General features: G+C 40.3%; 45 protein-coding genes and 1 other RNA gene (2 of these 46 only partly in view). 30 read left to right on the forward strand and 16 right to left on the reverse strand.

Features of this window, described 5'->3' with window-relative positions:
* A protein-coding gene (locus tag ACS125_RS08485; protein WP_443271503.1) for a TIGR01777 family oxidoreductase crosses the window boundary here: on the forward strand, positions 1 to 99 show its 3' end. Its footprint begins 807 nt before the window's first position; 99 of the gene's 906 nt are visible here — the last part of the coding sequence; its start codon lies off the left edge, out of view; the stop codon is at positions 97 to 99.
* Here ACS125_RS08485 and ACS125_RS08490 read toward each other — a convergent pair.
* Positions 91 to 1,206, reverse strand: a complete 1,116-nt coding sequence (locus ACS125_RS08490) for an NAD(P)/FAD-dependent oxidoreductase (protein ID WP_443271505.1) — start codon at positions 1,204 to 1,206, stop codon at positions 91 to 93. The two genes, ACS125_RS08485 and ACS125_RS08490, sit on opposite strands and share 9 nt — an antisense overlap.
* 25 nt (positions 1,207 to 1,231) lie before the next feature.
* Positions 1,232 to 2,245 (reverse strand): porphobilinogen synthase, encoded by a 1,014-nt coding sequence (hemB, locus tag ACS125_RS08495; RefSeq protein ID WP_004794101.1) that lies wholly within the window; start codon positions 2,243 to 2,245, stop codon positions 1,232 to 1,234.
* A gap of 142 nt (positions 2,246 to 2,387) precedes the next feature.
* Here hemB and ACS125_RS08500 point away from each other — a divergent pair, with 142 nt between their 5' ends.
* From ACS125_RS08500 to ACS125_RS08545, 10 genes are all read left to right on the forward strand, one after another.
* Positions 2,388 to 2,885 (forward strand): thioesterase family protein, encoded by a 498-nt coding sequence (locus ACS125_RS08500; protein ID WP_004703260.1) that lies wholly within the window; start codon positions 2,388 to 2,390, stop codon positions 2,883 to 2,885.
* Positions 2,886 to 3,152: 267 nt separating this feature from the next.
* On the forward strand, positions 3,153 to 4,304 hold the full coding sequence (locus ACS125_RS08505; protein WP_005303184.1) for an EmrA/EmrK family multidrug efflux transporter periplasmic adaptor subunit: 1,152 nt from the start codon (positions 3,153 to 3,155) through the stop codon (positions 4,302 to 4,304).
* A 6-nt stretch (positions 4,305 to 4,310) separates the two neighbouring features.
* On the forward strand, positions 4,311 to 5,837 hold the full coding sequence (locus tag ACS125_RS08510) for a DHA2 family efflux MFS transporter permease subunit (protein ID WP_443271508.1): 1,527 nt from the start codon (positions 4,311 to 4,313) through the stop codon (positions 5,835 to 5,837).
* Between the two features lie 305 nt (positions 5,838 to 6,142).
* Positions 6,143 to 8,125, forward strand: a complete 1,983-nt coding sequence (gene ggt, locus ACS125_RS08515; RefSeq protein ID WP_443271510.1) for a gamma-glutamyltransferase — start codon at positions 6,143 to 6,145, stop codon at positions 8,123 to 8,125.
* 159 nt (positions 8,126 to 8,284) lie between these two features.
* Positions 8,285 to 8,643: a transfer-messenger RNA gene (gene ssrA / locus ACS125_RS08520) on the forward strand.
* 425 nt (positions 8,644 to 9,068) lie between these two features.
* Entirely contained in the window at positions 9,069 to 11,825 is a 2,757-nt protein-coding gene (locus ACS125_RS08525) for a type I restriction-modification system subunit M (RefSeq protein ID WP_443271512.1), read from the forward strand.
* A 1-nt stretch (position 11,826) separates the two neighbouring features.
* Complete coding sequence (locus tag ACS125_RS08530) at positions 11,827 to 13,044, forward strand: restriction endonuclease subunit S (RefSeq protein WP_443271514.1); 1,218 nt, start codon at positions 11,827 to 11,829, stop codon at positions 13,042 to 13,044.
* Between the two features lie 85 nt (positions 13,045 to 13,129).
* A complete protein-coding gene (locus ACS125_RS08535) occupies positions 13,130 to 16,258 on the forward strand; it encodes a type I restriction endonuclease subunit R (protein WP_443271516.1) in 3,129 nt (1,042 codons plus the stop codon).
* 54 nt (positions 16,259 to 16,312) lie between these two features.
* The gene (locus tag ACS125_RS08540) at positions 16,313 to 17,224 is read left to right on the forward strand and encodes a GIY-YIG nuclease family protein (RefSeq protein ID WP_443271518.1); all 912 of its coding nucleotides are present in this window, start codon (positions 16,313 to 16,315) and stop codon (positions 17,222 to 17,224) included.
* Positions 17,225 to 17,493: 269 nt separating this feature from the next.
* Complete coding sequence (locus tag ACS125_RS08545) at positions 17,494 to 18,444, forward strand: hypothetical protein (RefSeq protein WP_443271520.1); 951 nt, start codon at positions 17,494 to 17,496, stop codon at positions 18,442 to 18,444.
* Between the two features lie 133 nt (positions 18,445 to 18,577).
* Here ACS125_RS08545 and ACS125_RS08550 read toward each other — a convergent pair whose 3' ends face one another.
* From ACS125_RS08550 to ACS125_RS08565, 4 genes are all read right to left on the reverse strand, one after another.
* Complete coding sequence (locus ACS125_RS08550; RefSeq protein WP_004794079.1) at positions 18,578 to 18,862, reverse strand: hypothetical protein; 285 nt, start codon at positions 18,860 to 18,862, stop codon at positions 18,578 to 18,580.
* Between the two features lie 638 nt (positions 18,863 to 19,500).
* The gene (locus tag ACS125_RS08555; RefSeq protein ID WP_443271522.1) at positions 19,501 to 20,847 is read right to left on the reverse strand and encodes an OprD family outer membrane porin; all 1,347 of its coding nucleotides are present in this window, start codon (positions 20,845 to 20,847) and stop codon (positions 19,501 to 19,503) included.
* Positions 20,848 to 20,924: 77 nt separating this feature from the next.
* Positions 20,925 to 22,310, reverse strand: a complete 1,386-nt coding sequence (locus ACS125_RS08560) for an MFS transporter (protein ID WP_443271524.1) — start codon at positions 22,308 to 22,310, stop codon at positions 20,925 to 20,927.
* 172 nt (positions 22,311 to 22,482) lie between these two features.
* Positions 22,483 to 23,427, reverse strand: coding sequence for a dihydrodipicolinate synthase family protein (locus ACS125_RS08565; protein ID WP_000050874.1), 945 nt, complete (start codon positions 23,425 to 23,427; stop codon positions 22,483 to 22,485).
* 186 nt (positions 23,428 to 23,613) lie between these two features.
* Here ACS125_RS08565 and ACS125_RS08570 point away from each other — a divergent pair, with 186 nt between their 5' ends.
* From ACS125_RS08570 to ACS125_RS08610, 9 genes are all read left to right on the forward strand, one after another.
* On the forward strand, positions 23,614 to 24,504 hold the full coding sequence (locus tag ACS125_RS08570) for a LysR family transcriptional regulator (RefSeq protein WP_032028089.1): 891 nt from the start codon (positions 23,614 to 23,616) through the stop codon (positions 24,502 to 24,504).
* Positions 24,505 to 24,640: 136 nt separating this feature from the next.
* Positions 24,641 to 25,162: a sigma-70 family RNA polymerase sigma factor gene (locus ACS125_RS08575; RefSeq protein WP_262451825.1), complete on the forward strand. Its 522-nt coding sequence runs from the start codon at positions 24,641 to 24,643 to the stop codon at positions 25,160 to 25,162.
* Entirely contained in the window at positions 25,163 to 26,179 is a 1,017-nt protein-coding gene (locus ACS125_RS08580; protein ID WP_443271528.1) for a FecR family protein, read from the forward strand.
* Between the two features lie 139 nt (positions 26,180 to 26,318).
* Positions 26,319 to 29,492, forward strand: a complete 3,174-nt coding sequence (locus ACS125_RS08585) for a TonB-dependent receptor domain-containing protein (protein ID WP_443271530.1) — start codon at positions 26,319 to 26,321, stop codon at positions 29,490 to 29,492.
* A 192-nt stretch (positions 29,493 to 29,684) separates the two neighbouring features.
* The gene (locus ACS125_RS08590; RefSeq protein ID WP_419297346.1) at positions 29,685 to 30,476 is read left to right on the forward strand and encodes a Slam-dependent surface lipoprotein; all 792 of its coding nucleotides are present in this window, start codon (positions 29,685 to 29,687) and stop codon (positions 30,474 to 30,476) included.
* A 78-nt stretch (positions 30,477 to 30,554) separates the two neighbouring features.
* Positions 30,555 to 32,045 (forward strand): surface lipoprotein assembly modifier, encoded by a 1,491-nt coding sequence (locus ACS125_RS08595; protein ID WP_443271532.1) that lies wholly within the window; start codon positions 30,555 to 30,557, stop codon positions 32,043 to 32,045.
* Between the two features lie 10 nt (positions 32,046 to 32,055).
* Entirely contained in the window at positions 32,056 to 32,976 is a 921-nt protein-coding gene (locus ACS125_RS08600; protein ID WP_443271534.1) for an energy transducer TonB family protein, read from the forward strand.
* A 32-nt stretch (positions 32,977 to 33,008) separates the two neighbouring features.
* A complete protein-coding gene (locus ACS125_RS08605; RefSeq protein WP_443271536.1) occupies positions 33,009 to 33,608 on the forward strand; it encodes a biliverdin-producing heme oxygenase in 600 nt (199 codons plus the stop codon).
* Positions 33,609 to 33,636: 28 nt separating this feature from the next.
* The gene (locus tag ACS125_RS08610) at positions 33,637 to 34,077 is read left to right on the forward strand and encodes a YbaN family protein (RefSeq protein ID WP_443271538.1); all 441 of its coding nucleotides are present in this window, start codon (positions 33,637 to 33,639) and stop codon (positions 34,075 to 34,077) included.
* A gap of 5 nt (positions 34,078 to 34,082) precedes the next feature.
* On the opposite strand, the gene ACS125_RS08615 is transcribed toward ACS125_RS08610, so the two are convergent.
* Entirely contained in the window at positions 34,083 to 34,358 is a 276-nt protein-coding gene (locus ACS125_RS08615; protein ID WP_016138988.1) for a hypothetical protein, read from the reverse strand.
* 321 nt (positions 34,359 to 34,679) lie between these two features.
* On the opposite strand from ACS125_RS08615, the gene ACS125_RS08620 reads away from it, so the two are divergent.
* Both ACS125_RS08620 and ACS125_RS08625 read left to right on the forward strand, forming a co-directional pair.
* A complete protein-coding gene (locus ACS125_RS08620; protein ID WP_151987128.1) occupies positions 34,680 to 35,387 on the forward strand; it encodes a YoaK family protein in 708 nt (235 codons plus the stop codon).
* Between the two features lie 149 nt (positions 35,388 to 35,536).
* A complete protein-coding gene (locus tag ACS125_RS08625; RefSeq protein WP_443271541.1) occupies positions 35,537 to 37,450 on the forward strand; it encodes an esterase/lipase family protein in 1,914 nt (637 codons plus the stop codon).
* 51 nt (positions 37,451 to 37,501) lie between these two features.
* On the opposite strand, the gene ACS125_RS08630 is transcribed toward ACS125_RS08625, so the two are convergent.
* The 7 genes from ACS125_RS08630 to betI all read right to left on the reverse strand — a co-directional run bounded on the left by ACS125_RS08630 (position 37,502) and on the right by betI (position 46,490).
* The gene (locus ACS125_RS08630) at positions 37,502 to 38,836 is read right to left on the reverse strand and encodes a basic amino acid/polyamine antiporter (RefSeq protein ID WP_312821535.1); all 1,335 of its coding nucleotides are present in this window, start codon (positions 38,834 to 38,836) and stop codon (positions 37,502 to 37,504) included.
* A 5-nt stretch (positions 38,837 to 38,841) separates the two neighbouring features.
* Positions 38,842 to 39,720 carry a homocysteine S-methyltransferase family protein gene (locus ACS125_RS08635; protein ID WP_443271543.1) on the reverse strand — a complete coding sequence of 293 codons (879 nt, stop codon included), beginning with the start codon at positions 39,718 to 39,720 and terminating at the stop codon, positions 38,842 to 38,844.
* 216 nt (positions 39,721 to 39,936) lie between these two features.
* Entirely contained in the window at positions 39,937 to 40,407 is a 471-nt protein-coding gene (locus ACS125_RS08640) for a hypothetical protein (protein ID WP_443271545.1), read from the reverse strand.
* A gap of 89 nt (positions 40,408 to 40,496) precedes the next feature.
* Positions 40,497 to 42,137 (reverse strand): malate dehydrogenase (quinone), encoded by a 1,641-nt coding sequence (mqo, locus tag ACS125_RS08645; RefSeq protein ID WP_443271547.1) that lies wholly within the window; start codon positions 42,135 to 42,137, stop codon positions 40,497 to 40,499.
* Positions 42,138 to 42,647: 510 nt separating this feature from the next.
* Positions 42,648 to 44,306 carry a choline dehydrogenase gene (betA, locus tag ACS125_RS08650; RefSeq protein WP_443271549.1) on the reverse strand — a complete coding sequence of 553 codons (1,659 nt, stop codon included), beginning with the start codon at positions 44,304 to 44,306 and terminating at the stop codon, positions 42,648 to 42,650.
* A 95-nt stretch (positions 44,307 to 44,401) separates the two neighbouring features.
* Positions 44,402 to 45,874: a betaine-aldehyde dehydrogenase gene (betB, locus tag ACS125_RS08655; RefSeq protein WP_443271551.1), complete on the reverse strand. Its 1,473-nt coding sequence runs from the start codon at positions 45,872 to 45,874 to the stop codon at positions 44,402 to 44,404.
* Positions 45,867 to 46,490 carry a transcriptional regulator BetI gene (gene betI / locus ACS125_RS08660; RefSeq protein ID WP_004794057.1) on the reverse strand — a complete coding sequence of 208 codons (624 nt, stop codon included), beginning with the start codon at positions 46,488 to 46,490 and terminating at the stop codon, positions 45,867 to 45,869. The genes betB and betI overlap by 8 nt, the downstream gene beginning before the upstream one ends.
* Before the next feature lie 265 nt (positions 46,491 to 46,755).
* Here betI and ACS125_RS08665 point away from each other — a divergent pair, with 265 nt between their 5' ends.
* From ACS125_RS08665 to ACS125_RS08680, 4 genes are all read left to right on the forward strand, one after another.
* Positions 46,756 to 48,378, forward strand: coding sequence for a BCCT family transporter (locus tag ACS125_RS08665; RefSeq protein WP_004794056.1), 1,623 nt, complete (start codon positions 46,756 to 46,758; stop codon positions 48,376 to 48,378).
* Positions 48,379 to 48,498: 120 nt separating this feature from the next.
* Positions 48,499 to 50,565: a choline transporter gene (locus tag ACS125_RS08670; RefSeq protein WP_443271554.1), complete on the forward strand. Its 2,067-nt coding sequence runs from the start codon at positions 48,499 to 48,501 to the stop codon at positions 50,563 to 50,565.
* An 11-nt stretch (positions 50,566 to 50,576) separates the two neighbouring features.
* Positions 50,577 to 51,191, forward strand: coding sequence for a MarC family protein (locus ACS125_RS08675; protein WP_016141950.1), 615 nt, complete (start codon positions 50,577 to 50,579; stop codon positions 51,189 to 51,191).
* A gap of 252 nt (positions 51,192 to 51,443) precedes the next feature.
* Positions 51,444 to 51,959, forward strand: coding sequence for an acyl-CoA thioesterase (locus ACS125_RS08680; protein ID WP_004794053.1), 516 nt, complete (start codon positions 51,444 to 51,446; stop codon positions 51,957 to 51,959).
* 131 nt (positions 51,960 to 52,090) lie between these two features.
* Here ACS125_RS08680 and ACS125_RS08685 read toward each other — a convergent pair whose 3' ends face one another.
* Positions 52,091 to 52,291 (reverse strand): hypothetical protein, encoded by a 201-nt coding sequence (locus ACS125_RS08685; RefSeq protein WP_443271557.1) that lies wholly within the window; start codon positions 52,289 to 52,291, stop codon positions 52,091 to 52,093.
* A gap of 499 nt (positions 52,292 to 52,790) precedes the next feature.
* Between ACS125_RS08685 and ACS125_RS08690 the strand changes: the two genes are divergently transcribed.
* The gene (locus tag ACS125_RS08690; protein ID WP_443271559.1) at positions 52,791 to 53,789 is read left to right on the forward strand and encodes a CobW family GTP-binding protein; all 999 of its coding nucleotides are present in this window, start codon (positions 52,791 to 52,793) and stop codon (positions 53,787 to 53,789) included.
* A 42-nt stretch (positions 53,790 to 53,831) separates the two neighbouring features.
* Here the strand turns inward: ACS125_RS08690 and dctA are convergent, their stop codons facing one another.
* On the reverse strand, positions 53,832 to 55,094 hold the full coding sequence (dctA, locus tag ACS125_RS08695; protein ID WP_443271561.1) for a C4-dicarboxylate transporter DctA: 1,263 nt from the start codon (positions 55,092 to 55,094) through the stop codon (positions 53,832 to 53,834).
* Between the two features lie 188 nt (positions 55,095 to 55,282).
* On the opposite strand from dctA, the gene ACS125_RS08700 reads away from it, so the two are divergent.
* The 3 genes from ACS125_RS08700 to pgaB form a co-directional block, all read left to right on the forward strand.
* Positions 55,283 to 55,813, forward strand: a complete 531-nt coding sequence (locus ACS125_RS08700) for a YaeQ family protein (protein WP_004794050.1) — start codon at positions 55,283 to 55,285, stop codon at positions 55,811 to 55,813.
* Between the two features lie 87 nt (positions 55,814 to 55,900).
* Complete coding sequence (locus tag ACS125_RS08705) at positions 55,901 to 56,239, forward strand: FKBP-type peptidyl-prolyl cis-trans isomerase (protein ID WP_002117532.1); 339 nt, start codon at positions 55,901 to 55,903, stop codon at positions 56,237 to 56,239.
* Positions 56,240 to 56,483: 244 nt separating this feature from the next.
* A protein-coding gene (gene pgaB, locus ACS125_RS08710) for a poly-beta-1,6-N-acetyl-D-glucosamine N-deacetylase PgaB (protein WP_443271564.1) crosses the window boundary here: on the forward strand, positions 56,484 to 57,671 show its 5' portion. The gene runs 807 nt beyond the window's last position; the window shows 1,188 of its 1,995 coding nt (coding positions 1-1,188); the start codon lies at positions 56,484 to 56,486; its stop codon lies beyond the right edge, outside the window.

Consider the following 57,671-nt stretch of genomic DNA (forward strand, 5'->3'; position numbering starts at 1 on the left):
GGTCAATACGTTAAACCCGCCGCCTTACAAGCTGAAGGATTTGAGTTTGCTTATCCTCAATTAAAAATGGCTTTAGAGAATGTACTTGCGTCAGGCTAAGATTTTATTTTGCAAACGCTCTGGTGAATATGCTTTAGCATCCACTAATGTCGGTTGACCCAGCATAAGCTGACGGAGCAATTGCGCAGAGCCTGCGCCCATACATAATCCATTTCTAAAATGACCAAAGTTTGCCCAGAGGTTGTCCATTTCAGGCATTTTGCCAATGTAGGGAACGCCATTTGGTGAACTTGGTCTGAGCCCTGCCCAGCGCTGTACGATCGGGAAATCGGCCAGTTCAGGCACCATTTCTAAACATGCTTCTAAAATATTGTGCTGAGTGGTTTCGTCGGTAGAGGTGTCAAAACCACGATGCGCCATGCTTGACCCACACACAATATGACCGTCCATACGTGGAATCAGATACATGACTCGATTCATGCACATGGTCGGTAGCCAGTGAGCAGGCGTTTTAAATAACAGCATTTGGCCTTGAACAGGTTCGACTGGAATTTCGAGTTGTAATTGTGAGTTCCAGTAATGGCTCCAAGCACCCGAAGTTATTACAAAATGGTCTGCTGTATGTTTGCGACCATCTTCGGTTTGTAGCGCCTGTATCACATCACCTTGTTGAATCAGTTTTTTAACAGCCGAGTGCTCAAAAAACTCAACATTTGGATGTTGTTTTAAATAGCTAATGAGTGACTGTAAAACGCGCGGGTTGCGAATATTAGACAGTTCAGGGAAATAAATCGCTTCTTGAAACTGATCGGAAATATGCGGGTTGACTTGTTCTAGCGCATCTCGCTGTAAATATTCACAGCGTTGCATGGGTTCTTGATGTTGCTCGGCGTAAGAAAGCCCAACGTCAAAATCTTCTTCATCAAAAATGAGCATGCCTGTGTCATGAATTTCAAAATCAATCCCTGTAATAGGGGAGAGTTTTTGGTTCCATGTTTGATAAGAGGCTTTGCCAAATTGAGCAAGTTGGTTCACTGCATGCACATAGCGCCACGGATACATCGGAGAGAGAATACCTCCGCCAGCCCAAGAGGCTGCTTGACCCGCTTGTTGTTGATCAAAAATGCTGACTGTGCAGCCTTGTTCAACCAACTCCAGCGCAGACATTAATCCACTTATGCCCGCGCCAATGATTGCAATATGCATGCAGTGTTATCCTTTCTCTGCGAACTTAGTTCATTTCCTTGAGTTTTTCGGCAGCGGTTTCTGCAAAGTAAGTCCAGATCCCGTCTGCACCTGCGCGGCGGCAGCACATGAGTGATTCTAAAATGACTGAGTCTGATAACCAGCCATTTTGAATTGCGCCAGCTAACATCGCGTATTCGCCACTCACTTGGTAAATGAATGTCGGAACACCAAAGGTATCTTTCACTTCACGTACCACATCCAGATATGGCATGCCTGGTTTTACAATTACCATGTCGGCGCCTTCTTGAATATCAAGCGCGATTTCATGTAACGCTTCGGCACGGTTGGCAAAGTCCATCTGGTAGTTATATTTATTACCACCTTTTAGGTTGGATGCAGAGCCAACAGCATCACGGAACGGACCATAGAAGCTAGACGCATATTTCGCAGAGTAGGCCATGATGTTGGTGTAGATGTGACCATTGGCTTCTAAAGCCTGACGAATTGCGCCAATACGGCCATCCATCATGTCACTTGGTGCAATCACTTCGGCACCTGCTTCTGCGTGACTTAATGCTTGTTTAATCAAGCATTCTACAGTCTCGTCATTCAGCACATAGCCAGTTTCATCAATAATACCGTCTTGACCATGAGTCGTGTATGGGTCGAGGGCGCCATCAGTAATTAACACCATTTCTGGTAATTCTTTTTTAAGCAAACGGCAAGTGGTTTGTACTAAACCATCTTCATGCCATGCAGCTTCTGCGGTGAGGCTTTTATCTTCTTGCGGGGTAACTGGAAAAAGAGCCAGTTTTGATACGCCCAATTCCAGAAGTCTTTCAGCTTTTTTCAGTAACAAATCTGCCGACAAACGCTGAATGTTTGGCATACTTGGAATATCTTGGGTTTGATTTTGTCCCGGTAATACAAATACTGGATAAATCAAGTGATTGGTAGTGAGCTGTGTTTCGCTGACCATCGCACGCAACTGGTCATTTTTACGGATACGGCGCATGCGAGTGGCTGGAAATGCAGGACGATTGAACGTATAAGTCATAACAATCTCGATGTTCGGTATTACACTAGGATAGGTTGGCGGATATTCCATTACTGTCAACCGACTGCTGTATTGTAGCCCCATAATGCTGGATTTGTACAAAATTATGGGTGTTTATCATGCTTTTAAATTTAGGCAATGTATGAGTGATGAAAAGAAAAATTGGACTGGGAACATCCATTTAGGTGCAAAAACTGACCTAACTGTGGTTCTTAACCAATTATGTAAGGCGTTTAATAGCTCTCCTTTTTTTAAGCATAGTGGAATGATTATGCGTGTGGTGGACGGGCACATTGAAGGCTATATCGAGATGCAACCCAACCTGATTGGCAATCTGGCATTTCAGATTTTGCATGGCGGTGTTGCTGCGACCTTGCTCGATAGCATTGGTGGAATTGTGGCAATGGAACATCTCTATCGCCGTTCGACCCCAGAAACTTTAACTGAAACCATTAAACAAGTGTCGCGTTTGGCAACAGTCGATATGCGTGTAGATTATTTAGCACCGGGGCGTGGTAAATATTTTATTGCCCGTGCTGAAGTGTTACGTTTAGGTCGTAAGGGTTGCACCATGCGCATGACCATGGTCAATGATGAAGATAAAGCCATTGCTGCGGGAATTGCTTCATATGCCTATTAAGCAATGAATTGAACCATTTAAAAGCGCCAAGTGCGCTTTTTTTAGTGTTTGAAAAGCTAAAATTTTTATAAAAACTTTGAGATAAACATTAATTTAATTAGAACGAACGCATGAGTTATAAATTTTTATTCTCATATTGTGAGGTTTTAGCGTTAAAATTAGCTCCTTTGACAATGCGATATGTCTTGTTTATAGAAAAATAAAAACTCTATAACAAGGTGTAGTGCGAGATTGATGGCAAAGCCAACTCATCTTTAGGAACATACCATGACTGATGCACAAAGCAATGTAGAAGAAACAGTGCCAACAACATCTGCCTCGGATGACAACAACCAAAACAAGCGCAAAAAATTTCTTGGTTTTTTTGCGCTGATTTTATTGATCGCCGCTATTTTATATGCAATTTGGGCATTATTTTTAAACAACTCCGTGAGTACGGATAATGCGTATGTCGGTGCTGAAACCGCGCAAATTACTTCAATGGTGAGCGGTCAGGTCGCTCAGGTTGTCGTAAAAGATACCCAAACGGTACATCGTGGTGACGTGCTGGTTCGTATTGATGACCGTGATGCCAAAATTGCATTAGCACAAGCCGAAGCGGAACTCGCAAAAGCAAAACGCCAATACAAACAAACTGCGGCAAACAGTAGCTCTTTAAACTCTCAAGTTGTGGTTCGTGCTGACGAAATTAACAGTGCTAAAGCACAGGTTGCTCAAGCGCAAGCTGACTACGACAAAGCTGGGTTAGAACTCAACCGCCGTGCACAACTTGCTGCGTCTGGTGCAGTGTCTAAAGAAGAACTCACTAAGGCACAAAGTGCAGTTGAAACAGCTAAAGCAGGGCTAGAGCTTGCTAAAGCTGGTTTAGCGCAAGCGTCTTCAAGTCGTAAAGCTGCCGAAAGTACCTTAGCTGCAAACGAAGCCTTAATTCAGGGTGTAAGCGAAGTTTCAACACCTGATGTACAAGTTGCGCAGGCGCATGTTGAACAAGCTCAGCTTGATTTAGAACGTACCGTGATTCGTGCGCCAGTTGATGGTGTAGTCACACGTCGTAATATTCAAGTTGGCCAACGTGTTGCACCGGGTACCAGCATGATGATGATTGTGCCGCTGAACGATTTATATGTAGATGCGAACTTTAAAGAAAGTCAGTTGAAAAAAGTCCGTCCGGGTCAAATCGTTACGCTTACTTCAGATTTATATGGCGATGACGTTGAATATCACGGCAAAGTGATGGGCTTCTCTGGTGGTACAGGCTCTGCCTTTGCCTTAATTCCGGCTCAAAACGCAACAGGTAACTGGATTAAAGTAGTTCAACGCTTACCAGTTCGTATTGCACTTGACCCGAAAGAACTTGCTGAACACCCACTGCGTGTTGGCTTGTCGATGGAAGCAAAAGTCGACTTATCTGCGAAGTAAACGCTTATGAAAACGCAAACACCTTTTGCCGAACTAAGCGGTGGCCGTTTATTACTGGCAGCGTTTGTTATTGCCTTGTCGAACTTTATGGTCGTGCTTGATACGACCATTGCCAACGTATCTGTACCGCACATTACCGGTAACCTTGCTGTTTCAAGTACACAAGGCACATGGGTTGTTACGTCCTATGCAGTTGCAGAAGCGATTTGTGTACCTTTAACAGGTTGGCTTGCGGGCCGCTTTGGTACCGTTCGGGTTTTTATTTTCGGCCTGATTGGTTTTACCATTTTTTCGTTTTTGTGCGGCCTAGCAAACTCGTTAGGCATGCTGGTGTTTTTCCGTATTGGACAAGGTCTATGCGGTGGCCCCCTCATGCCACTCAGCCAAACATTGCTGATGCGTATTTTCCCTAAAGAAAAACATGCACAGGCGATGGGCCTATGGGCAATGACGACCGTCGTTGGACCAATTTTAGGACCAATTTTGGGTGGTCTGATTAGTGACAACCTGTCTTGGCACTGGATTTTCTTTATTAACATACCAGTCGGCATTATTTGTGTTTTAGCGGCAATCCGTTTGCTTAAACCTGCCGAAACAGAAACGATTTCTTTAAGAATCGATACCGTCGGTTTAGGTCTGTTAATTTTGTGGATTGGTGCGCTACAGCTCATGCTCGATTTAGGGCATGAACGTGACTGGTTTAATAGCACTAGCATTGTGGTGTTAGGCTTAACTGCCGCCATAGGCTTTGTGGTGTTCCTCATATGGGAGCTGACAGATAAGCATCCCGTCGTGGATGTGAAAGTCTTTAGGCATAGGGGCTTTGCAATTTCGGTACTGGCCTTATCGCTTGGCTTTGGCGCATTCTTTGGCAGTATTGTACTGATTCCACAGTGGCTGCAAATGAACCTTTCCTATACCGCCACGTGGGCTGGCTATTTAACCGCAACCATGGGCTTTGGTAGTTTGACCATGTCACCAATTGTGGCAAAGCTTTCGACCAAACATGACCCACGCGCACTAGCGAGTTTCGGTTTGATTTTGCTGGGTGGCGTGACCTTAATGCGGGCATTCTGGACCACAGACGCCGACTTTATGGCACTGGCTTGGCCGCAAATCCTGCAAGGTTTTGCTGTACCATTTTTCTTTATTCCACTGTCGAATATTGCACTCGGTTCAGTACTCCAGCAAGAGATTGCATCTGCTGCGGGCCTTATGAACTTTTTAAGAACTATGGCAGGGGCGATTGGTGCGTCAATTGCAGTGACTGTGTGGGACGACCACGCCAAAGTTGCACGCAGTGAAATGGTATCAAACCTAAATACTGCTGAAGTTCAAAATAACCTTGCGCAAAATGGTTTTTCGGCTGATTCGACCTTAGGGATTATTTCCAACCTCGTTGATAAAGAAGCGATTACCATGTCAGCAAACCATGTATTTTTGCTGTTTGCGATTGTGTTTGTCTTTGCAGGGCTGGTCATTTGGCTGTGTCCGAAACCCAAAGGAGATGTCAGCGGAATGCCATCTCACTAAACACAAAAAAGCATCTCTTCGGAGGTGCTTTTTTTAGATCTATTAAAAAATCAAGTGAGTCTATAAATGGTAGATTTTGCCTGTATTTCACTAAATAAAGCATGCCAGAATCGGGCAGATCAAATATAAAAGCGTGTGATATCAAGCAAGGAGGCTTAAGACAGGGCACAGGAAAAAACGCCCTTAAACATTCAATATTATAAAACCTTATTTTTATCAAAGATTAAAAAAACTTAATACCTGAAAACAAAGAAGCTTGCATGGCAATTGCATGGATAGGCAGGCGTATATATTGGAGTTATCACGTGAATAAAAGATATTCATTTTTGTTCAGTAGTTTATTAGCCGTCGGTTTATTACAAGGATGTGGAGATGATTCTTCAGATCAACCCAAGGATGATTCAAATACAACCCCACCCAATTTAATTGTTGATAATGACCCCACCAGTTGTAGCAAATTGGCACAAGACGGTTCAAGCGTGGTGGTCGGTTCAAACCAAAATGGTGACCCAGCAGCCCCTGAAGGTGCATCGGGTTATAGACTCGGTAACACGGTTAAATACGCAGATAAATATATGGTGGTGGCAAACACACCACTTGCGGTAAAAGCGGGATGTGATGTTTTAAGAGCAGGCGGTAGTGCAGTCGATGCGGCGGTTGCGGTACAAGCGGTGTTAGGTTTGGTAGAACCTCAATCGAGCACGATTGCTGGTAGTGGTTTTATGATGTATTACGATGCCAAAACCAAAAAAGTCACTGCTTATGATGGTCGTGAAACTGCACCAGCCGCAGCCAATGAATATTATTTAATTCGCCAAGATATATATGACCCCAATTCACCAGCACCCGTACCAAGTGCCCGCCGTAGTGGTCGCTCGATTGGTGTGCCGGGTGTGATGCGTTTGCTTGAACAAGCACAACAAGAACATGGCAAACTCAAATGGAACCAGCTTTTTGGTGAGGCGATTGGTTTAGCTGACAATGGTTTCCGCATTCCGGGCCGCTTGGCAGATGCAATTGCAAGCAATGCAAACAGCTTAGCGCTCGATGCAAATGCAATGGCAACCTATTTCTACACAGATGGTTCACCTCGTAAAGTGGGTGAGACCATGACCAATAAAGCTTATGCAAAAACCCTTGAAGCCCTTGCCACGCAAGGTGCGAATGCGTTGCACACCGGTCCAATTGCCCAAGCGATTGTGGCAAAAGCAGGCCAAACACTAGGGGATGACCCAGCAAGAACTCCAATTACGCCAAGCTTAATGACCTTGCAGGATTTGTCGAACTATCAGGTTAAAAAACGCGACCCGATTTGTACGACGTATCGTGACCGTTACTATGTTTGCACCATGCCGCCTCCATCTTCGGGAGGGATAGCAGTTGCGCAAACATTGGGTATTTTAGAAAACTTTGATATGTCGCTTTACCCACCTAAAAACCCTGAAAATGAAGGTGGTGTGCCGGATGTGATGGGCGTGCATTTAGTGGCTGAGGCAGAACGTTTGGCCTATGCCGACCGCGATAAATATGTGGCAGACACTGACTTTGTTGCTTTACCAGCACAGGGCATTTCAAGCTTTATTGATAAAAATTACTTGAAACAACGTGCAGCACTAATTAACCCGAACCAAAGTATGGGCGTTGCGCCAGCGGGTAATTTCAACCCAGCTTCGGGAGTCGACACCACTGTTGAACACGGTACAACCCAGTTCACGATTGTAGATGCCTATGGCAATGTGGTTTCAATGACATCGACTGTTGAATCGAGCATGGGTTCATTCCACATGGTGGATGGTTTCTTGCTGTCGAACCAGTTAACTGACTTTAGCGCGAACCCGCTGGATAGCACTGGGGCACTGGTTGCTAACCGTGTGGAAGGTGGCAAACGCCCACGGAGTACTATGGCGCCAACTTTAGTGTTTAAAGGCACTACGCCAGATGAGTTTTATATGGCAACAGGTTCACCAGGCGGCGGTACGATCATTCAATATGTAGTTAAAACGTTGGTGGGTGCGCTGGACTGGAACTTAAATGCACAGCAGGCGACCTCGCTTGTTAACTTTGGTGCGACCAATAGTCCAAATACCAATGTGGATAGCTCGAATGTGCAGCTTTCTTTGCTTGATTTGATTGAAGGCTTAAAGGCGAAAGGGCATGGCGTTGCCAACACTGCGCAAACCAGCGGTATTTCAACGATTATGAAAGTAAATATTAATAATCAGAGTAAATACGCAGGTGGGGTAGACCCACGCCGTGAGGGTATTGTGTTAGGCAATGGTGCTTTATAGAGCAAACTTAAAAAAAGCTGTCATTTTTGGCAGCTTTTTTATGTGGCCCTTGAAAAAAACAAAAGACACTCAATTATGTAAATATGTTCATCAGTAGCAGACTGTTGATAAAATGCACAGTATTTTATTTTAGTTATGCTATGATGTTCAGACATTCATGGGGATGTTATTGGCTTCGACGCTGGTGATGAAACTCATAGATGCATGCCGAGAGCGCATTTTCTCTCGTAAATCAAATTTGCATATTTTAGTCGCAAACGACGAAACTTACGCTCTAGCTGCCTAAGGGCAGTTTGTCCGCTTCCTAGAATACTTGTGGTTTAGGAACCCGACCGTAGCGCACGCACACAAGTCCGTATAGAGTCAAGCCTCGGGGCTTTATACCAAACTTAGAGGATCGCAACTTGTACCCTGTTCGTCGGGTCACTTGGTGTTAAAACAATAGACGATATCTAAGCATGTAGTATTCTCGAGCGTAATGCTGGCGGACGCGGGTTCAACTCCCGCCATCTCCACCAAAATTCGTGAAAAGCCCTGAAACGTAAGTTTCGGGGTTTTTTCTTTTTAATAGATTGGTAGGATATTTACAGCTTAAATTAATCTTTATAAATTTAAATATAAATCTTTTTTAGAGTTATCTTAATTGCAAAGAAGCAGAAAGCTAGTATTTTGAAATATATGTAAAAATTTTACTAATTAAACTTATTATTCTGAATGCAAAAACATTTCTATTATTATAAGTGTTAAAAATAATAGAAATGGTATATCTGTCTTGATTCCTTCAAATTTCTACAAATTTTCGGTTGAGAAGCTCAATCAAATTAGTAAAAATACTAAGGAGCAAGCACTTATTTAAAATCGAAATCCAATCCTAATAAAAGTACTCATGTCTATTCTAGAGCTATAGAGTCTTTTATCAGCTGTAACTAACTGTAGAGAATCTATGAACAAGCAACAACTCGCCTCAAAAATTTGGGAATCCGCAAATAAAATGCGCTCAAAAATTGAGGCAAATGAATATAAAGACTACATTTTAGGGTTTATGTTTTATAAATTCTTGTCAGATAAAGAACAAAGTTTTTTAGAGGCTAATGACTTTAGTCAAACAGATATTGAAGCTCTATCAGAAGAAGACATAGACACTGTTAACTTTATTAAAGATCGTATTGGTTATTTTATTGCCTATGACAATCTGTTTTCGACATGGCTGAAAAAAGGCAATGATTTTAACGTTGCCAATGTCCGTGATGCACTTTCTGCTTTTTCACGTTTAATCAGCCCATCACATAAAAAAGTATTCGATGGCATTTTTAAAACACTGGAAACAGGTTTAAGTAAACTTGGTGACAACTCAAACAGTCAAACCAAAGCCATCAGTGATTTATTGCAATTGATCAAAGTTATTCCTATGAGTAATAAACAAGACTATGATGTTCTTGGTTTTATTTATGAATATTTAATTGGTTCTTTTGCTGCCAATGCCGGTAAGAAAGCAGGTGAGTTTTATACACCGCATGAAGTGTCGGTGTTGATGTCTGAAATCATTGCACATCATTTAAAAGATCAACAAGAAATCAAAATTTACGATCCAACAAGTGGGTCGGGATCATTGTTGATTAATATTGGTAGTTCTGTTGCCAAACATGTAAATGACGAAAATAAAATTAAATATTATGCACAAGAATTAAAAGAAAACACTTTTAACTTAACGCGTATGAACTTGGTCATGCGTGGCATTTTGCCTTCAAATATTGTCGCTCGAAATGCTGATACTTTAGAGGATGACTGGCCATATTTTGATGACAATGATCCAATTAATACATACGAGCCTTTATATGTCGATGCAGTAGTATCTAATCCACCATATTCACAAGCTTGGGATTCCGCAAATAAAGAATCTGATCCACGTTATTCCCGTTTTGGTTTAGCACCTAAAACCAAAGCAGACTATGCGTTTCTATTACATGATCTATATCACTTAAAACCTGATGGCATCATGGCGATTGTTCTGCCACACGGTGTGTTGTTCCGTGGTGGTGAAGAAGAGCGTATTCGTAAAAATTTGCTTGAAAATAAGCATATTGATGCAATCATCGGACTGCCAGCCAATATTTTCTTTGGTACGGGTATTCCAACGGTGATCATTATTTTAAAACAACGTCGCCAAAGTAGTGATGTGCTTATTGTTGATGCATCCAAAGGCTTTATTAAAGTTGGTAAAAATAACCATCTACAAGCGTCGAATATTAAGAAAATTGTAGATGCAGTTGTACAGCGTAAAGATATTGAGAAATTCTCTAAATTAGTCAGTTTGGAAGAAATTCGTGAGCAAGGCTATAACTTAAATATTCCACGTTATGTAGACTCGTCTGCAACGGCTGAAACATGGGATATTTATGCCACGATGTTTGGCGGTATTCCGAAAAAAGAAATTGATGCACATGCCGAGTATTGGAAGGCATTCCCTCAGTTACGCCAAGACTTATTTACTGACAGCGACACACCTTATGTCGATTTAGCCACGACAGAAATCAGTAATGCTATTCATCAGCATGCCAATGTTCAAACATTTAAAACGCAATTTAATACGGCTTTTGCTAATTTCCATGATTATTTAAAAGCTGAGTTGATTGGCAAGATGCAGTCTTTGTATATTGCACAGCAGGAAAATGTTTTAAGTCAGGATATTTTCAAGCGTTTGGAAAATATTGCTTTAGTTGACAAATATCAAGCCTATCAAGCCTTGGATGATCAATGGCAAAGCATTGCAGGTGATTTGGAAATTATTCAGTCTGAAGGTCTAGCGGCTGCAAAAACTGTCAATCCAAATTACATCATTAAAAAGAAAGATGGTAAAGAGCAGGAAGTTCAAGACGGTTGGGTGGGTTATGTATTGCCATTTGATTTGGTACAACAGCATTTACTCATTGATGAACTCACCGCTTTACAAAGCAAAGAACGTACTTTAACTGAAGCTAGTGCTGAAATTGAAGCAATCATGGATTCGTTGTCTGAGGAAGAAAAAGACACTTTATTGAACGATGCCAATGATGCTTTTGTAACAGCAGCGATTACAAAAGCATTAAAACAGGCATTCGAAGAGATTGAAACGCCTGAAATTCGTGCGATCAATGAATTGTTAGAATTACTTGGGAATAAAGCGAAAAAGCCTGAGCAGGAACAGTTTGTACAGGCACATCCTGAAGTGCAATGGGCGAAGATTGAAGCCAATAAAAACGGTACATTTGCTGTAGGTAAAGTGAAAGCGTATTTAAAGACCTTACAGGCTAATTTTACTTTTGCTGAAGATTCTTTGGAAGCGAAGTTGTTCCAAGTGGAAGATTTGCTTGCAAAGGAAAAAGAGTTAAAAGCTGAGATTAAAGCCGATGCCAATGTTTTACACTTTTTGACCAAGACTACGATTGAAGCACTAGAAGATTCACAAGTTTTAGAGTTGCTTGAAGCAAAGTGGGTACAACCAATTGTGTCTGCAATTTTGGCATTGCCTAATGAAGTAATTGAGCATTTGATCGATGTAGTACAAAACTTAGCAGATAAGTATGCGGTGACTTATACCGAAACCACGCAAAAGCTGACGGAAGCGGAGCATAGTCTTGCGAGCCTGATTGATGACTTAACAGGTGATGATTTTGATATGCAAGGTTTGGCACAGTTTCAAGCATTGTTAAAAGGGGCATAATGTGGAAAAGCAAAAAAGCCCTAAGATTAGGTTTAAAGGGTTTGATCAGAATTGGATAGAGAAAAATTTCGGAGATTTTTCCTCAGTGCAAATGTGTAGAAGGATTTTTAAGTCAGAAACAAAAACTAAAGATGAAGTTCCATTTTTTAAAATAGGAACATTTGGCAGTATACCTGATGCTTTTATAAGTAGAGAACTATATCAGGAATATATCGATAAATATCCATATCCTGAGATTGGTGATGTTTTGCTATCAGCATCAGGTACGATTGGTAGAACTGTAATCTATAAAGGCGAGTCTGCTTACTATCAAGATAGTAATATTATTTGGCTTAAATTGGATAAGTCAAAAATATCAAATAATTTTTTATTACCTTTTTATGCATTGAAGAGATGGAATAATATAGAAGGTAGTACTATAAAAAGGTTATATAACAGTGACTTATTGTCTACAAGGATAAGTTATCCTATATTAAGTGAGCAAGAGTCGATAGGTGTTTTTTTCCAAAACTTAGAACAATCTATTGCTTTACACGAAAAGAAGCTTTCTCAAACGCAAAACCTTAAAAAAGCGATGTTGGAAAAAATGTTTCCAAAAGCAGGAAGTAAACAGCCTGAGATCCGTTTAAAAGGATTTAGTGGGGATTGGGAGTTAAAAAGTTTGAGCGATGTTTCTGAAAAATTTGAATACGGTTTGAATGCTCAAGCTACTACTTTTGATGGAATAAATAAATATATTCGCATTACTGATATTGATGATGAAAGTCGTAAATTTATTTTAGATGATATTACCTCGCCTAATGTATGTTTTGAAAATTGTGAGAAATATAAATTAAGTACAGGTGATATCTTATTCGCAAGAACAGGTGCTAGTGTCGGTAAAACATATATTTACTTAGAAGAAGATGGTTTGGTTTATTTTGCTGGTTTCTTAATTCGTGCAAAGGTTAAAGACACTTTTGATGCAAACTTTATTTTTATTAATACATTAACTGAAAGGTTTAATAAATTTGTACTGTTGGCATCTCAACGCAGTGGACAGCCTGGAATAAATGCAAAAGAATATGGAGAATATGAATTTTATTGTCCAAATAAAGATGAGCAGGAGTCCATTGGTCGCTTCTTTAGACATTTCGATGCGACTCTCGTTTTACAACAGCAACAGCTTAAAACCCTTAAAAATCTAAAGCAGGCATTTTTAGAAAAGATGTTTGTTTGAATCCCTCCCTTGCGCCGCTTTAATCGCGGCTCACCTTTTCAAAGGGAGACTTTTTATAAATTGACTTGATAATATAAAATAGACCATGACATTTAAGAACGAAGCAGCATTTGAACAGGCATTTATCGAAACTCTATTTAACAAGGGCTGGGAAAACACGGTTATTAAAAATCCAACGGAACAGGATTTAATTAACAACTGGGCAAACATTCTATTTGAAAATAACAGTGGTATAGATCGGCTGAATGGTCAGCCACTGACCGACTCCGAAATGGCGAAAATATTAGAACAAATCAAAACCTTGCGTACACCGTTGGCACTCAATGGCTTTATTAATGGTAAAACAGTTTCCATTAAAAGGGACAACCCCAATGATGTTGCACACTTAGGTAAAGAAATCAGCCTCAGTATTTATGACCGACAGCAAATTGCGGCTGGCGAAAGCCGTTATCAAATTGTACAACAACCCAAATTCCCAACGTCTTCACCGATTTTAAATGACCGACGTGGCGACATTATGCTGTTGATTAACGGTATGCCACTATTTCATATCGAACTAAAACGATCTGGCGTACCTGTCAGTCAGGCAGCACATCAAATCGAAAACTACGCCCGTTCAGGCATTTTCTCTGGACTATTTTCATTGGTACAAATCTTTGTTGCCATGAATCCTAGAGAAACTAAATACTTTGCCAATCCTGGTCCAGATGGAATTTTTAATTCAAATTATTACTTCAATTGGGCAGATTTTAATAACGAACCAGTCAATTATTGGAAAGACATTGCAGGAACATTGTTGTCTATTCCAATGGCACATCAGCTTATTGGTTTTTATACCGTTGCCGATAAAACAGATGGTATTTTAAAGGTGATGCGCAGTTACCAATACTTTGCTGTACGAGCGATTTCAGATCGTGTAGCACGTATTGAGTGGGATGGGCGAGATCGTTTAGGTGGGTATATATGGCATACCACGGGTTCGGGTAAAACCATGACTAGTTTTAAATCAGCCTACCTCATTGCCACCTCTAGAGATGCTGATAAAGTCATTTTCCTTATGGATCGTATCGAACTGGGTACGCAGTCATTAGAACAATACAACAACTTTGCCGACACGGATGACTTCGTACAATCCACTGAAAATACCCATGCGCTGATTAGCAAACTCAAAAGTAATAATCCGAATGAAGTCCTGATTGTTAGCTCAATTCAAAAAATGAGTAATATCAAACAGGAAGAAGGTGGACTCAAAGCACATGATATTGAGCAGATGCAGAAAAAACGCATCGTGATTATTGTGGACGAAGCACACCGTTCAACCTTTGGTGATATGCTAATAACCATTAAAGAAACCTTTCCTCAGGCCGTCTTCTTTGGTTTTACAGGAACACCGATTCAAGACGAAAATGAAAAAAAAATGAATACCACAGCAACAGTATTCGGTCATGAGTTGCACCGTTATAGTATCGCTGATGGCATTCGAGATAAAAATGTACTCGGTTTTGATCCTTACCTGATTTCAACTTATAAGGATTCAAAATTACGTGAAGCCGTGGCTTTGGATGAAGCAAAAGCCAATACAATTAAAGAAGCTTTGGATGATTCTAAAAAGAAAGAAATCTACTTACGTTTTATGGATAAAAGTCAGGTTGCTATGGCAGGTCATTGGGACAAAGCCAATAACTATATCAAAGGAGTTGAGGATTACTTACCGACAGAGCAGTATCGTCGCCCAGCACATCAAAATAAAGTCGTTGAGGATATTTTAGAAAACTGGATTCAATATAGCCAAAATAATAAATTTCATGGCATGTTTGCGACCAGTAGTATTAGCGAGGCAATTGAATATTATCGCTTATTTAAGAAGCATAAACCTGAGCTAAAAATTACGGCACTGTTTGATCCAAATATTGATAATAATGAAAATGCTAAATTCAAAGAAGATGGTTTAGTTGAAATTATCAGTGACTATAACATACGCTATGGCATGGAGTTCAGCCTAGCTACCCATGCCAAAATGAAGCGTGATATTGCAGACCGTTTAGCCCATAAAGAGTTATACAAACGTGTAGAACATACCCCCGAAAAACAGCTTGATCTATTGATTGTCGTTGATCAAATGCTAACAGGTTTTGACTCTAAGTGGGTCAATACTTTGTACTTGGATAAAATGCTTGAGTATGCAAACTTGATTCAAGCATTCTCACGTACTAACCGCTTATTTGGTAAAGATAAGCCATTCGGTATCATTCGATATTACCGACGTCCGCATACGATGAAACGTAATATTGATGCAGCAGTTAAGTTGTATTCAGGCGATAAACCTTTGGCTTTATTTGTAAATAAACTGCAAGATAACTTAAAAAAATTAAATTCAATTTTTGTTGATATAGAACAATTGTTTAAAAGTGCGGGTATCGAAAATTTTGAAAAGTTACCCGAAGACAAAGAGGCTTGTGGTCAGTTTGCAAAGCTATTTAAACAATTTAATGAGCATTTGGAAGCTGCAAAAATTCAGGGCTTTAATTGGAACAAGCTTACTTATAGCTTTGATGACAAAGACTCTAGTAAACCACCATTTCAAGTTGAAGTAGATGAGCAAACATACTTAATTCTTGCTTTACGTTATAAGGAATTATTTTCTGAAGGGGGAAGTGGTGGCGGTGGTGGAGGTATTCCATTTGAAATTGAAGGTTATTTGACAGAGATTGATACTGATAAGATTGATTCAGATTATATGAATAGCCGATTCACTAAATATTTAAAAGCACTTTACGAAGGTGAAAAGGCAGTATCTATTGAACAAGCTTTAAATGAATTACATAAAAGTTTTGCAGCTTTGACGCATGATGAACAGAAAATTGCAAATATCTTTTTACATGATGTTCAACGTGGCGATGTGAAATTAATAGAGGGAAAAACTTTTAGAGATTACATCACTGAGTATCAGTTTAAAGCTAAAGAAGATGAAATATATGAGGTAGTTAGTTCATTCGGCTTGGATGAGTCAATGCTAAGAAAAATATTAAGTACACATGTTACTGAAAACAATATTGATGAGTTTGGGCGTTTTGGAGAATTGTTGAATTCTGTGGATAATGCGAAAGCAAAGCAGTACTTTGAAAAGAAAGAAGGGCAAACAATCCCAGCCTTTAAGGTTAAAGTAAAAACCGATAAACTTTTAAGAGAGTTTATTTTAACTAATAAAAAATAGTTTTTGATCGTGATGTGATGGGCTCAATTTGATTGCAGGATTATAGGGGGAGCCATGGGGCAAGGTAAAAGTGTTAAGTTATTTTTGGCGGATGGAACACCCAATGGGATTTTAACAGCCGAAATTATTAACTGGACAGGACATGTACTTTCTGCCCCCCGTAGTAAATTGGCCGAGTTGATTCAGCGTGAAGAATGTACAAAAACAGGCATATATTTTCTCATTAGCCATGATCCAGAAAATCCATTATATCCAAGAGTGTATATTGGGGAGTCGGATGATGTTGCTAATCGTTTAAAACAACATAACCGGACAGAAGAAAGTGGTGGAAAAGATTTCTGGGAAAAGGTTTGTCTAATTACAAGTAAAGACCAGAATCTAACAAAAGCTCATATTAAATATCTCGAAAGTCGTCTGATGGATATTGCTAAACGGAATGGACAATGTCAGCTCGAAAATGGTACAGCACATAGTTATAGTCGCTTACCTGAGTCAGATATTGCTGATATGGAATTTTTTTTAGAGCAAATACAAATTGTTTTGCCTGTCTTAGGTTTTGATTTTCTAAAGGATTTAAAAAGACCTAGCTATCAACAATACTTATCAAAAACGCATGGTTTTATAGCACCTGAGATTGATAAAACAGCAAACTTTTATTTATCTAGTCGTGAAGTAAATGCTAAAGCACAAGAAATAGATGGGGAGTTTTTTGTTTTAAAAGGCTCACAAGTAAAAAGAGTATCATCCTCTACCTTTAATTATACAAAATTGCGTAACTATTTAATTGAAAATGAAATTATTGACTCTAAAGATTTTACTTTTAATGAAGATTATTTGTTCAGTAGTCCATCTGCAGCATCCGGTGTAATTCAAGGCCGTTCATCGAATGGACGAAAAGAGTGGAAAGAAATAAATACTCATTTAACTTATGCAGAGTGGCAGCAAAAACAAGTAGATGGTGCATAAGTTTAGATAGTAGAAAATTAATTAAATTTTTCTAATTATCAGCCCTTTTTAACAAACAGAACTTTACCTTTTATTGATCTGAAGGGACACAAGCATATTGCAACCTACAAGGGACACAGGTATTCAAAAGGAGGCAATTAGCTAACAATATGTGAAAACATACTCTGAGATTTGGGGAAATTTCAAAAGATGATTACTCCGCTGGGGAGCGGTTTAATACAAGGGTAATCATCTATTTCTAAATAATTTATAAGATTTGGTTAGATCAAATGAACGACTTGATAACGAGATATTTAAATAATCTGGGGCAGTGGCATGAAGTTGCACTGACAATGACTAAAGCGATAGTTGCAATAGGGGTGTTGTGCTTAGTTGTGTATCTTTTAACAATTAGCTATATCCCTTCGGAAATTAGTTTTGGTGATACACTTATTTTTTTACTGATTTTTGCAGCATTTTCTATTGCTTATGCTGTATTGGGGATGATGCTATTTTTCTTTGGCACATCCTTAGCTCCAGTGACATATCTTGCCTTAAGCTGGGTTGATAAGTATTTACCACCACATATTAGAATTGGGAAAAAACTTCCTTTTCCAAAGATTAATATTATTACGTTATTTGGCTCTCTTTATCTTTTATATGCTATTCACGGTATATTTTTATTGCACTGGAAAATTAATTTATACATAGGTATTACCGTATTTTTTATTGCCTTTGCGTATTATCCTTTTTATATGAATCGGCAGAAGATTAAAGAATTTAATATAAAATTTGAAAATCTAGCAGATATTGTTGATGATCCTGATGCAAGTGACCATCTTAAAACATTCGCAAGAAAAAAATTAAAGAGATTAGAAACGCATGTTAAAGATAGCTTAGAAATAGCTTTTTTTATTAGCTTGACTCCGCTTGTACCCCTAATCCTTATTGGCGATGTCGGGAAAGTATTCCTAAATTATACTATGCAAAATACTGGGGTAAGAATAGAAAAGGCAACCCTGTATGTTAAAGAACCTTATGCAAATTTAATTGAATTGCCAAAAACAACAACTAAGGAACTGAATCAGTATAAAACCTATATTTTTAAAGATGTTAAAGTGTTATTTCAAGGCATTGGTAAAAGCACTTTAGTTTCTTACAAAGTGAAAGATATTGAAAAGCAGTTAGTTATTCCCAATGACTATATTACTGTAGAGCGAACTCAGAAGGCTGATAAGTAAAGTTATATCTTAGTCATTATTAATCAGTTAGCTTTCCCCCAAGGCCCCCGTGCCACAACAGAACTTTAATTTTTTGCGCTGATTTAAAGTATCCACCGTTGCGGCACAGAGATAAGGGAGCTAAGCCAAACGCTTAGCCCATGTCTTCTTTATCGCACCGCCGCATCACACTAAAAAAAGTAGGGGCAAAGTCCTGTGGGAGAGCAGGACTTTGCAAACTGACGTGTTCTAGACGTTGCATGAGCTTATGCGAATACACTTGTTCAAGCCGTTGGTAAATACAGTCGCAACTGGCTTGGGTGTGCCCACCAGACAGGCAAATTTCTTCAAAATCCTGCTGAGTGTGAATGTCGCAACCAGAAACACCGTAATCGCCTATTAAAAGGCTTAAAGCCAAAATAGGTTTATAAAGTTTCATATTGTTCTCGTGATAATTTTCACTAAGTTATTAATAAAAAATAAGCCGCTTATATTAAAAGTCTTAAAATCATTTTTTAGGTAATAGTTAACCAATCCATAAAAATAGGAAAATAAAATGATTAAGTTTTTAAATTAAAAATATTTATAAATTTAAAATGTTTTAGGTGAGAGAAAGCCTAAATTTTAAATAAATAAAATCACGAGAGAGGATAGGGGATGAATATAAAAAATGTCATGGCCAACTCCTTAAAATTTATGGAGTCCTACCACCAACAATCACTGCGAATTAATTTATGGTGGTAGAACGAAAGGGGGTTAGCAGACTGGGATCCAAGGAACCAGCACGCGCGAGCGCGTCCCCCTCCCGTCCTACCGCAAAGAAAAGGGACGCAAGGGTCTAACGACTTATAGTTGAACTATAACCCGCCATGGATCTACGGTCTGCTAAAACCGACTGGCAATGTAGGCCAGCGGGACCATAATAATCATAAGTTTTTAACAGGTCAATTCAATTTAAATAAAATATTATAAAAATTTTAAATATAAATTTATATTTTAATTAAACTCAAAAGTTAATCTATTTAAAGCCATTAATTAATAAAAATAATAAAGCTAAACTAAACGTTTAGCTTGCTCTTAAAATGTATAACGGTAATTAATAAATACACGGTGCTGGTCCCAATCTTTACGGGTCATTCCATTTATTTTTTCACCTAGGTTTGCATTTTCAAACTTAGACTCATAATGTAAAAATGAATAACGCACATCTAAGTTTTTCACCCACGGCAAGGCATAACTCACCGTAAAGTCAAAGTAACGCTCTTTACCTTCAATATCACTGCTGATGTTACTTTGGTGAGCGCCAAAGCCATAAATATACTTCACCTCGGTTTTTAAACCTTTCACATAGTCTTTCCAGTTATATTTCAGCCGAAGGGCAACGGCAGTTTCATCGTTATTGGTAAAGTCAGGGCCAATGGTCGCAGAGGTCGGAAACGGGTTGGTGCCGTGGTCTTGCGTTAAAACCGAGTTACGGTCGGAGTGTACGGCAAAGTTATCTTCAATCCAAAAACCATTAAACTTTGAAACGGCAATGCCACCTTCGAGGTTATTTTTAGCCACATTTACATCGAAAAAATAGCCATTGCCACGGTTGTTAATATCTTGGCCTTTTACACAGTCCAGCTCGGTTTCGGCACCGCATTTAAACAGCTTGCCATCATCACGTGAGAAAAAAGCACCTGTGTTGAATGTCCACACAAAGCCATGAAAGGGCAATTTATATTGAGCAATCGCCCCGTACTTTTTTAAATAATCTTTGCTATTTAAATATTCGGCATTCACGCTCCAGTTTTTGTACTGATATTTGGCGCCGAGCAAACCCACATAATCAATGCGTTCATCATTTTCAGTCACCAGTTTTTCAAAACTATCCATGCTGCGCGGTTTCCAGCGGTCATAGTAAGCAATGTAAGTCTGTAGCTGATCATTCAATTGAAACTGACCACTCGCGCCCGAAAAAGTGTCGGGTACAGCGCGGTTGTTGGTGCTTTTAAGCAAGAGCGAATCTTGTAACTGGCGGCCTAATTTAATTTCGCTTTGATCACCCAGTTTTGCTTTGATGTAGAGCTGCCCTAAAGTCGCAAAGTTTTGATCGAGCTTGCCGTTATTTTCAACCTCTAAAAGCTGAGCGCTCGGTTTGCCAGAGTCAAATAACTTGGTGACCGCATAGAGTGAGCCATCTACCCCAAGCCAGTCCCACATGTAAGGTGACTGATAATTTAACTCAAGCCCTAACGCGCTTTGTTCATATTCACTCGACGAAGGCGAAGGATTGGCAAGCATGGGGTGGGCAGTGCCTTCATCGTTCCAGTAACGGGTGTTGAGTTTTAATTCTAACTTGCCAAATTCTTGAGGAAGCTCTGCATAAGCGTTGCTCACGCTGCCTAAACCAATACAGCCCCATAGCAAATATTTATTCATTTTAAATTCCTTTTTTAAGCATGAATAAGCCCTTTGCCTAACGCTAGGTTAGGCAAGCTTTTTATGAAATAGATGAATTAAGGAGAGAGTTTTTCGAGCACTTGGCCTTTGGTTTCAATGGCAAAGAAGAATGTCACTAAGCCACCAATGAGCGCCACAACCGCCAGCACACTAAACACATATTGAATGCCGTAGCCACCAACGACCAGACCGACCATAACAGGTCCAATTGCAGAGCCGGCACGTAACCAAGCGGTACTAAACCCGATGCCCATCGCACGTAGGCGAGTAGGGTAAAGTTCAGCAGCGTAAAGGTATAAAGAGAATGAAATGGTTTGCAAAATGGCATAGCTAATCGTTGCGAAAATTACAACTTCCATCGCCGATTTTGCGCCTAAAACCGAGAGGCTCATGAGTGGAATAATGGCCAAGAAAAACGCTGCACTGTACCAAGGACGGCGGCCGACTTTATCAATCATTAACGCACAGATAATAGAAGCAATCACACCCACGCCCGAGGTAATCCAGCCATAACCTAAACTGGTTTGAAGCGACAGGCCAAAGTGCTGTTTGTAGAGCGATGGCAGCCAAGTCACCATGGCGTTGTTCACCATATACACGCAAAACCACATGCCCCACAGGGTAAAGGTACGTTTGCGGTAAATGCCACGGAACAGCTCACGCCAGTCGGTTTTTGCCATGCCTTGTGGATTAATTTCTTTAACCACAGGTTCAGGCAAAGTTTTACCACTTTTGATGGCACCGTCTTCAAAGCTTTTGACGACTTTATCTGCTTCTTTAAAACGACCTTTTGAAGCAAGCCAACGTGGTGACTCAGGTAAGAAAAACCGTAAAGGAATGACCAGTAATGATGGAACTAGGCCCACAATAAACATGACTTTCCAGCCGTAAATTGGCATCAGGAAAAACGCTGCCATGCCTGCAAACATCAGGCCGAGTGGGAATAAAACTTCATAGAGCAAGAAAAACTTACCGCGCTTTTCTGCACCAATAAACTCGTTAATATAGGCACTCGCAACAGGCACTTCACCGCCAGTTCCAACACCTTGCAAGAAACGGAAAATTAACAGCGACATTCCGCTCCATGCAAACAGACAAGAAATGTCCATTGCCACAAACAGTAAAATGGTAAAAGACAGTACTTTTAAACGACCGACTTTTTCGGCAAGTGAACCAAAAAAGATCGCACCAACCAGTTGCCCGACATAGCCCGCGGCAATGATCGCACCGACATAGGCAGGCGTCAGGTGCCATTCGGTAATGAGTTGGGGTAGAGCAAAGGCAATCGCAAGAACAGTATAGGCGTCAAAAAAGGTCGCTATACCAATGGTAATTCGCATAAATTGCATTCGACCAGTGACGGGTAGTCGTTCAAGTCTTGCAATAATTTCCGCATTTTTTTGATGATGACTAATTTGTTCTACATCCGCTAGATTTGTCATCTTCTATCTCCTTATTACTACATTCCTCGTAGTTTTGTTGTTCTATTTCGCACTACCTGTTCACCACAGTTTGCATGCTTTTTATTATTATTTTTAAGAGACATGCCCGATGTTTGGCCTCAGGCAGCGTACAGGAAAAAAAGGCTAGCGTACATGCTAGCCCGAATAGAATTTAAGCAACGGCTTGGGTTAAATCGACCTTGCCAATTCCAGCTTGACGCATTGCATCATGAATCTCTTGCTCAGCACCATCTGCCAGAGGAAGCAATGGCGAACGCACAGTGGCATGGTCCAAAATTCCACGAGCAACCAATGCATGTTTAAGCGCGACAGTACCTTCCATGTGTGAACCACGGTGATAAACATTGCGAGTCACTGGTAATAATTGGTCGTGAATGGCACGCGCTTTAGCATAATCTTTGGCTTTACCTGCTTTAATCATTTCAATTAACAGTTCAGGGGCAATGTTACCGTAGCCAACCAAAGCGCCATCTACATCAAACATGGTGTGAAGCAAATATTCATCGTGGCAAGTCAACACCTGTAAGTCTGGACGTTCACGGCGAATAATTGGAATTTCAACATCCCAGCGGCGCATATTACGCACACCATTTTTCATGGCAAATACGCCTGGCTGTGCAGAAATATCGAGTAGAGTTTCTAGGTCGTAAGTGGCTTTAGTCGCATCTGGATATTGGAATAAAATAGATGGCAAACCACTTTCTTCATAAATTGCTTTATAGCGGTCTTGCGGTGCGCCTTTTTGATAGCCAAAACGCAACCAGCCATGTGAAGGGTAAATCAAACCTGCTGAAGCACCTGCACTCACTGCACGTTTTGCTTCTTCTGCTGCAACCGAAGTACCTTCGAGCGTAATCCCTGCGATTACCGGAATTTTGTCATCTACCGATTTAACAAAGCTTTCGATGACCTGCATTTGTTCTTTTTGCGACAAGAATGTTCCTTCACCTGCATGCCCAAGAACAACCAAGCCTTTCACACCATCAATGCTGCCTAACCATGAACCTAAACGTTGAATCGCATCATGGTCTACTTGTCCGTCACGGGTAAAAGGAGTCACAGGTGCTGGGGTTAATCCACGTAAATCTAAACTCATAATCGTACTTCCTATACAGTGTAATTAAATATTCTCTGGTTCTTAATCTGATTTAAATCGTGTTGTAGAGAACATGATTGGAGTATAGAAATAGGTGAGCTATGTAGGAATTACCAATTCTTGAATTTCAGTTATACTGAAAATGTATGGCTCAAAATGCTGCCTATAACGGTTTAGGAAGAATCGATGAATTATGAATTATGGAAAATATTTTTAGACGCGGTGGAACTCGGTAGCTTAAGCAAAGTCGCGATGCTGCATAACACCAACCAACCGCAAATCAGTCGGCAAATGAACGAGCTTGAGGCTCAATGCGGTGGACGTTTGTTTAACCGAACTGGACGTGGCGTCGAGCTGACCGATTTAGGTCAGCATTTACTTCCTAAAATTCGTTCATGGCTAAACGTGACCGACCAACTCAATAATGAAATTTTGCACTCGACCGATACCCCGATTGGTACGGTTCGTATTGCCAGTTTGCCGTCTACTGCACATCCGTTGTTATCGACGCTTTATAAAGTGCTTCAAGAGAAATATCCCTTAATTAAACTATCGGTGCGTGAAGGGCAAGGGGTGCATTTAGAAAAATGGCTCGAAGATGGCAGCGTCGATTTAGCCATTCTCTATCGATTTAACCCGACGCCTAAACAGGGTGATGTTTACCTTACCGAAGCCGATACTTATTTGGTCGGCTGTGAAGGAGACGCGCTCACTCAGGCAAATGAAGTCGAGTTTAAAGAGGTAAGTCAGTTACCACTGGTCACGTTTTGCAGGCCAAGTAACTGGCGAAACTTTTTAGACCACATGGCCTATGAAAATGGGGTAGAGCTGAATATTGTGTTTGAAGCCGATTCGATTAGTTTACAAACCCATTTGGTTTCCGAATCTCGCATGTACACCATGCTGGGGCCGCAAGCGTTAAAGAAGGCCAGCCAATACACCTCCATTCAAGCCGCAAAAATTATTAACCCCGCACTCAAACGTTATATTTCTTTGTCTATTTCTAAGCATGGCTATTTAACGCCTGCGTGTAAGGCAGTGATGGAAGAAATTAGGAATTTGGCTGATTTGCTCTAAGAGAAGTGCAGCAAAGCAAGCGGACAATTAATTCAATTTATTAAACAGTGATTTAAGTTTTACTTGAATTATTGCTTGACTTGTTTAAATGATAATTATTATCATTTATGGGTTCCTTGTTTTGAGTCCAATTGCTGTGAACAAAACTTCTTTGCTTGTAGATCAGTTGTATAGAAGTCACCAAAGCTGGCTTCACCAATGGTTGAGACAAAAATTAGGTAATACTGATCAGGCCGCAGATCTGGTTCAGGACACATTTATTAAACTGCTACAAACGCGTGACGAGCTATTCGGCATTAAGGAACCGCGTGCTTATTTAACGTCGATTGCTAAAAACCTGCTGATTGACCAAGTGCGCCGTAAACGCATTGAACAGGCCTATTTAGATGGCTTGAGTCAAATGGAGTATATGCTTGATGCCGTGGCTTCACCCGAAGAGCAAATGCAAATTATTCAAGCGATTAACCAGCTTTGCAAATCGCTCGAAGGGGTTTCCGAAAAAGCACAGCAAGCTTTTATTTTGCATTATCTCGAAGGCTATACCCATAAAGAAATTGCCGAGCGTTTAAATGTGTCGACCAAAATGATTCAAAAATATTTGGCGAGCTGTTTAATTCAGTGCTACCAAAACCGACAAGACATGGACGCTTGCATTTAAATGGCCATGGATAAAAGCAAACATCACCAGTTGGTTGAAGAAGCCGCGCATTGGATTGTTCAACTGAGTTCGGATGATGAAAGCTCACGAAAAACCGCTAAACAAAAATTTGAAGAGTGGAAAAAAACCAGTGAGCAACACCGCCAAGTGGCTGCCGATATTGAGCAGTGTATCGGATCAATTCAAAAACTTTCCCAAACCAGCGGACATAAAAAAGTCACTAAAGTTGCTCTTAAGGCTGGCCTAAACTCAGGTAAAGCCTATAAAAATTTACGTGCAGGAACAGCTTTTGCCGTCGTGTTTGTTGCCATGAGTGGGGCGTTATTTTATTTAACTGACACCACCGTGGCCTATGTGACGGCCGACATTCACGGGCAATCGGGGCAGTGGACCACGCAAACCTTACCAGATGGTTCACGTCTAATTTTACGTGGCAAAAGTGCAGTCAATCTTGATTTTAAAACCAACCAGCGAGTGGTTGAGTTGGTGCAAGGTCAAATTTATGTCGATGTGGCTAAAGATAAGACCAGACCGTTTTTAGTCAAAACCAGTCATGGACAAATTCAGGCACTCGGCACAGCTTTTAGCGTCAGTTATGACCCTTCGGCAACCGAACTCAAAATGTTGCACTCAAAGGTAAAAGTAGAAGCCACGCAAGTTAAAACCACTCAATTGCATGCGACTCGTCAGGCCATTGTTGAAGCAGGGCAAGCCATTAAAATGGACAAAAATGGCGTACAAAAACTGCCTGCACTAGATGTTTATAACGAACAACAAAAATGGCAAAAGCATCAGCTTATGGTAGAAAACCTGCCACTGAATCAAGTGTTACAAGAGCTAGACCTCAACTACAAAGGCAAAATTATTTTTAATGATGCGGCGCTGCAACATGTACGGGTCAATGCTGTGTTGCCTTTAGACCAAACCACAGAATCACTTAAGCTTTTGGCTACGGTTTTTCCAGACCTGAAAATTAAGCAAATCACGCCGTTTGTGGTCATGGTTTCTTTAAAATAATAAAAAATTAAATTTATTTTCAATTTTAGGTTCCACTTTTTTGAAAGTCGTTCGTCATAGTAAGTAGAAGCAATAAATATGGATCATTTTAATCAGTTGTATTGAATGATTCTTATTACGATTTACTGGGGCGGGGCAAATGAAAAAAGCGGGAACGGGGCAAAAGCGGAATCGATCGATTTTTCGATTCTCAACACTGGCATTTGCTATACATGCTGTGTCGATGGGTGGACTTGTTGCGCTGCCTATGCAGCAGGCCTATGCACAAACAGCCGGAGTTAAAAGCTATAACATTCCTGCGGGCCGTCTTGCTAACGTACTGAACCAGTTTGCCGAACAATCGGGTACTTCAATTGCAATGGATGCCCAGCAACTCCAAGGGTTGCATAGCCTAGGCTTAAAAGGCAATTTTGCTGTCGAGCAAGGTTTTGAGCAGCTTTTAAAATCAACCGAATTTAATGCTGTAAAGGTTGGGCAGGGCTACACGCTCAGCAAAAAATCTACACCACGAGTAAGTTCATCTAAGGTTCAGGCCGCTAGCCTGCCGCCAAGTAGTGCCGTAATTGAAGAAGATGCATCGGTACGACTCACGCCAATTGTGGTGTATGGCAAAGAAGACCGTGACACCGAAGGCTATAACAAAGTTTATGACGCAAACCGTTCTTCGGTCTATGCGGGCAAAGACTATGTCGAACGCTTTAAAGGAACCAACCCAGCCGATGTTTTACAAGGCATGGTGGGAGTCTATAGCGGCGATGCCCGCAACAGTGGTGCACTCGACCCAAGTGTACGTGGTGTGCAGGGTGTTGGTCGTGTGCCTTTAACCATTGATGGCACCGAACAGTCAATTGCCGTATGGCGTGGCTACAACGGGGTAAACAACCGAAACTATATCGACCCCAATCTGATTGCGGGCATTGAAGTCATTAAAGGCCCATCTTTAGAGCGTAATACCACGACTTCTGTGGGCGGCGGTGTGGTGGTTAAAACGCTAGAGGTAGATGATATTGTTCGTCCGGGTAAGTCTTTTGGTGCCGAATTAAAAGTAGAAGGCTCAACCAACTCAATCGATCCATCTTTGCCAGACATGAGTAAAGTAGGCCAAAACTACGATGACACCACGCCTTGGATTGATATGAATGGGGCTAAATATGACCCCGATATTTATAAAAAGAACCGTACCCGAAGTGATAACTCTCATTTTTCGGGCGATGACTTAGCGGGCCGACTGGCAATTGCCACCAAGCAAGATAAATTCGATTTACTGGCTGTTTATGCAGTACGTGAGCGCGGCAATTATTTTTCGGGCACACATGGCGCGGGCTACTATAAACGAGCGACGCCAGACAGTAGCCTCGATTTTATTCCTTACTTTGCCTATGCCTATCAACCGGGCGATGAAGTTCCTAACACTTCAAGTCATATGGAGTCGTGGTTATTAAAAGGGACCTATCGTCCAACCGATAATCAGACCCTTAAACTGACTTACCGAGATACCAAAAATATTTTTGGTGAAATTATGCCGTCTCGAATTGTTTGGGGCATTACACCTGACTTAGGGGTTCCGCAGTGGCCTTTAAGCAATATTCATTCTAAATCCTATAGCCTCGAATATAAGTTTAAGCCTGAGAATAATCGCTGGATTGATTTCTATGCCAACATTTGGCAAACCGACACCGAAAGCCAGACCTACACACGTGGTGGCTGGCCAACCACAATCGATTTTCGAGATAACACCATTATTAACACGGCGATAAGCCATTCTGACAATACGCGTAAAGGCATAACGGTCAGTAATAAAGCCCGTTTGTTAGACCAGCTTGATTTGACGCTCGGTGGAAGTTTCTTAAAAGAAAAACTGACGTCTGATGATGTGTATGGCGAATATGGCCCAAGTTATTCGCTCTATCAGGCGCTGCCACGAGCAGGCCGCCGTGAGGAAAAAACGTTCGACTTTAACTTTAATTATAGACCGCTGTCTTGGTTAAGTTTTGATGCGGGCATGCGTTATCGCTCGTATTGGGCTGTTGATGACTTTTTAAATAAGTCTTTGCAGACCGAGATTGACCCGAGTTTAAATCCGCTTTTTACCAAAAAAAGTAGGCTTAAAGAATATACCTTTGAATATCAAACCATGCCTGAGAGTTACACCTCGACTCAGCAGCGTTTAATCAATGTTTTAAAGCAGCGTTACGCCACAAAAAATCCTGATTGGGATGGACAGCTCGACACTGTGCCTGCATCAGAGAGCACGTTGTATAACATGATCTGGTCACAGAAAAATACGCTGAGCTGGAAAGCAGATGCGAATGGGCAATTGTCGCTTGCCGATAATCCTTTAAACCAGCTCAATGCCTCTGGACAAAAGTACGTCGTAACTGGTGGGAACTTTATGTCGGTAGTAGACCAAGTTCCGGTTGAATCTGCCGACAAAGTTAAAGATAGCGGCTGGGCACCGCAGTTAGGCGCCTCAATTCATCTCACGCCAAACAGCAGAATCTATGCACGCTATGCAGAGGAATATCGCTTACCAAGTTTGTTTGAAAGCACTGTCGGTTTTTCTGCCATGTTGCCATATCAAGCAATTAAACCTGAACACGCTTTTAACTACGAAGTGGGTTATGTCTATGACATGCGTGATTGGTTCAGCACGGCACGCAATGCTGACATTAAGCTCGCCTATTACTACAACAAAACCAAAAATGTGATTGAGCGTGACCAAAATCTTATTTTTACCAATATGGATGAGCAAAAGCTGTCAGGTCTAGAGTTACAAAGCCGTTTTGATAATGGCGGTTTTTTCACAGACTTGAGCGTGGCCTATAACTTAAAAAATGAAGTGTGTGACACCAATAGTGCCATTAACAAAATGATTTTAGGCGGCACGGTTCAAACCGAGCAGGGTCTTGAGTTCCGTGAACCGTATCAGCGTTGTGTCGATGACGGGTTCCCAAATGGCTACTTGGTGACCATGGCCACACCTGAACTGAGTTTTCACGGGTTGCTTGGCGCACGCTTTTTTGATGAAAAGTTAGAGCTTGGTGCACGTGCCACATTCTATAAAGCTTATGAAAGCCCACTACGTAAAAACAATGATGCTAGCGTCAATAAAGGCTATTACCTCAATGTGCCTTTGGCTTGGGATGACACGTGGATTTTTGATGCCTATGCGCGTTATCAGCTCGATAACTACAACACGGTTGAATTTGTCGGCAGTAATCTTTCTAACCAGTTTTATATCGATCCTTTAACCCGTAGTGCCATGGCCGCACCTGGCCGAACGATGAAAATTAGTTGGACCACTAAATTTTAAACAGAATTTGATTCCCTCTATACATACATAAAAGGGGAGTCAGGTAACGGTAAATAATAATATTGAATGATTATTATTTACAAAAAAACCGAGTAGGTTTGCAGCTGGGCCTACTCAATAAACTAAAAATAGCGAAATCGTTATTTTAAATTAAACAATAACTTAGTTTTAAAAAAGATGGAGTAACAACAAATGAAAATCTCTCAATTGTTCTTGGGTCTCGTTGCTTGTTCAACTGCATTTGCTTATGCAGGAATTGATGGTATTTCGAGTAATGAAAGTAACATCAAAATCGGTGCTGCTGCCAATGCAAGCCATCCGGGTGGTGTAGCAGCGGTATCGGTTCAAGCTGCGGGTGCACCATATAACGCTTTTACAGGTTTTAATTCGTTAAAAGGTTTGGCTCAGGCTTTTGCTGCTCAGGGAACGAGTAACACCAATGTAACGGTTGGCAGCAAAACCTTTAATATTTCGCATATTCCAGTGTCTGCAATGCCACCTTCGCACAGTGCATTAGGTAATTTTAACTTCGGTCAGGTGGGCACACAGGAAGTCTATTTTGGTGAATGGTGGAAAGCGGGTGACACGCCGGCAAGCGCAAGCCATACCGTTTACTACGCGGGTGATAACACCAATACCACTGTTCCAACCGCGGGTACTGCAACCTATACCGTTGCAGGGATTAACGGTTCTGGAAGCAATCTGTTAAGCGGTACGTTCACGGCAAATTATGGCGCGGGGACACTTGAAGGAACGCTTACTGGAACAGGTACGGCTGTTTCATCATTAAGTCTAGATGGTGTGGCATTTAACCCGGGTACTGCTGCATTTGCTGGTTTGGCAACGGCTAACGGTACGGCTGGTGTCGATAACTCTGGTGTGGTTCAAGGTCAATTCTTCGGTGCAAATGCTTCGGCTTTAGCGGGTATTGCCCAGTTTGATAACGTGTCTTACAACACTGCATTTGGCGGTGCTAAAAATTAATGAATGCAAAAGGAATCTACATACGTAGGTTCCTTTTGTTTTTTGGCTTTTGCTTGGTTGCTTCAGGTTTATTGTTTTATGAAACGAACGCTTTTGTGCTGTCTGACATTGTTGAGTTGTCCATTTTTATATGCCGACGAAGACACACAGCTTCGTCTCAATCAAAGCTTGGACCAAACGCTTTTACAAGAACAGCGACAGTTTCACGAGCAGGGAACCATTCGTAGTACCGAGCAATTACCTAAACTTCAAATTAATGGACAAGAATACAGTGTTGAACAAAACCAGAATGATCTTGCCAAGGCGTTATATTTGGCAGTCATGCAAAAACAGTGGCTCAAAGCCACGGTTTATTTAGAACATTATAAGAAATATGTTGGCTACGATCGGGCTTTAACCGACTTTGCTGAAGGGGCAGTTGCACGTTCTCAGGGTCAACTGAAATTGGCTGAACAAAAATTTCAAAGCAGCCTAAAACAACAACCTCATAATTTAATTTGTGAACTTGAGTTAGCGCGCGTGCTGTTTGAACAACAGAAAAATAAGGAAGCAGCACGCCTTTTTATTTCCATTCAAGACCAACTTAAACAAAGCGACCCTGCGGTAATCCCGTCTGGGGTTCTAACCACAGTGAATACTTTTGTTCAGGCATTAAAAAAACGAGACTCTTGGCAAGGCTCGGTTTCAGCGGGTTACACCTATGTCAGTAATTTAAATAGTTCGTCGGAACAGAGCAAAACATGGACGCTTTATGGCAAAGATAGTAAAGGTAATATTATCCCGATTGAGCAAGTTACCCGTGGGACGCCTAAAGCTGAGTCGGCAACGGGGTTAGATTACGAAGCCAGTCTGATTAAACGCTATGCGATTAAGGGGCATCATGGCGTGGCTTTACGTGCGCTGGCGTTTGGACAGTCCTATAACGACCACGCGGCATTTAATGAATCTACCATTAACATTAATGCAGGCTACAGCTACTTTGACTTAAAAAATCAAATTGGGGTGAGTCCGCTTTTTGAACATAAACGTTATGGCAATGATGGTCTTTACAATGCATGGGGCGCACGTGCCGAGTGGATGCATTTTATCTCGGCAGATAAAGCCTTCAAACTTGAGGCTGAGAGTAAAGATTTAAATTATCAGAAATATAAAACCCTAGATGGGGTAGAAAGCTCAGCTTTTGCTACTTTCTGGAAAATCCTCCCAAATCAGTGGACCGTTTTTAGTGGTTTAGACGTAGTCGACCATTCGACCCAAGAAAAATATATGGCTGCCTACCAACAGCAAGGTGTGCGTTTAGGCTTAAGTAAGTCTTGGAGTGCTGGTTTTAACACTACTTTATTGAGTTCTTACCGTTGGCGCCTGTTTGATAAATACGCAGAAACTTTCTTAGCACGCCGTCATGATTTTGAACAAAACTATACCTTTGTTATGCAAATGCCTCGCTTTGAGTTTTATGGCATGACGCCTAATTTAACCTATCGCTATAACCATAATAAAAGCAATGTCGATTGGCTGTATTCCTACGATAAACACAACATTAGTCTCAAGCTTGAGCATCGTTTTTAGGGAATAAGCCATGAAATCAAAATCTTTATTCCCTACACATAAGCCGATGGTTATGTTGCCTTTACCACAAGGGCCGAAGCACTTTTATAAGTGCTTAACCGTAGTGGTGGTGATTGGACTGCATGTATTTGCTGTCTGGATGCTGAGTCATTTAATTGAACCTTATACTTTTAAAGCAACACCCAAAGTAGATGCCTTAAAAGTAAGTTTTGTGTCGCTGGCACCTGCTAAAAAGCCATCGGCTGAAAAGACTGAAAGCCAACCGAAAAAAAGTGTAACGCCTCAATCTATGTTAAACAGTTCGGTATCTTCAGTACCTGAAGAATCAAAAAACTCGCCTACAAATGTTCAAATATTAGCGTCAAAAACTGCCTCTAAAGAGGTTGTGCAAAATAATTTAAATGACAAACAGCAAGCACAACCCAAAACGACTTTAAACAATTCAACTTCGCTCCAACCATTGCAGCTTACAGAACGGCGAGCGGCCCATACTGATAAAAAACTGAGTTCGACAGACCTTGAACAACCGCAAACTGAGCATTTGCCACAAAACACCAATAGCGAAACTAAAAGTGGCGGCGTCAAAACACCCGCAATGCAGCAAGAATATTCCAAAGCACCGAGCACTCAAGTTGAACACGATGACGTTGTACAGGTGAGTAGTGTGGATGTGCTGAGTTTTGGTGGGCTTGACTACGATGACCGCGAGTTAAAACAACAAAATCGTTTGGTTGAGCTTCGGATTCGCATTAATGAAAAAGGGCAGCCGATCGACATCCAATTACGTCAAAGTTCGGGCATTGCCAGCCTTGATGAACGGGTCATGCAAGCTACACGTAAATCCAGATTTAAACCCCACAAAATTAACGGTCGCGCCGCGACCATTGTTGTGGATTTTCCAGTCCAACTCAAACTCAATCGGGGCCGTTAACCGATGAGCCATATCCATTTTGCAGGAGAAAGATGATGAACTCATCTACAGAACAAATCATTAGTAACAGCTTGTCTTTACGTTTGAAACAAGAAACCGCTGCCGAACATGAACGTATGCATCAATTAATGTCAGAGGCAAAGGTATTTTCAAGTAAAGAAAAATACGCACAATTTACGTTGTCTCAATATTACTTTCAGCGTGAAATTGAACATCTTTTTGAGAAAGAGGGTGTAGCAGGACTGATTCCGGACCTCGATATTCGCGGCCGTTCAAAACAAGCACTTGCCGATTTAAATGATTTAGGTATTCAACCTAACGGACAGCAATTACACAGTGAAAACGTACAGCTCCCCGAAGCTTTAGGCTGGATTTACGTGTCTGAAGGTTCAACTTTAGGGGCTGCATTTTTATTTAAAGAAGCTCAAAAGCATTTGGGTTTTTCTGAGACGTTTGCTGCCCGTAATTTAGCTGCCTATCCCGAAGGGCGCGCTAAAGTTTGGAAACGTTTTGTACAAGCACTTGATGAAACAGGCTTTGACCAAACCCAGCAAGACCGAGTCATTCAAGGGGCTTTAGATGCCTTTGGATATTTTGGTCAAGCGCTTGATCAGCTTGATGAATTGAAATAATAAAAAGTGGATAAAGGGAATACCCGATATGGATAAACTCAATCAAGTAAATGTGATCGTAAAACATGAGCAGTCGTTAACACCCGCTCAACCAGTCAGTAAGCTTGCCCGTTCTGTTTGGGCGCGTTGGGTGTTTATTGGTTTGGCTTGGTTGTGTATTGCGCTTGGTATATTGGGTATTTTTATTCCGGGTTTACCTACCGTTGATTTTATAATTTTGGCGGTTTTCTTTGCGGCTCGAGGCTCTGAAAAACTTCATCAATGGTTTCGAAATCATCGTTATATCGGTCCACTCATTCGCGAGTGGCAAGAACATCGGCGTATTCCTAAAAAAGCAAAATACATCTCGACGTTGAGTATGAGTTTGGCTGCGGGACTGATGATTTGGACTATTCCACATCCGTGGTTTGTCTATCCGGCAATTTTATGTATGGCGGGGGTATTGATGTGGATGTGGCTTAAAAAATGAAAGAATTATGATCTGCACTGTTGCATGGTGCGCATCATGGTTTTCACAAAATCACGCGGTACCTCAGGGCTTTGTAGACTTAAGTTTCCAAGTTTATGCATGAGTTTAGGGGAATATTGACGCTCTAAACGATGATAAATACACAGACAGGTTGAACGGCTATGTCCAGCTGCGATGCATTTTGAGTAAAAATCACGGTGTGCATTACTTTTATAGCCAGCAGAGGCAATCGATACAAATAATAATCCACCTAGAAAAACTGAAAAATTATAAAGTGACATATATCTACTCTTGGTTGTTGTTTTTCATTATCCATATCTTGGCATAACTTTTTCAGGTTCAAAACCAATTGATATCAACTTGCGGCTTCATCATAGTTATAACAGTTTTAGAGGTCAAATTGATTTGAAGTTGAGAACCGTTTATTGTTTTAAAAACACTCAATTTTAATTGTTGCCATTTTAAAGACAGTGTTGCGACATTACGCACCCTATTTTTTTACATCGTTTTTTGCTTTCATAAACACTTTAGTATTACTCATTTTTAAATCATTTATATACAACTTACTTGTTTTAAAACTCTAATTTAACAGGATATTTTATATGGCAGACACCCCAATTCAAAAAGAGACAGAAAGTACCTGGGCAATATGTCGAGATCCTGTTTTGTTGACCATGGTGGGTGGGGCAATTGATACCATTGGTTTTATTGCGCTGTTTGGTTTTTTTACCGCGCATGTTACGGGAAACTTAGTGTTGGCAGGCGCTGCATGGGTTAAAGGCGGCGCTGGTATATGGATTAAGCTCGCAGCAATCCCGCTATTTATTTTGACGGTGGTGATCACGAAACTGTTAATTGACCGTAGTCAGGTCAAGCACAAAACACTGTCTTATTTATTTTTATTTGAAGCTATTTTTCTATGTGCCTTCATGGTTGCAGGACTTTACTTCGAGCCATTTAAAAATCCGGATGCACTAACAGTTGCAGTAACAGGCGGGTTGGGTTTAATTGCTTTGGCTATTCGTAATACTTCCAGCAAAACCCTTATTAAAAATATTAGCCCAAGTACCATGATGACAGGTAACACCACGCAGCTTGGTATTGATATTGCTAACTTACTTAAAAACAATAATGCAGCCAATCGGGCAAGTTTTCTGAAAAGTGCCAGTATTGTGATTGGGTTTGTGATTGGTGCTTTCTTGGGAGCAATACTCTATGTCTATTTTGACTTCTGGAGTGTAGCGCCCTTTATCTTACCTATTTTGTATTTCTCTTATTTAGCTTCACAGCAAAAGTTTAACCAAGCTTGATTAGAAAAAATAACAAATTAGCCTGAATTAAAATGAGTTCAGGCTTTTTTTCATAATAAAGGAAAATGGAAGCTGAGCTGAAATTGTTCGTTCATTGCTTTACAGGCATAATGACCAGATGGGGAATACATTCGATTAAGGAATGCACAATGACAAAGTCTTATCATTATTCAATCATAACAATAATGGCTTTGCTCAGTGGCTGTCAGGTCATTAATTTAAAAGAAAGTAATTTAAGTAACGCTTTAAAAAGTAAGAATGAAAGTATTCTGACCGATGGCACCTTAAGTCATCAAACTCAAAACTTGCTGTATTTAGTTAAAAAAAATGAAAAATCTTGTCTGCAAAATTTTGATGATTGTTTAAATAAAATTCAAAGCTTGTCTGAAAATAGCAGCCGAGAAGAACGCTATGCTGCGCTCAGTGAAATTTATTTGGCAAAAGCTTTAGACGTCGGACGTAATAGCCAATGTAATGTCATTAATAAAAGTAATAGTTGTCTTGAGCAAGAGTTAGCACTGTTTGATAAAAGCTTGCGCTATAGTTATGTCTATTTATTTGACTCTGAAGAGTCGCCGTTCGATCGGGTATTTGACCATCGCCAAAATCAGGTGCGTATTTTTTATAACGTGGCTTTGTCGAAGCTCATGACCACGTATTTTAATCATTTAAATACACATCGTTTTCCACCGCTGCTCAAAGCAGATGGCCATGAGTACCATGTCAATTTTGACCATGCTGTAGATGTACAAAAAATTGAAGTCGATACTTTTCGCTCAAGCTATAACATGAATTTTTCTGGCTTTAATACCGTTAACCGTAAGGATGGTTTAGGGGCAGAGTTTATTGTCGGGCGTAAAGAAAACGATGTAAATCACGGCTTCATTTTAGACCCCGATGCTTTTTATGCTCACCAGAATAATCCGAACATCCATTTACCACGCTTCTTTCCAGTGACTGCCATTGCTTACCCAAAACAAAAAGCTACAGCAGAGCAGGTCATTGCTGGAGCAGATTTAGAAATTGCGATGTTTGATCCATATCGACAAGACCGCGTAAAGGTTGAAGGTTTGGACTATCCGCTTACTGCCAACTATTCGGCGCCTTATGGACTTTGGTTGTCGAAATATAATTTAGGTGCAGCAGGTTATTGGTCTTTAATTAATAAAGAAAACAATTTGATCATGCCGCATTTATATATGCTGGAACCCTTTAACCCAAATAAGAAAATCATTGTATTTATTCATGGCTTAGCAAGTAGCCCAGAGGCGTGGGTGAGTCTAACCAATGACATTATGGGCGATGCCGAATTAAGGAATAACTATCAAGTTTGGCAGGTGTTTTATTCAACCAATATGCCGATTTTTGAAAGTCGTTTTCAGATTTATTCATTGTTGAATCAGGCTTTTCAAAACGTTGCTAAAGATAGCTACGCTGCACATGATGCAGTGCTGGTCGGGCATAGTATGGGCGGAGTGATTAGCCGCCTATTGGTAAGCGACGCCGATGTTTCAGAGCAAGCCATGCAAAAAATGAATGAAGCCCAGCTAAACCGTTTAAAAGAAAATCCTGTGGTGCTAGAGCGTTTTCAATTCAAAGCTTTGCCTTATTTTAAGCGGGTTGTTTTTGTTTCGGCACCGCATCATGGCACTGACTACGCTGACCGATGGTTTACCCAAATTGCCCGCCGTATTATTCGTTTGCCAGCTGATTTCTTTATTGCGGTCGAAATGAGAGATGAGAAAAACACAAAGCTCAGAAAAGGTTTAATTGAAAATGGGGCGAGTAATTTAAGTCGTTCTTCTAGCTTTATGCAGCTTACGCAAGCCATTCAGCCATCGTCCAGCGTGGTCTATCACTCGATTATGGGGAACATAAATGGGACGACTGATAAGTTAAAAAGCAGCGATGGAATTGTGCCGTATCAAAGTTCACATTTAGGTGGTGAACAGTCGGAACTGATGATTAAGGGTGGGCATTCGATTCAAACTACCCCAGAAGCGATTTTAGAATTACGCCGTATTTTACGGTTGCATTTAAAGCAGTCACAGCCTTCAAAATAGAATTTTTTTTAGAAAACCACTGCTGAAATGACTCAACAGTGGTTGAAATGATTAATTAAGCTGATTTTGTTTGAGCGATTTTTTATGCTCAAAATAGCTGATTGAAAAAATAATCAAGCCGACCAAATACAACACTACAGACAGAAGTAATAAATCTAATCCTGCTGCATAGAGCAACCAAAGTGCATAAATTGAAGCGACACTTGCAATGGCAATATGCGGCGTGCGTTTATGGCGAATGGATTCTTTAAGATAAAAAGCCGACACCAGAAAATAAGGCAGCAAAATCATCACCGATGAAATTAATAAAAGCTGCGTGTAATTTTTATTGAAAAAATACACCGCAATCAATGCACCTTGCACGACAATGGTGGTTAGCCAAAGTGATGAAATGGGTACATTATTTTGATTATTCTTTAAAAATAATTTCGGGAATGCACCATTTTTTGCAGCCAAATAGGGAATTTCTGTGGCGAATAACGTCCAGCTTAAATAAGACGAAGAAACTGAAATAATAAGCCCGATGGTAATAACAATAGTACCCGGCAAACCGATCAGTTGCTGCAAAATAGTCGCCATTGATGGGTTGTGCATGCCAGCAAGTGCTTCACGGCTCACTACGCCATAAGCCAATACGGTCACCATGACGTAAAAAGTTAACGCCAGTAACACACCTAAAATGGTCGCTTTACCAATGTCATGACGTTTTTTCGCACGCGATGATAAAACCACTGCACCTTCAATACCAGTAAATACCCAAAGGGTAATGAGCATCAGGTCTTTCACTTGCTGCCAAAGTGGAACTTTTAAAGAGAAGTCATTTAAGTTGAGTTTGAACAAATCAAACTTAAAGGCAATAAAGGTAAAGAAGATAAAAACCACCATTGGAATAATTTTGGCAATGGTTGCCAGTAAATTCACAATCGCAGCTTCTTTAATACCTCGGCTGACTAACCAATGTACAAGCCATACAAAAATGCTGGAACCGATCAGTGCGTAAAAGGTATTGCCTTCACCAAAAATAATATGGTCTTTGCTGTCGGTAAACATACCGACGCCGGAAAAGGCAATGACGACATAGCCGACAATACCAATGGTGGTACACAACCAATAGCCCCACGCCGAGCAAAACCCAATCAGGTCTCCAAAGCCTTCGCGCGCATAGTTATAAATACCACCGTCTAGATCTGGTCGTTGGCGGGTTAAATGCAAAAGCGTGAGGGCCAAGAAAATAATGCCGACTCCGGTAATGAGCCATGCAACAAGAAGGGCAGAGCCGTTGGCAACCTGAGCCATATTTTGGGGAAGGCTAAATACGCCCGACCCCACCATAGAACTAAAGACCAGCGCTGTAAGAGACAACAATCCAATTTTGGCAGCAGACATGGTATTTATTCTTTAAAAAATTGAGAAAGTTCAGCAATGTGTTCTGGGCCAATACCGCAGCAACCGCCGACTAGGCTTGCACCTGCTTGCTGCCACTGTTTAGCAAAACCAAGATAAGCTGGAGCATCTAAATCTTTACGAACTTCATCAAGACCATCGTTCGCGGTTGCGCTGCTATCTTGAGGTGGGAAAGCATTTGCATAGGCACCAATTTGTACAGACTCTGGAATGAGCTCTTTAATTTCATTGATGGCTTGCAAGATCACTTCAGGTTGGCAGCAGTTAAATAACACTGCTTTGGCATTTGATTGTTTGATGAAATCAGCCACTTGTTGCATGTTTTCGCCTGAGCGAAGTAGCGCTTGTTCATGTTTGATTTCGTCTTGCAGCGTAAATGACACCCAATAGTCCTTACCATCCTTTGGTAATAACGCATGCACTGTTTCTACTTCTTTTAAGCACGATTGAGTTTCAGCGAGCCAAAAATCAACCTCTGGTGCCAAAGTGTTAATGATGGGTTCAGCAAGGTTTTTAGCCTGTTCAGGCTGGAATAGGTCTGCGCGGTACGAACCAAATAACGGTGGTAAGCAGCCAGCAATTTTGACATTTTTGCCGCTTTCTTTAACTGCATTTTTTGCTTGTTCGATGGCGACTTTAATTAAGCGCACGCCATCAGTTTCAAAGCGTTCTTGACCAATATGAAACGGTACAACAGCGTAGTTATTGGTGGTAATCACTTCTGAACCAGCATTAATAAAATCGAGATGTACTTCTTTTACTGTTTCAGGTGCTTCAATGAGTGCAAGCGCAGACCACTCAGGTTGACGAAACGGAGCACCGCGACGAGCAAGTTCACGGCCTAAACCGCCATCTAAAATTTTCATAAATTACAACATAAAGGGAGAAAAATAATTCAGCTAATCTATCGTGTAGATGAATAACGTTCAATCGCTAATATGCTCGTTATATTTCTAAATAAATTAGATTGTTATGAATATTTTTTCTTAAAAGGATTTCTGTAGACGATGTTCAGTTTTACTGATGAACTTCATGTGAAAAAGAGTGCATATTTATTTGAAAATATAGAATAAAAAATGAACTTATAATGCGCCAAACTGTTGCCAGCTTTCACCTGTATGCTGGGTTTGATAATAGGCTTGAAGTTGTTCAAGTTGCGTAAAATGTATGCTACACCAAATCAATAAACTGATTAATAATAAAAGCTTACATAAGCGATGAGTTTTGTTTTTAGAAATAAAAGCAAGCACAGCAAAAAGCAGCGCAGGTAAAAATATGAAAAACTGAACTGCTGAGAAAAATAAATGGGCGGTACTAAAATATAACGCGGCAGCACTCATGAGCAGATTTAAAACAGAACATAGCTTTTGATATTTACCGAGCTTAAATGCATAAGCAGTGATAGTAAGTAATACAGCTGAGCTGACATAAATGGCTGTACCGCCAATCATCCACATATAAAACCCGCTTACCAACAGATAAGCCAGCAACAGAACAAGCACGAGCTTAAAACAAAATGATAAGAGGTGAGGTGATGATTTTAAAGGTGTCATGATTAGTCTAAATATCTCAACTAAGGTCTTAAAAACAAAAGGACGAATCGAAATTCATCCTTTTGATATTTTACTTATACATCACAAACTTAGTTTGCTTTTGCAACAGGTGCAGCAGCAGTTTCATCGTTTGCAGCTTTAAACGGAGATGTATAGTTCAAGCCAAGCGTAGAACTTGTGTACTGACGAACTTTGTCGAGTAATACAGGGTCTTTGCTTAAATCTTGTTTATAAGAAACCACAATTTCATGAAGCTTCTGGTTCCATTTACCTTCAGTTTGCTCAGGGAAAGCTTTTTCAAGCAAGTTAAGCATGATGTATGGAGAAGTCGAAGCACCCGGAGACGCACCTAACAATGCAGTTACAGCACCATCTTTAGACGCAAAGATTTCTGTACCGAATTGAAGCGTTGCTGGTTTACCTGGTTCTTTTTTGATGATCTGAACACGTTGACCACCTTGGCTTAAACGCCAGTCTTCAGCTTTCGCATCTGGGTAGTATTTACGAAGTTCATTTAGACGGTCTTCATCTGACATCATTACTTGGCTTACCAAGTATTTAACAAGATCAAGGTTTTCCAAACCAACAGTGGTCATTGGTAAAACGTTGCTTTTGTTTGTTGATGCAAGCAAGTCAAGCTGAGAACCATTTTTCAGGAACTTGTTTGAATATGTTGCAAATGGTCCAAACAATACATATTTTTTACCGTCGATATAACGTGTATCAATATGTGGAACAGACATTGGAGGCGCACCAAGTTCAGCACGGCCATATACTTTTGCAGTATGTTCAGCAGTAATTTTTGGGTTGTCAGTAATTAAGAACTCACCACCTACAGGGAAGCCTGCATATTGTTTAGCTTCTGGTAAACCAGTAAGTTGTAATAATTTAACTGCTGCACCACCTGCACCAATAAATACAAAACGTGTTTTAACGTGATCTACTTTACCAGTTTTCAAATTTTTGAAAGACACAGTCCAAGTTTTGTCATCATTTTGGCTGATGCCAGTTACTTCAGTTGAAGTCTGTAATTTGAAATTAGGATTTTGATTTAAATGACTCACTAATTGTTTAGTGATTGAACCATAGTTAACGTCAGAGCCAACATCCATACGAGTTGCTGCAACTTTTTGACTAGGGTCACGATCGTTCATGACTAAAGGTGCCCATTGTTTAATTACAGCTGGGTCTTCAGTAAATTTCATACCTTTGAACAGCGGGCTTTGAATCATGGCAGCATAACGTTTTTCTAAGAATTGAACGTTATCGCCCCAAACGAAAGCAATGTGCGGAACTGGATTAATGAATGATTTTGGTTCAGCTAAAACACCTTGTTTTACCTGATGTGACCAGAACTGTTTAGCGACTTCAAATTGAGAAGCAACTTTTTCAGCTTTGGCAATTTCCATCTTACCGTTTTTCTCTTCGGTATAGTTCATTTCCATAAAGCCAGAGTGGCCTGTTCCGGCATTGTTAAAGCCGTTTGAACTTTCTTGAGCAACTTGGTCAAGACGTTCATACATACGAATTTGCCAGTTTGGTTCAAGCTCAGTGAAATAAGTACCGAGAGTGGCACTCATGATGCCGCCGCCAACAAGAACAGCATCAACAACTGGTTCATCTTTAGCAGTTTCGACTTGTTTTGACGCAGTTGGTCTAAACAAGAAAACGATACCTGCAATTAAAATAAGAATGATTAATACCAGAAGGTATTTCAAAAACTTTTTCATGTAAGGGGGACCTTAAAATAAGTTATTTGAGTCACTTAAGGTGTGAGGAAACCTAGACAGCGTATCCAGACAAAATGGATATAAATGCGAAAATAAAATTCTCCAAAACAGAGAACTTTAAAAAAAGAAAAATAACTTGGGATTATCGCAAACACTCTATATTTTAGACTAATTTTGCATTGACAAGACAATTTTTATAATAAATGGGGTTCATCAAAATCATAAATATGATTTATATTTAATCAAATTGAGCTTTTATAAGATAGTTTAAGTTAATTGTTTTATTTTAAGTGTTTGAAATTAAAATAATAATATTTATTTGATTAAAGTTAAATCATTTGAAGAATATTTGCCTATAAAAATAGATTAATTTTTATTTCATCCCATATTTATGTAAATAAGCTCCTTACACATGCTTATTTTCTGTCATACATAGTTCTTATTAATATTGGCTGAATGAATATGAAATTAAGGGCATATCTCTGCATAAGAAATATGCCCTTTAAGATTTTATGATGCTACATAGAACGGTGCAGTTGAACGTGGTAATGCTTCACGTCCACGAATCTGGTCTGCAATTTTCTCGGCAATCATAATGGTCGTTGCATTCAAGTTACCGGTAATAATCAGCGGCATAATTGAGGCATCAACTACGCGTAAACCATTCATACCATGTACGCGGCCTTGACCATCTACCACAGCCATTTCGTCTTCGCCCATCTTACAGCTACAAGATGGATGGTAAGCGGTTTCTGCGTGGTTACGAACAAAGTCATCAAGCTCTGCATCAGTTTGCAAATGTTTGCCCGGACTAATTTCTTCACCACGATATGGATCAAGTGCAGGTTGCTGCATGATTTCACGTGTAATACGAATTGCATCACGGAACTCACGCCAGTCTTGTTCAGTCGACATGTAGTTAAACAAAATACTTGGATGCTCAAACGGATCTTTTGATTTCAGTCTAATACGACCACGTGAAGGGGAGCGCATTGAACCTACGTGTGCTTGGAAACCATGTTCTTTCACGGCATTACTACCGTTGTAGTTAATGGCAACTGGCAAGAAATGGTACTGAATGTTTGGCCATTTGAACTCGTCCGAACTACGGATAAATCCGCCCGCTTCAAACTGGTTACTTGCACCAATACCTGTACCGTTAAATAGCCACTCGGCACCAATCGCAGGTTGGTTATACCATTTCAAGGCAGGGTATAAAGAAACAGGTTGCTTACATTTATATTGTAAGTACATTTCCAAATGGTCTTGCAGGTTTTCACCTACACCCGGCAAATCATGAACGACATCAATGTCCATTGATTTTAAGAAATTGCTTTCGCCAACACCCGAGCGCTGTAAAATTTGAGGTGAAGCAATTGCGCCTGCACACAGTAACACTTCACGTTTAGCCAGAGCACGTTGTAAGTTGTTTTGATCGGCGCCAATAATGTATTCAACACCAATCGCTTGCTTTTGATTAAACAAGATTTTATTGGTCGTCGCGTGAGTCAAAATAGTTAGGTTTGGACGACCTTTTGCCATATCCAAATAACCACGTGCAGTACTTGAGCGGCGACCTTTTGGGGTAACCGTACGGTCCATTGGCCCAAAGCCTTCTTGTTGGTAACCATTTAAGTCGTCAGTACGTGGGTAACCTGCCTGTACACCTGCTTCAACCATGGCATGGAATAGCACGTTGTTGCCATTTTTTGGTGTAGCCACTGATACAGGGCCGCTATCACCATGATAGTCGTTGCCACCAATGTCACGAGTTTCGGCTTTTTTGTAATAAGGCAAGCAATCGGCATAAGACCAGTTCTCAAGGCCTTTATGAGTTGCCCATTGCTCTAGATCCATTGCGTTACCGCGGATATAGCACATACCATTAATTAAAGATGAGCCACCTAAACCTTTACCACGACCACATTCCATTCGACGGTTATTCATGTGCGGTTCAGGGTCGGTTAAATAAGCCCAGTTATAGCGACGACCTTGAAGAGGGTAGGCCAAAGCTGCCGGCATTTGTGTACGGAAGTCTAAGCGATAATCTGGGCCACCTGCTTCTAAGAGTAAAACGGTGGTATCTTTGTCTTCAGTCAGACGCGCAGCAAGTACATTTCCGGCAGATCCTGCGCCAATAATAATGTAATCATATTCTTTAATATTCATAACTATCCTTTTTTTACTAACAGTTTGCCTGAGCAATCTATAAAGACTACTCGGCATATGTGATTTAGGTTGAAGTGTTTAGAGCGATTGAGGCATTAAAAAATGCTTTGATAATCGCCAAGTTCAACTTGAATAGATTTGATACGGGTATAGTGCCCAAGTGTGGTTAAGCCATTTTCGCGGCCTACACCAGATTGTTTATAGCCACCCACTGGCATCTCGGCAGGCGATTCGCCCCACGTGTTAATCCAGCAAATACCAGCTTCAATCTGATGAATAATGCGATGAGCGCGGCTAATATCTCGCGTAACAACGCCAGCAGCTAAACCAAAGGTTGTGTCGTTAGCACGACGGATGACTTCTTCTTCGCTTTCATAGCTTAAAATGCTCATGACAGGTCCAAAAATTTCTTCTTGAACAATCGCCATTTGGTCAGTGCAGTCGCTAAATACAGTCGGTAGGACATAAGCGCCGTTTGCAAGTTCGCCTTCTGTTGCACGGCCACCGCCAATTAACACTTTAGCGCCTTGTTGTTTGCCTGACTCAATGAAAGACAACACTTTTTCCATGTGAGGGAAGCTAGTGAGAGGTCCGAAGTTCGTGTCTTCAGCCATCGGGTCGCCAATGCGAATACGTTTTACGCGCTCTACAACCGCTTTTTCAAAGTCGGCTAGAAGTGATTTTGGAACGAATACGCGCGTACCGTTGGTACATACCTGACCTGAGCTAAAGAAGTTCGCCATGACTGCAATATCTGCTGCACGGTTCAGGTCAGCATCTTCACAAATAATCAGTGGAGATTTACCACCAAGTTCCATAGTCACTTCTTTAAGCGTAGAGCCAGCAGCACTTGCCATGACTTTTTTGCCAGTCTCCACGCCACCAGTGAATGAGATCTTTTCAATCACAGGATGTTCAGTAAGCCATTGACCAATTTCACGACCAGCACCTTGCACCACGTTAAATACGCCGTCTGGAACGCCTGCTTCTGTATAGATTTCTGCAAGTTTAAATGCAGTAAGTGGAGTCGTTTCACTTGGTTTGAAAATCATGGCATTGCCGGCAGCAAGGGCAGGGGCAGATTTCCATAAAGCAATTTGAATTGGATAGTTCCAAGCTCCAATACCAGCAACTACACCTAAAGGTTCACGGCGTGTATAAAAGAAACTTGATTCGCGAAGCGGAACTTGGTCGCCCTGAAGAGCTGTTGCAAGTCCTGCGTAGTATTCGAGTACATCTGCGCCAGTCACGATGTCGACGGTAGATGTTTCGCTAAAAGCTTTACCTGTGTCGAGTGTTTCAAGACGTGCAAGCTCATCATTACGTTCACGAAGAATGTCGACAGCGCGGCGTAAAATACGTGAACGCTCCATGGCAGTCATGGCAGCCCAGATTTTTTGTCCTTGTTGGGCACTTTGTACAGCAGCTTCAATATCTTGTTCGGAAGCTTGTTGAAGAGTCGCGATTGTCTCGCCGTTGGCAGGGTTAATACTATTAAATGTTTTTCCACTGGTTGCGTTAACGTAGCGTCCATGGATATACAGTTGATGAACTTGTGCATCACTCATTTTGTCTCTCCTGCAAAGGCTTGTTCGCAAATTGAACTTGCGTTTGTACATAATCGTAAGCAATGGAACGGGCAAGATTGCTGTCAAATTCGTTATGACGGCTTAAACTGCCTCGTAACCATAATCCATCAATCAATGCTGCCAACCCTCTAGCGGCAACACTGGCCTGTTGTTCATTCATTAACTTGAGGAAATAAAACTTCAAGTTAGAGTACAGGCGTTGATCATTAATCTTTTGCAAGCGGCTTAAGTCTGGTACATGCATACTTGCTGACCAAAAGTCTAACCAGACCCGCATTGCTTTTTCATTGACCTGACTAATGTCAAAGTTCGAGTCGATAATGGCCTTAATTTGGCTCTCTGGATGCGAATCTGCTTCTGTTCTGTACTGTTCGGTTTTACGACGCAGAACATTTAACATTTCTTGCATACAGGTATTTATCAACCCTTGTTTGTCACCAAAATAATGGCTGACAATGCCGGTCGACAGCTCGGCTTTTTTTGCAATTTGAGCAATGGTGGTATTGGATAACCCCACTTCATAAATTACGTCGAGTGCGGCATTCATAATTTCTTCACGTCGCACGTGCTCTGGTTTTACTCTGCGTTTTGTCATGTTTTTCCACATCAGCACTTTTAGTGGTGCTTTAAATTCAGCATGTTAACTTGCAGAGCATCATAGCACTTTTTTTATCATACTTGTTATTGATTGAACGTTCAATCAATAACAAGTATGATATGTAAAAATCAATGAATTTTTGAAGATTGCCTCTAGGAATAAAGAGGTGAAATCAAGAGTTGTTAAGAATAGGATGATGCGCATAAGTACATTACTTATCACGTTATTTTGAGAAAATACACCGATTGCAAGGAGCAATAAGATGGTGTTGAAAAGTGATAAATATTCTTCAGACCATATTCGGTTAAATCGTTTTGTATTTTGGAGTTCAGCCATCAGTATTGGCATTTTTGGCCTACTTTTTGTGCTGTTTCCAGAAAAAAGTCAGTTTTGGCTGACCTATGTACAAGAGCAGGTAAATCACTTTTTTGGGTGGTATTACATGCTGGTTATTGTGCTGTGTTTGGGGTTTGTCGCTTGGCTCGCTTTTTCAAAAGTAGGGCAGATTCCTTTAGGAAAAGACGACGATAAACCTGAGTTTAGTTATTTGGCTTGGACTTCAATGTTGTTCTCGGCAGGTATTGGTATTGCACTACTTTATTATGGTGTTGCTGAACCTGTTGATCATTTCTTAAGACCACCCGAAGGTGAGTCAGGAACCATTCAGGCAGCCCGTAATGCGATGACTTATAGCTTTTTGCATTGGGGCATCCATGGCTGGGTACTCTATGCATTGCTCGGAGTCACTTTAGGTTATTTTGCTTTCAGACAAAATTTACCACTAGCTTTGCGTTCGGCGCTTTACCCAATTTTTGGCGAGCGTGTCCATGGCTTGGTGGGTGATTTCGTCGATGGCTTTGGAATTTTAGCGACGGTTATTTCCTTGGTTACCAACTTGGGAATCGGAGCATTGGTGCTGGTATCAGGCATTTGTTATTTACTTCCACAAATTCCTAATAACTCAGTGACCTTAATTGCTGCGGTTCTCATCATGATGAGTGTTGCCACGATCACAACAGTGGTTGGCATCGAAAAAGGTTTGGCGTGGTTATCGCGTATTAATTTACGTCTACTGTATGCCTTACTTTTATTTGTATTTTTAACAGGTCCTACAAATCATTTATTAAATGGTCTTGTACAAAATATGGGAGATTATCTAAGCAATTTTATTGGTAAAAGCTTTGATATGTATTTATACAATCAAAAAGCCAGTGGCTGGTTAGGGTCGTGGACCGTATTTTACTGGGCTTGGTGGATTGCTTGGGCGCCTTTTGTCGGCATGTTTATTGCGCGCATTTCAAAAGGACGTACGATTCGTGAGGTTGTATTAGGTGTATGCCTGATTCCTCTAGGCTTTACGCTGGCTTGGATCTCGGTTTTTGGAAATACGGCCATTTACTTTATCTTGAACCAGAAACAGAAAGTTTTGGGCGATATGGTTTTAACTGATCCGGCATTATCTTTATTTAAGTTACTCGAATATCTGCCGTTTAATCCGTATGTTGCTGGCATTGTTGTTGTAATTTGTTTCGTTTTATTTTTGACACCAGTTGGCTCTGGTACACTAATGATCGCTAATTTGTCCTCAAAAGGGGGCACCAATGATAGTGATTCACCGATCTGGTTACGCGTTTTTTGGTCTGTGGTAATTACCATTGTAAGTATTGGCTTGCTTTTAGCCGGTAGTTTTAACTCCATGCAAAGTGCTGTGGTGTTATGTGGTTTACCATTTTCAGTCATTATTTTGCTTTATATGTTTGGTTTAGCCAAAGCGTTAAAGCAAGATGATTTTGACCCTCAATTAGTGAAAAAACAGTTAGCTGTTTCAAAAGACATTTCGGTTCCGTCGAATTGTGACCAGAATAAAGTGACTGAGGTTTTATAACCTCAACCGATCACATCTATATATTATTTTTTGCGTTTAAAGTCGTCTTTTCATTGTTTTAAATAAGAGTGAAAAGACGAAATTAAATATTTTGTTTTTATTTTATTCCTTGAGGATTGTATGGCAACAGATAATCCAAGAGCAGTTGATGATTTAACATTATCTAAATCTAAAAAAGACCCGCTCAACCGTGTGGTTTTTTATTTTTCAGCTGTACTTATTTTAATTTTTTCTCTCGTCACGTTTTTGTTCAATGATTTTGCAAATAGAGTCATGAACACCGTACTCCAGTGGGTAACTTCAACCTTTGGTTGGTATTATCTACTTGCCGCAACGTTATATATGGTTTTCGTGATTTTTATTGCCTGTTCAAGATACGGCAGTATTAAATTAGGGCCTAAGCATTCAAAACCTGAGTTTAGTTTACTCAGTTGGTCTGCAATGCTGTTTTCGGCTGGTATCGGTATCGATTTGATGTTCTTTTCGGTTGCTGAACCATTATCTCATTATATGCAACCTCCAGTCGGAGCAGGTCAAACCTATGAAGCAGCACGCCAGAGTATGGTTTGGACATTGTTTCACTATGGTTTAACCGGTTGGTGTATGTATGCCTTGATCGGTATGTCATTGGGATACTTTAGCTATCGTTATAATTTGCCACTTACCATTCGTTCTGCACTTTACCCAATTTTTGGGAACAGAATTAATGGGGCAATTGGGCATAGTGTTGATACGGCTGCCGTGATCGGGACAATTTTTGGTATTGCAACGACCTGCGGGATTGGAGTAGTACAGCTGAATTATGGCCTACATGTGTTATTGGGGTTACCAGAAGATATCTGGATGCAATTTATCCTGATTGCTGTCGCGGTTGGTATTAGTGTTATTTCGGTGACATCTGGGGTCAATAAAGGCCTGCGGATTTTATCTGAAATCAATATTTATGTTTCGGTTGGGTTATTGCTGTTTATTTTATTCTTGGGAAATACTGAGTTTTTACTCAATGCCCTTGTCCAAAATATTGGTGACTATTTAACTCGTTTCCCTGCTTTAGCATTACAAAGTTTTGCTTTTGAACAACCTAAAGAGTGGATGAGTAGTTGGACTTTCTTCTTCTGGGCGTGGTGGATTGCTTGGTCTCCATTTGTAGGACTCTTTCTGGCACGTATTTCAAGAGGGCGTACCATTCGTGAGTTTGTGTGCGGTACCTTAATTATTCCGCTTCTATTTACACTCACTTGGTTATCCATTTTTGGTAATAGTGCACTGCACAGCGTTATTTTTGAAGGCAACCAAACCTTAGCAGCGACTGTGTTAGCAAATCCGGCTCATGGTTTTTATGACCTGCTAGCACAATATCCGGGCTTTACCTTTATCGCTTCAATTGCGACCGTAACAGGGCTTTTGTTCTACGTGACTTCTGCCGATTCGGGAGCGCTGGTTTTAGGTAACTTCACGACTAAACTCACGAATATCGATAATGATGCTCCGCGTTGGTTAAGCGTATTTTGGGCAGTGGCTATTGGTTTATTAACGCTTGCCATGCTCATGACCAACGGAATTACTGCTTTGCAAAACGCGACCATCATTATGGGACTACCTTTTAGTTTCGTAATGTTCCTTGTGATGGCAGGGCTTTATAAGTCGCTGAGGCTTGAAGATTACCGGCAAGCCAGTCGAAGTATGAATGCAGCTCCGGTGGTAGGTAATGTCGATATTCTGAATTGGAAACAGCGTTTAACTCGAGTCATGCATCATCCGGGAACCACTGAAACCCAACGCATGCTAGATGCTGTTTGTCTACCGGCTGTTCAGGCCGTTGCTGGTGAACTGATTAAGCAGGGCATGAATGTAGATGTGCAGCAAACGCCGCTTGAAGATGAAGAAACGCTTTTCCATTTGGATTTCACTATTCATTTGGAAGAAGAACAAAACTTTGTTTACCAGATCTGGCCTGTACGCTATAGCGCACCGAATTTCAGTCAACGTGTGAAACGAGGTAAACAGTTCTATTACCGTCTTGAAACCTATCTTTATGATGGCTCTCAAGATAACGATCTGGTCGGTTACAGTAAAGAGCAGGTTATTAATGACATTTTAGATAAATATGAAAGACATATGACGTTCTTACATATTAATCGTATTAGCCCAGGGAATCGTCCATTGTTCCCAGATCCACAAGCTTAAGAGGAAAATGCATGGCTTCTCCTTATCTACATTCTTTTGCTTTATTTTTCTCGTTGCTCAATCCATTTCTAATGAGCATTTATATGATTGGCTTGCTCCGCCATTCAGAAGCAAAGGTGTTTAATAAAGCACTGATCCAGGGAAGTGTGATTGCTTTTGTCGTGTTCATGCTATTTGCATGGGGCGGCGAAACAATTTTTAGTAAATATCTGAATGTACGTTTTGAAGCCTTTCAGATTTTTGGAGGCCTCATCTTTTTGGTGATTGGCTATCGCTATGTTTTTCAGGGTGCCGATACGATTGGTGAAATGCGTGGTGCACCAGAGCATCTGGCCGGCACCATTGCCATGCCATTTATGATCGGCCCGGGCACCATTAGTGCGGCTGTGGTCACAGGTATTGAAATGTCAATTGGTGAGGCAGCCCTAGTGATTGCCTTTACCTTGTTCTTAACATGCAGTATTTTGATTTTGATGAAATTTTCACATGATCATTTACGCTATAAACATGCCAAGCATATCGACCGCTATTTTGATATTGTCGGGCGTTTATCTGCTTTATTAATCGGTACGATCGCCATTGATATGATCATTAATGGTGTGACAGGCGTCATTAATAAAGTATAGCAAGCCACTCATAAGAATCAGCTATGTCATTGAACATGGAATAAAATGGCATAGCATCTTCTAAAAAACTCTAAGATAAATAAAACAGCTTTAAAAAATAACTTTAAAAATAAAGCCTTAAAAAATTAAATTTTAAAAAACAATCAAGGATATTAAAAAATACAATGCCATGTTGTGGATTTAAGCATGTTTTTTTTGTGAATTATCAACCATAATGTTGTCTGAGCTTGTTTTAAGACACAGAGTTTAGCTATGCCTACATTAGATGAAATAACCACAGCAACTGATGATCAGTCTGAATTGACGATGTCCGTTTTGATGACGCCTGATATGGCAAATTTTTCAGGTAATGTTCATGGTGGTACGATTCTAAAACTACTCGATCAAGTCGCTTACGCTTGCGCAAGTCGTTATTCGGGTGGCTACGTGGTGACTTTATCTGTAGATAAAGTAAATTTTAAAGAACCTATTTATGTAGGTGAGCTGGTAACCTTCTTGGCAAGTGTTAACCATGTAGGCCGTACTTCAATGGAAGTCGGAATACGTGTTGAAGCCCAAAATATTCAGAAGCGCACAGTGCGCCATACCAATAGCTGTTATTTCACGATGGTTGCTGTTGATGAACAAGGCAAGCCATGTGAAGTGCCTCATTTGAAACTTGATACAGAGTGGAAGCGTTGCCGCTTTGAAGCAGCTGAGCATCGTAAAGTTTTACGTTTGCAAGAAAACCATAATCCATCTTGTAGCATGTATAAGAAAACTTCTTAAAAAAACAGATCGAATTAAAAAAGGACCGAACCGCAGCATGGTTCGATCCTTTCTTTTCTTTACTAAAATTCAGCGTCCATATTTCCTTTCAGTAAAATTATCTCTGAGCTTGGAGGAGAGTGCTTAGAGAATTAACGAGTTGCAGGAGCAGCTTCAGAAGCAGAACCTACAGCATCAGATGCAGCATTTGCAGTGTTTGCTTGTTCTTGAGTTGAAACAACAACTTTTTCTTCAGCAGCAGTGTTATGTGCTTGGTCGTGCTTAGAAGCAGCGAAAGTTGAAGCAGCAGTTAAAGCAAGTGTAGTAGCGAGTAAAGTTTTAGCTAATTTCATTTTATGGCATCCTTAAATTTCATTTAAAAATAAATTAAACCTAATCGTTCGTACCTACATGAAACCTGTATGGCTGAATGACTAAGCTAGGACACATGCTAAGCTGAGCTTCGAATTACATCAATTAACTTAACAATCTATTACGGCTATCTTAACAATATGAAATATACGGATCGTTTATGTGAGCAATCTGTAAAATTAAGGGACTTAAATACACCTTAAAATGTGAAAAAATATTTCTTATCGAGTGAAAAAAAACCAAATCAGTTACGTAAACTTAACACTTTGGCATGAATTGTGAATGCGCATAAATAGAATATTCCGTTTGAATTTTAATTGTCAAAAGTTAATTTAGATTTTGAGTGAGATGTATGTCACATATTAAGTGTTTTAGCCTGATAATTGAAAAGTATATCTTCAAAGTGAAAAATCATTTTCATGGTACTTAAACAGTGATATACCTTTCTTAGTTTTGAAACCTTGTTGATTTGAGTCGATTGTGAAATTTATTGCCCAAAAAACTGTTCCTACCCATATTATTTCCGGTTTTTTAGGGGCAGGCAAAACCACATTATTACAGCATTTATTAAGTCAGAAGCCTAAAGATGAGGTTTGGGCGGTATTAATGAATGAGTTTGGGCAAATTGGAGTAGACCAACAACTCTTGCCACAAGATGAAGGCTATGCAGTTAAAGAATTACTAGGTGGTTGCTTGTGTTGTAGCAGTCAATTGCCTATGCACATTGCTTTAGCCCGTCTATTGAGTGAACAAAAGCCAGACCGACTCTTTATTGAACCGACTGGACTTGGGCATCCTTCACAGTTATTTGACCAACTAACTGAACCGCATTGGCAAAGTAGTTTAGCTATGCGAGCATTAATCACTGTTGTTGATGGTAGCCGTTTGCACGATACAAACTGGGTTAAACAAAACCTTTATGAAGATCAGTTAAAAGCTGCCCAGATTGTGGTGGTGTCACATACTGATGTGATGACTTTTGAAGATGATCAGGCGCTTGAGTTATTAAAAGAAGAATACCAGCCTTATCAACAAGAATGGGTTAAAACTGAAAATGGTCAGTTAGCATTAAATAAAATTGATGTGGCTGCTCGTTTAACCGAGCGATCTATACAGCCTTTACTTAAACTTCAAAAGCAAATGACTGAAACCGAGGTTAAGAAAGAAATTCAGCAATTACCTTATCATTATGTTGAGTCGGCACAAGGTTATATTGTGGCAGGTTGGAAATTACCTAAACGCTGGAAATTTGATTTTTATAATTTGCTAGATTTATTATGCGCGCAGCAAGACTGGCTTCGAATTAAGGGAATTTTTAATACAGATCAAGGTTGGAAAGTTTTTAACTTTAATCCTGATCAGTTTAATTATAAGTCTGGCGAAGAGGGTATTGATAACCGTATTGAAATCATTAGCGCACATCATCACGATTGGTTGGTTTTTGAAACGGCGTTACTTGCTTGTCAGCTTGAAGAATAGAGAACATTAAACCAAAGACGATTTAATGTTCTCATAATGGATTTAAGGTTTTGTATCTAACACTGCTTTGGCTTGAGCATGGTCAATGTCTTTTTCCCAATGTGCAATGACTACGGTCGCGACACAGTTACCGATTAAGTTGGTACAGGCACGAATAATTCCAATAAACCAGTCCACTGAAAGTAGAAGTACTAAACCAATTGCAGGAAGGCTTGGAATAACTGACAGTGTTGCTGCAAGAATAACTAAAGCTGAGCCAGGAATACCGTGGGCACCTTTAGACGTGATGAGTGAAACCAGCAAAATAGCCAACAGGTCGTGAGTGGATAAATCAATATTGCAGGCTTGTGCAATAAAGATCACCCCTAAAGTTAAGTAAATTGAAAACCCATCTAAGTTAAAAGAGTAACCCGTAGGAATGACCAGACCTACCGTTGAATCTTTAATTCCCAGATTTCTGAGTTTTTTCATAATTTGGGGTAAAACAGAGTCAGAAGATGCTGTACCCAAAACAATCGCTAACTCATCTTTAAAATAAGCCACAAATTTGAAGATGTTGAGACCGGCAAGTTTTAAAATTAAACCTAAGACAACCACAACAAATAAAATGCAGGTCGCATAAAACAGTAGAACCAAATAGCCCAATTGTAGAAGTGAATCTAAACCAAATTTGGCGGTGGTATAGGCCACTGATCCGAATACACCAATAGGTGCTAAACGAATAATCAGACCCATAATTTTAAAGAAGACTTCTGAAAAAGCTTCAAGCGCCTGACGTACTAACTCTGCCAAATGTTTAGGAATTAAAAGTAGTGATACACCAAATAAAATAGCGATGAGTAAAACTTGTAAAATATCGCCGTTTGCAAAAGCGGCAGTGAATGTTTTCGGAATAATATTGAGTAGAAATTCCGAACCTGTGTGCATTTCATGAGCACGTTCGGTATAGGTGCTTAAATCTTTTGCATCTAAATGGCTAATATCGATATTCATACCAACGCCCGGTTTAAATACATAAGCCACAATAATGCCTAAAACTAAAGCAATACTGGTGACCACTTCAAAATAGAGAATCGTTTTTGCACCGACTTTGCCCATTTTTTTGATGTCATTTGCACCATAGATTCCCAGTACAACGACACAAAACACAATGGGTGCAATCAGCATTTTAATCAAAGAAATAAAACCATCGCCCAATGGCTTTAAAGATAGGGAGAAATCATGAAAACCAGTCCCAACTGCAACTCCTAGAAAGAGAGCACAAAGAACCTGTAAAAATAAACTACGTTTAAGCTTCTGCCACATAAGTCATCAATTTTAGCAAGAGGAGAATATTTCTCTTTCAAGCAAAAAGCCGGCCAACTCTAAAGCAAGCAGAGCGTTTTGGAAGAATATGCAAATTTCCAATGACTATGCGGTGGATTGCTTAGTTTTTTTATAATTTTTACCTAAAATCGAGTATCCTTAGCGCCAAATTTTGGAACATATTAATCATGGCGCTTAAAGCAACAATTTATAAGGCAGACTTGAATATTGCCAATATGGATGACCATATTTATGGTGATTATCAACTGACACTTGCCTTGCATCCTTCGGAAACTTTAGAACGTTTAATGGTTCGTTTGATGGCTTTTGCCCGTTTCGCAAGTGATGAGCTTGAGTTTACTAAAGATCTTTTTGAAACTGACGAACCAGCGTTATGGCAAAAAGATTTAACAGGTCAGTTAGAAGCATGGATTGAAGTGGGTCTACCGTCTGAAGATAAAGTCAAAAAAGCCAGTTCGCGCTGTAAAACAGTTGCAGTTGTTGTTTATGGCACACAAGTTGAAGACTGGTGGAAGCGAAACAGTAAAATTAAAACCTTAAGTAACGTTCAGGTGTGGCAAATTGCCCCTCAAAGTACAGCCGAGCTTGAACAGCTCTGTGAACGTACGATGCAACTACAATTAAATGTGATGGACAACGAGTGGACGCTTTTAGGTGAAAAGGGTCAGGCAAATGTTGTTTGGACACAGTTACAGTAATTTAGAAAAGCGCAACAAATTCTACAGATTCAGTTGGTACACTAAGTACCAATTGCGATTTTAGAAATTCAGTTTAAGGGTTAAACCATGTCAAATGAATTAGAAATTATCGATTTAAAAGTAGGTGAAGGCAAAGAAGCGGTTAAAGGTGCTTTGATTACAACTCACTATACAGGTTGGTTAGAAGACGGTACTAAGTTCGACTCTTCAATTGACCGTGGTAACTATTTTGAGTGCGTGATTGGTACAGGCCGTGTAATTAAAGGCTGGGACCAAGGCATTATGGGAATGAAAGTTGGTGGCAAGCGTAAATTAATCGTGCCAGCTCATTTAGCTTATGGTGAGCGTAAAATGGGTAAGATTATTCCAGCTAATTCTAATTTAATTTTTGAAATTGAATTATTCGATGTCAAAACTCGTGACTAGTGAAAAACTGAAAGCCCTTTAGGGGGCTTTCTTGTTTATATGAGCTTTAAATATAAATACATTATTAATTTATATTTTAGCTTTTTGAATATTTAAGATTATTTTCAGATTATTTGATTATAAATGCTGACTGAAAAACTGTTCATTTGTGAGCAGTGTGATATTAAGAGCAACTTTCAAAAAGTTTGTGCCCTAACATCAAATTTCACATAAGTAATCTATATTGTTATTGAGACGCTATTTCATGATTATCCGCTTTGCATCTCCTTTGTTGAACATATCACTTGGCTTGGCCTTGGCAGGTTTGTCAGGCATGGCATTAGCCAAACCACCTAAACTGGACGCTTCAACACTCACGGTGATTGGTTATCATGAAATTACCGATACTAAAAATGCGTTAATTCCTCAATATGCAGTGACCACTCAACAATTTACACAGCACGTTGAGTGGCTACAAAAAAACGGGTTCCATTTTATTACAGTTGATCAGTTGATCCGTGCTCATCAGGGCAAATTTCAACTGCCTACAAAGCCGGTTTTATTAACTGTAGATGACGGTTATCAGTCTTTTTATCAAAATGCTTATCCAGTTATTAAAGCTAAAAAGATTCCGGTTGTTTTGGCTGTAGTGGGTTCATGGTTAGAGCCAAAAGCTGGCCAAAAAGTAGATTTTTCGGGTGAAGAAATTCCACGTGATAAAATCTTAAGCTGGAATGAACTTAAAGAGATGCAAGATAGTGGTTTTGTAGAAATCGCCAATCATAGCTATCATTTGCATCGTGGTATTACAGGTAACCCGCAAGGTAACTCTGAACCTGCTGCGACCACACGTTTTTATGATGTTAAAACTCAAACTTATGAAAACGATAAACAGTATGAAGCACGAATCTATGACGACCTGAAAAAGAATAATGACTTATTAAAAGCGCATGGCTTACGTTCGCCACGTATTATGGTATGGCCATATGGTCGCTATAATATGCAAACTGTCCAAATTGCAAAAAAATTAGGCATGCCTGTGACCATTACGCTTGATGATGGGGCAGACCATGCAAAACAATCTCTACAAAATATGAGCCGTATTTTGGTAGAAGGTGGAATGACAACTGATGATTTGGCTCAAGAAATTAAAAACCGTGAATTGAATTTAACGGATAATAATCGTCCGCAAAAAATCATGCATGTCGATCTGGACTATATTTATGATCCAGACCCGAAACAACAAGAGCGCAATTTAGGTCACTTGTTAGATCGAATTAATGGCATGGGTGTAAATACAGTTTATTTACAGGCATTTTCAGATCCAGATGCGAATGGTTCTGCAGATATGGTTTATTTCCCAAACCGCCATATTCCAATGCGTGCAGACTTGTTTAACCGTGTTGCATGGCAGATTCAAACGCGTACTCCTGTAAGCCGTATTTATGCATGG

This window comes from Acinetobacter sp. PFS20, from assembly GCF_052261015.1.
Taxonomy (GTDB): domain Bacteria; phylum Pseudomonadota; class Gammaproteobacteria; order Pseudomonadales; family Moraxellaceae; genus Acinetobacter.

Excerpts from the sequence above, each read along its gene's own strand:
- ACS125_RS08490 (WP_443271505.1), bottom strand. The coding sequence starts at position 1,206 with ATGCATATTGCAATCATTGGCGCGGGCATAAGTGGATTAATGTCTGCG.
- hemB (WP_004794101.1), bottom strand. The coding sequence starts at position 2,245 with ATGACTTATACGTTCAATCGTCCTGCATTTCCAGCCACTCGCATGCGC.
- ACS125_RS08500 (WP_004703260.1), top strand. The coding sequence starts at position 2,388 with ATGAGTGATGAAAAGAAAAATTGGACTGGGAACATCCATTTAGGTGCA.
- ACS125_RS08505 (WP_005303184.1), top strand. The coding sequence starts at position 3,153 with ATGACTGATGCACAAAGCAATGTAGAAGAAACAGTGCCAACAACATCT.
- ACS125_RS08510 (WP_443271508.1), top strand. The coding sequence starts at position 4,311 with ATGAAAACGCAAACACCTTTTGCCGAACTAAGCGGTGGCCGTTTATTA.
- ACS125_RS08525 (WP_443271512.1), top strand. The coding sequence starts at position 9,069 with ATGAACAAGCAACAACTCGCCTCAAAAATTTGGGAATCCGCAAATAAA.
- ACS125_RS08535 (WP_443271516.1), top strand. The coding sequence starts at position 13,130 with ATGACATTTAAGAACGAAGCAGCATTTGAACAGGCATTTATCGAAACT.
- ACS125_RS08540 (WP_443271518.1), top strand. The coding sequence starts at position 16,313 with ATGGGGCAAGGTAAAAGTGTTAAGTTATTTTTGGCGGATGGAACACCC.
- ACS125_RS08545 (WP_443271520.1), top strand. The coding sequence starts at position 17,494 with ATGAACGACTTGATAACGAGATATTTAAATAATCTGGGGCAGTGGCAT.
- ACS125_RS08550 (WP_004794079.1), bottom strand. The coding sequence starts at position 18,862 with ATGAAACTTTATAAACCTATTTTGGCTTTAAGCCTTTTAATAGGCGAT.
- ACS125_RS08555 (WP_443271522.1), bottom strand. The coding sequence starts at position 20,847 with ATGAATAAATATTTGCTATGGGGCTGTATTGGTTTAGGCAGCGTGAGC.
- ACS125_RS08560 (WP_443271524.1), bottom strand. The coding sequence starts at position 22,310 with ATGACAAATCTAGCGGATGTAGAACAAATTAGTCATCATCAAAAAAAT.
- ACS125_RS08565 (WP_000050874.1), bottom strand. The coding sequence starts at position 23,427 with ATGAGTTTAGATTTACGTGGATTAACCCCAGCACCTGTGACTCCTTTT.
- ACS125_RS08570 (WP_032028089.1), top strand. The coding sequence starts at position 23,614 with ATGAATTATGAATTATGGAAAATATTTTTAGACGCGGTGGAACTCGGT.
- ACS125_RS08580 (WP_443271528.1), top strand. The coding sequence starts at position 25,163 with ATGGCCATGGATAAAAGCAAACATCACCAGTTGGTTGAAGAAGCCGCG.
- ACS125_RS08585 (WP_443271530.1), top strand. The coding sequence starts at position 26,319 with ATGAAAAAAGCGGGAACGGGGCAAAAGCGGAATCGATCGATTTTTCGA.
- ACS125_RS08590 (WP_419297346.1), top strand. The coding sequence starts at position 29,685 with ATGAAAATCTCTCAATTGTTCTTGGGTCTCGTTGCTTGTTCAACTGCA.
- ACS125_RS08595 (WP_443271532.1), top strand. The coding sequence starts at position 30,555 with ATGAAACGAACGCTTTTGTGCTGTCTGACATTGTTGAGTTGTCCATTT.
- ACS125_RS08600 (WP_443271534.1), top strand. The coding sequence starts at position 32,056 with ATGAAATCAAAATCTTTATTCCCTACACATAAGCCGATGGTTATGTTG.
- ACS125_RS08605 (WP_443271536.1), top strand. The coding sequence starts at position 33,009 with ATGATGAACTCATCTACAGAACAAATCATTAGTAACAGCTTGTCTTTA.
- ACS125_RS08610 (WP_443271538.1), top strand. The coding sequence starts at position 33,637 with ATGGATAAACTCAATCAAGTAAATGTGATCGTAAAACATGAGCAGTCG.
- ACS125_RS08615 (WP_016138988.1), bottom strand. The coding sequence starts at position 34,358 with ATGTCACTTTATAATTTTTCAGTTTTTCTAGGTGGATTATTATTTGTA.
- ACS125_RS08620 (WP_151987128.1), top strand. The coding sequence starts at position 34,680 with ATGGCAGACACCCCAATTCAAAAAGAGACAGAAAGTACCTGGGCAATA.
- ACS125_RS08625 (WP_443271541.1), top strand. The coding sequence starts at position 35,537 with ATGACAAAGTCTTATCATTATTCAATCATAACAATAATGGCTTTGCTC.
- ACS125_RS08630 (WP_312821535.1), bottom strand. The coding sequence starts at position 38,836 with ATGTCTGCTGCCAAAATTGGATTGTTGTCTCTTACAGCGCTGGTCTTT.
- ACS125_RS08635 (WP_443271543.1), bottom strand. The coding sequence starts at position 39,720 with ATGAAAATTTTAGATGGCGGTTTAGGCCGTGAACTTGCTCGTCGCGGT.
- ACS125_RS08640 (WP_443271545.1), bottom strand. The coding sequence starts at position 40,407 with ATGACACCTTTAAAATCATCACCTCACCTCTTATCATTTTGTTTTAAG.
- mqo (WP_443271547.1), bottom strand. The coding sequence starts at position 42,137 with ATGAAAAAGTTTTTGAAATACCTTCTGGTATTAATCATTCTTATTTTA.
- betA (WP_443271549.1), bottom strand. The coding sequence starts at position 44,306 with ATGAATATTAAAGAATATGATTACATTATTATTGGCGCAGGATCTGCC.
- betB (WP_443271551.1), bottom strand. The coding sequence starts at position 45,874 with ATGAGTGATGCACAAGTTCATCAACTGTATATCCATGGACGCTACGTT.
- betI (WP_004794057.1), bottom strand. The coding sequence starts at position 46,490 with ATGACAAAACGCAGAGTAAAACCAGAGCACGTGCGACGTGAAGAAATT.
- ACS125_RS08665 (WP_004794056.1), top strand. The coding sequence starts at position 46,756 with ATGGTGTTGAAAAGTGATAAATATTCTTCAGACCATATTCGGTTAAAT.
- ACS125_RS08670 (WP_443271554.1), top strand. The coding sequence starts at position 48,499 with ATGGCAACAGATAATCCAAGAGCAGTTGATGATTTAACATTATCTAAA.
- ACS125_RS08675 (WP_016141950.1), top strand. The coding sequence starts at position 50,577 with ATGGCTTCTCCTTATCTACATTCTTTTGCTTTATTTTTCTCGTTGCTC.
- ACS125_RS08680 (WP_004794053.1), top strand. The coding sequence starts at position 51,444 with ATGCCTACATTAGATGAAATAACCACAGCAACTGATGATCAGTCTGAA.
- ACS125_RS08685 (WP_443271557.1), bottom strand. The coding sequence starts at position 52,291 with ATGAAATTAGCTAAAACTTTACTCGCTACTACACTTGCTTTAACTGCT.
- dctA (WP_443271561.1), bottom strand. The coding sequence starts at position 55,094 with ATGTGGCAGAAGCTTAAACGTAGTTTATTTTTACAGGTTCTTTGTGCT.
- ACS125_RS08700 (WP_004794050.1), top strand. The coding sequence starts at position 55,283 with ATGGCGCTTAAAGCAACAATTTATAAGGCAGACTTGAATATTGCCAAT.
- ACS125_RS08705 (WP_002117532.1), top strand. The coding sequence starts at position 55,901 with ATGTCAAATGAATTAGAAATTATCGATTTAAAAGTAGGTGAAGGCAAA.